The following is a 43,679-nucleotide window of genomic DNA, read 5'->3' as shown; positions in this document are numbered from 1 at the left end:
CCCCAACCCCTCCCCGGGTCCCCCCCACCCCCCCCCACCCGCTCTGGTGGTCCCCGGGGGGGCCCCCCCCCCCCCCCCCAACACCCAACTCCCAGTCGAGGTGGTAGCGGTCGAACAGCTCGGCCCGCAGCCGGGGCAGCGGCATCGGCGCCCCCGGCATCAGCGCCGCGAAGACCGCGCCCATCAGCAGGGCACGCAGCATCGGATAGTCGCCGTCCGGATCCGCGGACCCGTACCGCCGTACGGTCTCGCGCAACAGCCCGGCCAGCCGCTGCTGTTCCGGGCACTGCACGAACCCCTCCGCCTGAAGGATTCCGGCCATATGGGTTCGCATCAGGACGGGCCGGTCCACCGTGAGCCCGAGGATCGCGTCGATCGCCCGCGCCATCAGCTCCCGGCCGTCCCGCGCGCGCGGCTCGCGCTCCAGCGCGGCGGCGAGCGTACGGTGCATCAACCGGTGCACGGCGGACTGGAGAAGCTGCCGCTTCCCCGGAAAGTAATACGAGATGAGTCCGCGCGCCGAACCGGCCCGCTCCGCGATGTCCGCGAGCTTCGTGGCCTCGTAACCCCGCTCGGCGACCAGCTCCACCGTCGCCTGGAGCAGCCGCTCCCGGGAACGGCGGCGCAACTCTTCATTGACCGACGCGCTCCGCGGGGACATGCTCGACTCCTGCGTTGACTGGCTCCGAGCCAGTATAATCAGGACGTCCCGTCGAGGCCCTCTGGGCCCGTCGCACGGGGCTGCGCCGGTCTTGGGCGACGCGGGGGATCGCCCAAGCCCTGCGGCATCTCTTCAGGTTTCGTGTTCGGGACCTGCGAACATGCAGGTCCCGAGGGCAAAGTCGAAGACGGCGCATGTGCTGGGCCCGTCATCTCTGGTCGCTTCTGATCATGCTCAGGCTGAGTCAATGCCGATTTCTGCGATGTCCCGTCAGGTCGCTGCTGACCGGCCGGCTCGTCGGCCGACGTACTCTTCGGCCATGTCACGCATGTCGTCGGCGACAAGAGCCGAGCTGGACGCGGAGATAACCGACTTCGGTGAGGTGCTGGCCGGGCACCCTCATGTCCCGGGTCCTGCGGATGATGAGGCGCTGCTGGGTACTTGGGCCGTGGCGCTCGACGCGTACGAAGAGGCGAAACGCGTCCTCGGCGCAGCACGGACGGAGGCGGAGGCCCGTTCGTCGGTGCGGCGAGTACTGGACACGGGGCGGGAGGCCATCGCGCGGGTCGACCGCCACTCAGGCCGCGAGGCGCCGCGGTCCGCGCCCTGCTTCTTCGACCCGGGGCACGGCCGTTCCACGGTCAGACTTCCTTGGGCGCCGCCCGGAGGTGCGTCCCGGTTGGTGCCGGTGTGCGCGGCCGACGCCGTCCGGCTTCAGGAGGGCCGGCCGAAGCGGGGCGGCAACAGGCCTCCGCAGAAAAAGCGCCCGAAGCAGGGTGATCGGGATGAGCGGCACGCGCAGCGCCCTGCCGTACGCCTCGACAGTCCAGGGCCACAGGAGTTCAGGCACTACTGGACCCCGGAGGTTCCCGCGGTGCTCGTTCTACGCGCTGTTTCGTACGGGAAGCCCATGTCGACCACCCTCCGGAAGCTGCGCCGGGGAAGCACGGGCTTCCCCGACGCCCGCGACCTGGTGCTCACAGCGCGCGGTGACTTCTCCGCACGGCTGCCGCACCCGCCGACGGACCGTCCTGACGGGGGCCCGGCGTACCGGGTCTCAGGCGGCAGGTATCCCCATGAGGGGATACGGCCCCAGGCTCCCTACGACACCACCGACTTCGACGTGGACCGCATCCCGTACTGGGAGACCTGGCTGGAACCCGTCAGTGCCTGCCGGGAGTTCAGCACCTCGATCAGTGGTGACGGCTGGGACGTCATCCGCTACACGGGCGGCAGGGCCACCGCCCGCCTGACCCACGGCGGTCGTAGGGGAGAGATCGTCGTGGATCGACTGGACCGCCGGTTCCACGCGGTGCAACGGCTGTTCCACGCCCCTCGGCCGATTCTCGGCGGTGCTGCTCTGTCTCTGCCGCCGAAACCGGCATGGCTGGCCGTGCGGTGCGACGGCGTCTGGACTCTCGACGTCGGTCGCGACACGGCCGGGCCGGCGACATCGGCGTAATACACGGCGCGCGACTCAGCGTCACTCGGTGCGGGTGCATCACCGTACACCTGGGCATGCCCGATCCCTGTGGCTTCGTCGCACGCATCGACTCCGAGCAGCGGAACGAGGATGCGAATCGGCAGTCCTGAGCACTACAACGAGGGGATGACCGTCTTCCTCTGTTCCAAGTGCGGCACCGCGATCACGCCGGAGCTTGCCGAGCTTGCCGCCATCCGTGACGTCTCGGACGACGAGCGCGACCGGGACAAGGAGACACGCAGGGCACCTTCCACCCGTTCCGCAGGGCCACTACGCGATCGACCCCGAGCCCTGGGGGCCTCCCTACGTTGTGCAGGACGTTCAGGAGGACCCGAAGCCTGCTCAGCCGCGCGGACCTGTGGTCCGCCGTGTTTGTAAGCACTTCATTCGGCTCCAACGCACGGAACGGAAGTGGCTCCAGGCGTAAGAAGTTGATCTGGCTCCACTTCGCATAGCGATGCGAGGATCTTGGACGTTGGACAGGTCCGGCAGGAGGTGCGGAGATGAGTTTTCGGTTGGCGGCGTACGCCGTGTGCATCGAAGACGAGCGGGTGCTGCTCGCCCGTCATGTACCACCGGAGGGCGGGAGCGCCTGGACCCTTCCGGGCGGCAGGGTCGAGCAGGGGGAGGATCCGTTCGACGCGGTGGTCCGGGAGGTCGCCGAGGAGACCGGCTGCGCTGCGGTGGTGGATCGCCTCCTGGGAGTCGACTCACGGGTGATTCCTGCGGCCTGCGCGCGTGCGGGAGTCGAGCACCAGAATGTCGGCATCTTCTACCAGGTCCGTATCACTGGAGGCCAGCTCCGGCCTGAGCCGAACGGCGAGATCGCCGAGTCGTGCTGGACTCCGTTCTCCGACGTGGCCGGCCTGCGCCGTTCATCGCTGGTCGACATCGGCCTCGCCCTGGCTCAGACCCTTCCTGTAACCGGTCATGTCGCCCATGTCCCGGTCGGCGGCCTGATTCAGCACTGAGGCATCTCCAGCATCTACCTGGCCTGCTTGCCCATGGCGACGTCAACGCCCCCACCAGGCCGGCGGAACCACCCCATCGAAGTGGGGCCAAATCACCTTGCTACAGGGGCGTGCATCACACCACCACACGCCCCCTCCGACAGGCCAGTGGAGCCAAAAGAACTCCGTGCGCTGGAGCTAAGACAAATGCTTACACCAGAGGGGCTCAACCGGGCCTGCCCCTGCGGCGCTCCGGTCGCGACCCTCGCGGCCGACTGTTTCGGGCCCTTCGAGCTGCACCTCGACCCCGTCCGGACCTACGCGTTCTCCCAGTGACACCGCAAAGCGCGCGCACGACGTGCACGACACACCCGACAGATCCCGGCCACCCGACTCCTCCACTCCTCCACGACTGCCTTCCGTGGCGAACGACGGCTCGCAGGCGAACCCGCCGCCGAGCTGGGGCAGTTCGGACAGGACCAGCTCGGCGCGCTCGGCCCGGTCCTCAGAGTCATCGTGCTGTGGACCACGAAGTACCTCGACGCCGACGTCGGCCGGCTCCACGCCGAGGGCCACGAGATCCAGGACGAGGATGTCGCCCGCCTGTCCCCGCTCACGCGCCGCGACCTCAATCTGCTCGGCCGCTGCGGCTTCACCGCCTCGACCCCGGCAGCCGGCGCCCCGCGCCCGCTGCGCGATCCGGACGCGCGGGGTGGACGTTGTGGCGGGGTCAGTGGCGGGTGGTGGCGACGGCGAGTCCGAGGCCGATCAGTGCGATGCCGCCCGCGCCGCCGATCATCGACAGGCGCCGGTCGGAGCCGGCGAACCAGGTTCGGGCCGCCGAGGCACCCAGGCCCCAGGCGGTGTCGCAGACCAGGCCGATCCCGGCCGGGATCAGGCCGAGGACCATCATCTGCAACGGGATGTTCCCCGCGTCGTGGTTCACGAACTGTGGCAGGACGGCGGCGAAGAAGACCAGGCCCTTGGGGTTCGTGGCGCCCACCAGCAGGCCGTCCAGGACGGTGCGCAGATCACCGCGCCGTTCGCCCTCCCCGGTCGTCAGATCGGCGCGCAGCCGGCCACGGTGGCGGTACGCCTGGACGCCGAGGTGGACGAGGTACGCGGCGCCGCCCAGCTTCACGGCGGTGAACACGGTGGTCGAGCTCTGGACCAGGGCGCCGACGCCGAGTGCGACGGCGAGGACGAGGGCGTAGCAGCCCAGGAGGTTGCCCAGAACGGTGGCGAGCGCGGTGCGGCGGCCGTGCGCGAGGGCGCGGCCGACGACGAACAGGACGCTCGGGCCGGGGATCACGATCACGACGAGGGACATCGCGGCGAACGCGAGAAGGCTTTCCGTCTCCACGATGAGCTGGGACTTTCTGATCTGTGCCGGGCTACCGGCGAAGGGCGGTGCGGTGGTGTGAGCGGTGCCGAGGGGTGGGCCCGGCGCGCAGGTGGGACGGCTACCGGGAGAGGGCGCCCACCTGGGCGCGGGGGAGACGGGCCAGGTCGGCGGAGTTGATCTGGAGGGTGCGGTCGGCCGATCCGGCACCGCAGTAGACGGGCCGGTCTGGGTCGGCGACCGCGGTATCGATCAGACACAGCACCCCGGGCCGGTGGCTGACCGGAGGCACGCCACCGGGCACCAGGCCCTCCGCGGCGAGCAGGTCGGCGTCCGCCGCGCGCAGCCGGGAACGACTGGTGCCCGAAAGGGCCGCCAGACGGGCGAAGTCCACCCGGTCCTCCGCCCGCACCACCACGAGCAGCAGCGGGAAGTACGACGTGGCGAAGGCGAGTGTTTTCACCGCCTGCGACCAGGGGAAGGGCAGGGCTTGGCGCTCGGCGACACTGTGCGCGGCGGCATGCCGGTGGACGGTGTACGGGCAGCCGGCGGAGTCCAGTACGGCCTGCCAGGGCGCTTCGGGCGTACTCATGGAGTCACCTGCGGCCTTTGCTCGAAACGGAGGGGAGTCGACCTGCGGCCGGAGGGCGCGCGATCCGCTCCTGAGCCTGACCGGGACGACCGGTTCCGATCAACTGATTGTGAAATCCTGCAATCGTGATCACCCTGCGCTTCGCCGAGACGGCCGAGGAGGACATCGCCTTCTCCGTCTCCCCCCTGCTCGAAGCCGTCCACTCCTGGCACGTCCTCACCGACCCCGGCCACCACGCCCTGCACGTCCCCTGGGTCAGGCGGTGCCGCCGCCTGCCCGCAGCCCTGCGTCGGCGTATGCGCGGGCACGACTTCGTCGTGGCCGACTACATCCCCGCCCTCTTCGAAAGCCGCACCGGTGATCACGACGCCGGCTTCGCGGACCAGCTCGCGGCCGTACGGGCCCTGCCGCCCGCTCTGCTGGCCGCCGAACTCGCCCGAACGCTCGTCGACACCACCCGCCACACCGGCGACGACCTCGTCGACGACCGCGCCACCCGCGACGCGGTACTCACCGAGTACCGCAAAAACGACCCGAGCCGGGCGGCACGCCTGGAGGACATCCTCACCGACCCCCTCCCCGTCCTCGACGACGCGCTCACCGTGCTGGAGGACTACTGGGACGCCGCCTTCGCCCAGGAGTGGGAGCGCATCGAGCCTTCCCTGTACGAGTCGATCACCCGCTCAGGCGCCCGGATCGCCCACCACGGCCTGTTCCCGATGCTCCGCACCCTCGCTCCCCAGATCCGCGTGGACCCGGGCCGCCGGACCCTGCGCCTCGACCGTCCGCACGACCATGACATCTCCGTCACACGCGACCACCCCGTGACGCTCACCGCCAGCCACTACGTCTGGCCCCACGTCCGCGTCACCTGCGACGCCCCCTGGCCCCTGCGGATCACCTACCCCGCTCTGCCCCTCGCGCCCGCCTCGACCGCCCGCCCCGCCAGTCAGGAAGACACCCTCACCGCGCTCCGGGCCCTGGCCGCCGCCCCACGCCTGCGGATCGTCACCCACCTCGCCACCCAGAGCCGCACCACGCAGGAACTCGCCTCTCTCCTCGGCCTGTCCCCCTCCGTCACCTCCCGCCACCTCCATCAGCTCACCCAGGCAGGACTCACCACCACCCGGCGCGAGGGCTACTACGTTCTCTACGCCCTCGCCCCTGCCCGCCTCGACCAGATCGCCACCGCCCTCATCACCCTCGCCCCCAGGCCCGAGGACTGAGCGAACGCGTTGCAAGCCCCCGCGGGCATCGCCAGAAACAGGCCCTGCGTCGGCAACCGATCCCAGCGCATCCGTCCAGGTCACACGAGGCCGTCTCCCTCTCCCGTACCGAGTCGACGGTCGCCTGCGCACGCGTACCGGCGTACCCCCGCTAGCGGCTTATCCGTTGGTCCTCGACGCCGAAAGCGCGCGAGCCGTGGTAGCTTGCTTTGCATGGTAGATGGTTATGCAAGTATCCCCGGGGCGGACGGCCGGGTGGCGAGTCAGCTCCGTAAGGGGGTGCTGGAGTACTGCGTCCTGGCACTGCTGCGGGACGGCCCCCGCTACGGGGTGGAGCTGCTGGCGGAGCTTGCCAGGGTCGAAGTCATGGCAACCAGCCAGGGCACGATCTACCCCCTGTTGTCGCGCCTCCGGCGAACCGGGCTCACCGACACCCACCTGCAGGAATCCGAGAACGGACCGCCGCGCAGGTACTACACGCTGACCGACGCCGGCCGCAGCGCGCTGGAGGAGTTCACCGCGAACTGGCCCTCCTTCCGCACCGCCGTCGACCACTTCCTCACCCCTGGAGAGACAACGTGAACGACACGCTCGCCCACCCCCTCGTGCAGTCCTATCTGTCCTCGGTCGGGGACCGGGCCGCGGCGCTTCCCGACGTCCGCCGCCAGGAACTGCTGGCAGATCTGCGCGAGCACATCGAAGTGGCGCTGGCGGACTCCGGCACCTTCGACGAGGGCGAGGTGCGCCGGGTCCTGGACCAATTGGGGACACCCGGGGAGATCGTCGCGGCAGCCCTGGCCGAGGAGGCAGGCAGCGGCCCCGTACCGGAGAGCGGCAGGCACACCGCGATCACCCTCTGTCTGATCGTCGTCGCGCTGCCGGCCGCACTCATCCCGGTGATCGGACCGTTCTTCGCGCCGGCCGCCGTGATCGCCGCACTGGTACGGCTGTGGAGGTCCCCGCAGTGGGCACGCCAGGAGAAGCGGCAGGCGACGCTGCTCATGCTCTCGCCGGTCATCGCGGTCCCCGTGCTCGCCGCCGTCTTCTCCGTGGCAGGCGGCGGTCTGACCGCCATCGCGTTGATGGCCGCCTTGCTGGCGGCAGCGCTCCTCCCGGTGGCTGCGGCGGTCCGGCTGCACCGTTCAGCCGCACGGGTCCGGCAGCAAGTTCGCCAGGCCGCATGACCTTTGTCAGGCTCGTGCTGCACCGCCACCGTCGTACGACGGGACGGGCGCGAACCTGGGCTGCGCCCGGCCCACCGTCATCCAGGACGCGCGCCGACCGGCGCCGACCGGCCGACGCCGTCCACGTCCAGGCGCTGCGCCGGGCCCGTACGGAGCGCGCGTCCGGGGCGGCCGGGACTGCGGCGGTTGGGCAGGGGGGTTGCACTGCTGACCACGGCCTGACCCACCCTGAACCGTCATGGGGTGAGCCGGATCGTTTCGGCGTGGGCCAGCGGAGTGAGACGGGGTGTGCGTGGACGGTTGCCTGGACAGGTCGAGGGCGAGCAATACCGGATGCGGTGAAAGGGACTACATGAAGATGCACCGGGCGTTCGCCCTCGCTGCGGCAGCGGGAGCCCTCGCCGCGACTCTCGGCGGGCCGGGCGCGGCTTTCGCCGCCGACGGCCCCAGCGAGGTATCGATGGACAAGTGTGCCACCGGCGGAGGCTATGTCTACTACCCCAAGTTCGGCGGGGACACGATCTGCCGCACCGGCCAGTACGACGGCATCATGATCGGCAGCGTGGGGGAACCCAACGACCCCAACGCCCCCTCCGGCTCCGACTCTCCCGGATTCACGCAGGAACAGCTTGATCACGGCGCCTGGGCCTGAGTGGTGACGGCGACGGCGGCGGGTTGATCTCGGCGTGGCGCGCATCGCCCGCCCCGGCGCTCATCGGGACGGAGGCTGAGATCGACTCGACCCCGTCCCGGCTCCGGCTGGCGAGCACCGCCGCCGGCTCGGCGTCGTGCGCACGGCGATCCGCGTCGTACCGCGCGGAACTCTCCTCGTACGGCCTTTGAGGGTGGTGGACCGTCAGGACGCGGCCCCAGGTCGGCGAAGACCGGTTCGGTGGTTCAGTCGGTGGCGGGTGTCGTGGGGATGGCCGCGACACCCGCTGCGGTCATCTGTCGTGCGGTGGTCACGAGGTCGGCGATCGCCTCGTCGGGTGTCAGGCCGCAGAGGTCGATCAGGGCGAACAGCGACTCGGCGCTGATCACGAGGGCGAGGCCGCGGACCAGTTGGTCCACGTCCGCACGCTGCGTGGAGCCGCACCTGTCGGCCCACGGCGCGAGGGCGTGCTCGATGAGCCCGAAGCGGCGGGTGGGACGGTCCTTGGCCGTCGAGGGTTTCGCGATGGTCGAGGCGACGACCGCCCGGACGGCGCCCTGCCTGCGCAGTACCGCCCGGCCGAGGATCTCGGCGGCCTGGCCGATCCGTTCGACCGGGTCGTCGCCGTGGGTCGCCGATCGCAGGACCGCGACCAGATCCTCCGTCATCACGGCGGCGCGCAGGAGGGTGAGGAGGTCGGGGAAGTAGCGGTAGGCGGTCGCTTCGGAGACCCGTGCGTGCGCCGCGACTGCCGGCATCGTGATCTCCGCTCCGGTGTCGGCGAGGTCGCGGGCGGCCGCGATGATCGCCGACCTGGTGCGTTCCATCGTGTTGCTGAGCCCGTTCGGGCGACTCCGCTCGACCATGATCATCCTTTCGTGCCGACCGCAAGCATATCGGGTGGAACCCTTGATTTGGAGTCGGCTATTTTTTTGAGAGTCCACTTGCATGCGTGTCGGCGTCGGCCATAGAGTCCTGGCGTTGGCAGCCCCACCAGTCAGGGAGACTTCATGGCCAAGGTGTCGATCACCGGTCCCGGCGAAGGCGAACTCATCGTCAACGGCCCGTCGACGATCCGGATCCTCGAAGACGGCAGCAACACCAACCACCGCCTGGGAATGGGTGAAATCACCATCCCCCCGCACACCGCTGGTCCTCCGCAGCACCGCCACGCACAGCACGACGAGGGGTTCTACATACTTTCGGGCAGCGTGCGATTCACCGTCGGACAGGATGACCACGACGCCGGAGCCGGTACGTGGGTCATGGTCCCGCCGGGCGCACCGCACACCTTCGCCAACGTGAGCGACGAACCGGCGGTCATGCTCAACACCTTCACTCCGGACCTGTACGTGCAGTACTTCCGCGACCTCAAGGCCATGGTCGAGTCCGGGCAGCCGTTGTCGCGCGACGCCGTTGCGGAGGTCTGGACCCGCTACGGCACCGAACCGTCGACCGAGTACGCCTCGTGAACGTTCTCCTGGCGGCCAACACCGTCGGCGCCATCGCCGGCATCGTCTTCGCGCTGGTGGGAGGCGTACGCCCGGCCGCCCTGAGCGAGAGCGGCACACCGACCGGCGGCGAACGCTTCTACGGCTGGATGTACGCGAGCAGAGGAGTACCTCTCGGGGTGGCGGCCCTCGTCGCGCCTCTCGCGTGGCCGGGCCCCGCCGGCGCACTCATCCTGTGCGCGGCGGCCGCGGCCCAGGTGGGCGACGCCGTCATCGGAATCGCCACCCGAAAGGCGACGATGATCGCGGGCTCCTCGCTCCTGGCGGCCATACACGTCGCAACGGCGGTCACCACCGCGTGAGTACGGGGGCCGTGTGTGGAAAGTGGCTCGGTCCACCGGTCTCGCTTCGTCATGATCGAGGCACGGGGCGAGGGGATCTCTCTGACGAGCAGTGGTCGGTGCTGAAGCCGTTGTTGCCGGTGGTGAAGTTGGGACGGTCGCCGCTGAGCCGGCTGAGGCTGATCGACGGGATCCGGTGGCGGGTGCGGACCGGTGTTCCGCGGCGGGATCTGCCGGCGGAGTACGGTCCGTGGCAGACGGTCTACGGTCTCTTTCGACGCTGGCAGCGTGACGTCACCTGGTTCGCCCTGCCGACCGGGCTGAAGGGCGGTGGGCGACTCCAGCTTTCGACCGCGAGGACTACAAGGCCCGGCACGGGGTCGAGTACGGAATCAACCGCCTGAAGCGGAACCGGGCGGTGGCCTGACGCTTCGACAAACGTGCGGTCCGCTTCGAGGTCACCGTCCTCGTTGCCACGATCGACGAATGGCTGTGAACAGATGACGGTCTTCGACCGGCGCGGCCGGAACCGGTGCTCACCGCTGTGATACGTCGTAAGCCTCGCGAATGTACGAAGGGATGCGCCCATGGTCGTTTACCGGATGGCCGTTGGCGCGTGCCCAGAGACGTAGCGGCTCATCTTCCGGACGGGCGTCGCGTCTACGGGGTACAGCGGGCTTGCCGGGGCCTCTCCAGTCGCCCGAGGACACCCCTTCCAGGCGGTCCGCTGTCTCTTGGAAGAAGGCGTACAACGAGGTGTAGGCGCCTTCTTCGGGACCATTCGCCTCGTCCCAGGTTCCGAGGGTTCCGGTGAGCGTGTCCAGGAACGTTCCGTAGAGGCCGTCCCGCTCTGCGGCTATGGGCACCCACTCGCGACGCCAGAACGGATGGTCGGGGTCTGCGGACGGCTCCATCTCCTCCAGACCCGTCCGGCTGAGGTAGACCCGCTGAATGTCTGTGAGTCCGAGAAGAAGATGGCCGCCGGGGATGCCCGTCTCGCACCCCAGCCCCACCAAACTCGCCTGGGCATCGGGTTGTCCGTCGGCATCGATGTCGTTTGCCAGCAGCCACTGCCGCATCTCCGCCGGCAGGTCCCGACCCATGCGTATCTCGGCTTCCCTGATGGCCGCTGGACTTCCCGGCCCGCCGAGCGCGGCGAGAGTCTCAGGGTCGTTGCGTCCCAGCCACGCGGTTACCCGGCCCCACGCCTCTCGTACGTCTCCTGTCTCATACGTCGGTGTTTCACTCACGCGTGTCCACCCCGGCAGGAGGCGAACATACGTGGAACATGCCCATCCGTCTCGTCGGCGCTCAGGGGGCGTTGCCCGGTCTCCCGGCCGGTAAAGGTGTCCTCTTGGCAAGGCAATGACCGCTCACGACTCATGGGAGAACCGTATGTGGAACCACTGACAGTGACTGGCGCGGAGCGAGTTTCTGCATACGGCGCTCAGCCGGCCGAGCGCGCCACCGGCATGACCGCCACCGGGGTCGCGGCCGCGCTGGAGGACGCCCGGCCGCAGCGCGCCTCGCCGCGTCCGTGGCAGATGCCTCACGAGGTCAGGCCGGCGCTGGTCAGCCAGATGTGTTCGCAGGTCGCCGACGCCTCCTGGAGCTTCTGGGGGGACTCCTGCGAGGCGTGGTAGAAGGTCCGCTCGATCATCCAGCACAGGACGCGCGCCATCGCCGGGGCCTGGTCCGGTGCGGGGCCTGCCTGGACGCCGGCGCGCTCCAGGACAGCGGTGATGGCCGCGATGAACAGGTCTGCCGTGCGCTTCCACAGCTCGCCGATCTCCGGCACGGTCAACGACAGGTCGATCGCCGTGCGCATGACCGGGCCGTGCTCGTTCCACAGCTCGACCGTGCGCTGCATGGCTGCTGCGACGGCCCGGCGTGGCTCGTCGGTCCGCGCGGTGGCTTCGGACCGTTCCCACAGGTGCGCGACGGTCCGGGCCACGAGTGCCGTGACCACTTCCTGCTTGGAGCCGAAGTAGAAGTACAGAGCACCGCGGGTGATGCCCGCGCCCTGGGCGATGTCTGCGACGGTCATCGCGTCGTAGCCCTTCCGCACCAGCAGGGCTTCGCAGGTGTCGAGGATGGCCCGCTCCCGGACGTCGCCCTTGCGTTCGGTGGTGCGGCGGCTCCGCGCGGGCTGGTGGGCGGGTGTCAAAGCTGAGCACCCTCGGCGAAGTCGGTCGTACGCGAGAGCGTTTCCCATGTACGGATGTCCTCGTCCACGGCCGCGCGCGCGGTGGTCACCAGCCGCAGCGCGTCCGAGCCCAGGACGAGGTGGGCCGGCGGCCGCTCGACCGACGTGATGTGCACGACCGCTTCCCCGGCCTTGGCCGGATTGCCCAACTGGTTCCCGCTGGCCTTCTGCCGCGCCTCACGGATGGGGGTGAACAGCTCGTCGTAGTCGTCGATGGTCTGCGCGGTGCGCGTCATGGACCGTCCGGCCCAGTCGGTGCGGAAGGAGCCCGGCTCGATCGCCGTCACGTGGATGCCGAACTGCGCGACCTCCTTGCCCAGCGCCTCCAGGATGCCTTCCAGGGCGAACTTGCTGCCGCAGTAGGCGGACATGCCGGGCACGGCCATCAGGCCGCCCATGGAGGTGACGGCCATCAGGTGTCCTCGGCGGCGCGGGCGCATGTGGGGCAGCGCCGCCCGCAGGGTGGCCACCGCCCCGAACACGTTGACCTCGAACTGCCGCCGGACCTCGGCCGGCGGGGTTTCCTCGAAGGTCCCCTCCAGGCCGTAGCCGGCGTTGGCGATGACCACGTCCAGCGGGCCGACACTGCTCTCGACCTCGGCGACCACGCCGGCTACGGCTGCATCGTCCGTCACGTCCAGGATGCGACCGTGAGCGCGCCCGGGGCTGAGTTCTTCGAAGGACCGCAGGTCCTTCCCGGAACGGACGGTGCCGACGACGGTGTGCCCGGCGCCCAGGGCGGCTTCGGCGAAAGCCCGCCCCAGACCGGTGCTGACGCCCGTGATGAGCCAGTTCCGCTTCTCCACGGTTCTTCCTCCAGAGAGGTCTCATGAGAGAGCCGGGTCGCCCTCCCGAAAAAAGTCTACACCGTGTCGATTTTTATCGTTGCTGTGTTGATTCTGATGGCGCTCACGGAATGGAACCCCCGCGCCACCGCGTGCCGCGCACCGCTCTCCTGCTTCTCCCCGGCCTTCGCCGAGGACGCGGGACAGCTGATACGGAGCGTCGAGCACGGCCGGTGGCTGACCGTGGGACGTGGGCGTCGGCGCACGCCGGATCCGTCCCGCCGCCCTGTCCCCGCCCTACGACACTGCCAAGCATGCAGGTCACGGGCGCGGAACCGGGCACGGTGGATGTGCTGGGTCCGACGCCGCCCGACGGGTGGGCCGCGGTGCGGTGCCGCTACTCGACCGCTGCTTCGCGGTGTGGCGGGAGCGCGTCCGCTGCGGCGGGCGAAGGGGACGGGGCGTGACATCCGGCGGCGTCGTCGCCCTGGTCGACCAGGTCCTCGTACACCCCCACCTTGAACCGGATCAGGTCCAGGGACTCGGTGAGCCTGGCCATCTGCGTGGTGACGCGTGCCTCGTGTTCACGCATGAGCGCGAGCCGTTCGTCCTCGTTCCCCGCCCCCTTGCCCACCAGTCCGGCGTAGCGGCTGAGCGCGGGCAGGGGCATGCCGGAGGCGCGGAGGATGATGCAGACGGTCAGCCAGTCGACGTCGTCCTGGCTGTAGACGCGGCGCCCGCCGGGCCCGCGTCGTACGGGGTTGACAAAGAGACCCTCGCGCTCGTAGAAGCGCAACGCGTGAACGCTCAGGCCGGTGCGTGCCGCGACCTCTCCGATGCTCAGACGTGCGGGGATCTCAGCCATACCGGTCAGGGTAACGGGGTTGATCTAGAGCCGGGTCCAGATCCTAGGGTCCGTCGTGCGAACGGCGCTTCCGCCGCTCCGCGTGCTGAGCTGGACCCGAGTTGAGGAGCATCACCATGCGTTATCGCACTCTCGGCAGAACCGGTATCGAGGTCAGCGTCCACTGCCTCGGGACCATGATGTTCCAGGACGGCTGCAACTCCGATCACGACGACTGCGCCCGTATCATCCACGCGGCGCTCGACCGGGGGATCAACTTCGTCGACACCGCGGACATGTACGGTCAGGGCGAGTCCGAGGAGATCGTGGGTAAGGCGCTGCGCGGGCGCCGTGACGAGGTCGTACTCGCCACCAAGGTGCACTTCCCCATGGGTGAGGGCCGCAACCGCGGCGGCAACTCACGGCGTTGGATCCTCACCGCGGTCGAGGACAGTCTCAGGCGCCTGAACACGGACTGGATCGACCTCTACCAGGTCCACCTCCCCGACCACCGCACCGACATCGAGGAGACGCTCTCGGTCCTCACCGACCTCGTGCGCCAGGGGAAGATCCGCGCCTTCGGCTGCTCGAACTACCAGGCGGACGAGATCGTCGAGGCGCACCACGTCTCCGAGCGGCGCAACCTCGGACGCTTCCGTACCGATCAGCCGCCCTACTCGATCCTGGCCCGGGGGATCGAAGCCTCGCTGCTGCCCGTGTGCGAGCGCTACGGCATGGGGGTTCTGGTCTGGAGTCCTCTCGCCTTCGGGTTCCTCACCGGAAAGCACCGCAAGGGCCAGCCCGTCGACCTGGCAACGGGCCGTGCCGCTCTCCGGCCGGCGTTCTTCGATCCCACGATCGCGGAGAACGCCGCCAAGCTCGACGCTGTCGAACAGCTCGTGGAACTCGCGACGGCCATCGGCTGCACCCTCCCGCAGCTCGCCGTGGCCTTCACCGTGGCCCATCCGGCGGTCACCTCGGCGATCATCGGACCGCGGACGATGCGGCAGCTGGAGGATCTGCTGGAAGGCGCGGCGCTCACCCTGGACGACGCGACCCTCGACCGGATCGACGAGATCGTGCCGCCCGGGACGAACCTGTACAACCCCGCAACCGCGTTCCCTCCACGGTCGCTGACCGCAACGGCCCTGCGGCGCCGCCCCCTCGCCGAACGCTCCGCGGCCTGAGCGACACGGTCGCGGCGGCGACGTGAGGAAAGTCCTGAGGCTCGGAGCGGCGCAGCCTGGAAGGCGGCGGTCCCGAAGTCGTGTACACCGATGTCGAGGCCATACCCGTGGGTCCTGACACGGGCACCCCGCTTTCGCCGAGGAACGGATGGGTTCGGGATGACAGATGGGACCGGCGGCAGCTCCTTCGGCGGCAGCGCCGCGCCGGGCAGGGACGAGACCCCGGAGCAGCGCGCCGACCGGCGGTGGGGCGAACTGCTCCAGGAACTGAGGGTCGTTCAGACCGGTGTGCAGATCCTCTTCGGGTTCCTGCTGACGGTCGCGTTCCAGCAGCGCTTCGGGCAACTGACCCAGAGCGACCGTACGTTGTACATCGTGACGGTGACCCTCGGGGCGGCCACGACGGGCGCGCTGGTGGGCCCTGTCTCCCTGCACCGGCTGCTGACCGGCCGCCGACTGAAGCCGGAGACGGTCGTGCTGGCGTCCCGCTTCATGGTGACGGGCCTCATCCTGCTCGTCTGCACCATGGCGGCGGCTCTGCTCCTCGTCCTGCGGGTGGCCGGTGGTGACGCGGTCGCGATCCCGATCGTGGCGGGCATGGTCGTCTGGTTCGGCCTCGCCTGGTTCGTCCTCCCCGCCATGGCGCGGCGCCGGGCCATGGCCGCGGAAGCCTCCGAGTGAGCGGTCGACACCGGGTCCGTCGATCTGTCCGGAGGCGGCCTCGGCGACCACCTCGCGGCGCTGCTGTCGCCGGCGGGGTCCGACGAACTGCGTAGGCGATGGCGAGCCGGTCGACTACGCAATACCTGCCGACGCGAGTCGGCCCACCCCGGGAGCATCGTGTTCCCGGGGTGGGCCTGCGATTGCCGGGGCCCCTGAGAGGGCGCGACCTGGTGTCTCCGCCCTGCACCGCACCTCAACTTACGTGCGTAAGTTTATCGCCGTAGCCTCTTGCGGTGCTCGACGTAACACCCGTAGCCTTACGGTCGTAAGCACACAGCAGGAACCCCACAGGAGTCCGTCATGAGCAGTACCGCCACCATCACCGCGACCGAGATCGTCCTGCCGGGCAAGGTCGAGCCCAAGGGCCTGGAGACACGGACCCGCGACCTGCCGGCCCCGGACAAGGACCAGGTCGTCCTGCGGATGGAGGCGACCGGGGTCTGCTTCGCCGAGCAGCAGATGCGCCGGGGCAAGTACTACGACCAGCCGCCGTTCCCCTTCGTGCCCGGCTACGACCTGGTCGGCACGGTCGTCGCGACGGGCGAGCGGATCGACGCCGCCCTCGTCGGACGCCGGTTCGCCGCGATCACCAAGACCGGCGCCTGGGCCAGCCACCTGGTGGTCGACGCCGCCGACCTGATGCCCGTACCCGACGAGATCGACCCGGCCGACGCCGCGACGGTGACCGTCAACGGAGTCACCGCCTGGCAGATGCTGTACCGCGTGGCCGAGGTCCGCACCGGGCAGACCATCGTGGTGCTGGGCGCCAACGGCGGCGTCGGCTCCACCCTCGTCCAACTGGCGCGCCGCGCCGGCATCACCGTGATCGGCAGCGCCTCACCCCGCCACCACGCCGCCGTACGCGAACTGGGTGCCACCCCCGTCGACTACCGGGACCCGCACATGTACGCCCGCATCCGGGAGCTGGCCCCCGACGGCGTGGACGCGGTCTTCGACCACGTCGGCGGCCCCGGCGTCGAGGAATCCTGGCAGCTCCTGCGGCGCGGCGGCACCCTGGTCTCCTACGGCACCGCCGCCAGCAAGGACGAAGAGGGCAACTCACAGCTCCCCGTCCTCAAGCTCATCGCCCGCCTCAACGCCTGGAACGCCCTGCCCAACGGCAGGAGCGCCCACTTCTACAACCTCTGGGCCGGCCGGCGCCGCTGCCGGAAGACCTGGCAGCAGCGCATGACCGAAGACCTCACCCAGGTCCTGAGCCTGGTCGCCGACGGCTCCGTCGTCCCGCAGATCGCCGCCCGGTTCCCCCTGACCGGGACCGTCGCGGCCATGGAACTCGCCGAGTCCCGCACCGTCGCGGGCAAGGTCGTCATCGTCCCCGAGGTGTGACGCCCGGCGCGCCGCCGACAGCGCGGCCGGGAGCACCTGGGCCGCCGCCCCCGGCCCATGGGATCCGAGCCCATGGGATCCGAGCCCATGGGACCCGAGCCCACGGGATCCCGGCCCTTCACGACGGAAGGTGAGCACAGTGAAGGAAACCGGACCAGCGGCGGAGACGATCCTCGCGAAGCAGATCCGTGTCCGCACACGCAACCGTCGCGGTGAGGGCGGAAAGCTGCGTGACGAGATCATCGACGCGGCGGCGGAACTGCTCGACGAGACCGGAGACCAGCACGCGATCACCCTGCGATCGGTGGCCCGCCGGGTCGGTATCGCCACCCCGTCGATCTACCCGCACTTCCCCGACCCGTCGGCCATCATGCTGGCCGTCGTACGACAGGAGTTCGCCGCACTGGAGAGCGCGCTGGGCGCGGCGGCGGAGCGGGTGGGCGACGATCCGCGGGGGCGGCTGCTCGCCGTCTGCGAGACCTACCTCGACTTCGCCGAGCGCCATCCCCGGCGCTACCGCACCATGTTCGGCGGTGTGTGGACACCGACCCCGGCGGACAGCTCGCTGACCGAGAGCGACCTCGTCGGTCTCGGCGCGCCGTCCCTGCTGATACTCGTCGAAGCCCTGGAGGAGTGCGTCGCCGCGGGGGTCGTCGCCGGAGACGACGTGTACTGCGACGCGACCCTGTTGTGGGTGGGGCTGCACGGCCTCGCCCATCAGCGCGTCGTCTCCCCGGCCTACCCCTGGCCCGGGAACATCCACGAGCGTGTCATCCTCCCGCTCGCGCGCCTGAACACGGCGAGGCCGGGCCACACGGTCGTCGCGACACAACGGACCGCCCGGTAGCCACCGCACAGCCCACCGCCCGGCCGTCGCGTGTCGCCGTCGTTCATCCGGGTGCCGTGCTCCGATGGCCGGGCCGGCGGTGTGCGGGCAGCGTGGTCCGTATGACGCTGAGGCCGGCCGTGGCTCCGGACCCGGGAACCGCGGAGCCCCGGCCCGGCGGAGGCTGGGAGCGGCGCGGTGACATCCGGTGGCCCGCCGCTGTCGCCGTGGCCTATACGGTCGTCCAACTGGCCCTCCTGGTAAGGGGATCGGGGCTCGGCTGGGACGAGACGGTGTACGTCAGCCAGGTCGGCCGGGACACCGAGACCGCGTTCTTCAGCGCGCCGCGCGCCCGGGGCATCACCTGGCTCGTCGCCCCGGTGGCCGCGCTCACCTCGTCGGTCGAGGCGCTGCGCGTCTATCTGGCGCTGCTGTCGGGCGCCGGACTCCTCCTCGCGCTCCGCGCCTGGCGAGGACTGTTTCCCGCGCGGGTGCTCGCCCTCGCCGGCGCGCTGTTCGCCGGGTTGTGGATCACCGTGTTCTACGGTCCGCAGGCCATGCCCAATCTGTGGGTCGCCCTCGGGTCCCTGTTCGCGGTCGGCTGCTTTCTGCGGGCCGCGCGGGACCGGTCCGACCGCGCCGCTCTCGTCGGTCTCGGCGCCGGAACGGCGTTCGTCGCGCTCATGCGGCCCTCCGACGCCTTCTGGCTCGCGCTGCCGCTCGCCGCGGCCGTGCTCTCCGTCAGGGCGTGGCGGCGCCCGGCGCTGCTGCTGGTGCTCGCCGCGGGCGCGGCCCTGGGCTGCGCGCCGTGGGTCGTCGAGGCGTATACCGGGTTCGGCGGTCTCTTCGCGCGCCTGCGCCGGGCGAGCGAGATCCAGGGACACCTGGGCTGGTATCTCGCCGTCGACGACCAGGTCCGCGCGCTCGACGGGCGGCTGCTGTGCCGTCCCTGCGGTGTGCCGTGGCGGCAGCCGGTCACCGCGGTGTGGTGGTTCCTCCTCCCGCTGCTCACCGTCGGCGGGATCCTGGCGGCCGTCCGCCTCCGGCGACCGGCCGTCGTCCTGTTGCCCGCGTCGGCGGGCATCTCGCTGGCGGTGCCCTATCTGCTGCTGATCGGCTACGCCGCCCCGCGTTTCCTGCTCCCCGCCTACGCGCTGCTCGCGCTCCCGGTGGCGCAGTGTCTGACATGGATCTGCCGGGCCGCACGGCCCCGTCCGGTGGCCGCCGCCGCGCTCTCGCTGGTGGGGGTCGCGCATCTGGGGGTCCAGTACGCGGTCCTGGACGGCGTGGCGGCGCGCAGCCGGGGAAACCGGGTGGCGTTCGGCCGGGTCGCGGCCGAACTGCACCGCCACGGTGTACGCCCTCCCTGTGTGGTCAGCGGGGCCGAAGCCGTCCGGATCGCCCACCGGGCCGGCTGCGCGTCGCGTCAGACCGCCGGCCACGACGCCGCGATCACCCCGGCGGGGATCGCCGCCCTCGCCCGCGACCGCCCGGTGGCCGTCGTGGTGGCGGGCGGGACCGGGCCGCCCGCGTACGCGAGGAACTGGCGGGTCCTGCGCCTGCCGGAGCTGCCCGGTTCGGGTGACGCGCGCGCCTATGTGTCACCGTCCGCGTCCACCCGGCCGGTGCCGAGGGCCGTCGGCGGGGAGCAGCCGGACCGCGTACCGCGCGGATGACGCCGATGACGCCGGTCCCTGCCGATGGAGCCCCGCCGTACGGCGGTACGAGGCTTCCGCCCCCAGCGGTGGCCGCCGGTCCCGGGGCGGCGGCACCATGGAAGGACGAGGGAAAGTGTCTGGAGGAATTCCTCATGATGGAAGTCAAGACGATCGAGAAGCCCGATGAACGGCGGGACTTTCCGCGGGGCCACCTCGAAGCCCTCCACCTGACCGGGCTGGACTTCGCCGTGGCCACCTTCGAGCCCGGATGGCGCTGGACCGAGTCGGTGGGCCCCCTCGCCGGCACGGAGAGCTGCGAGGTCCACCACAACGGCTTCGTGGTCCAGGGCAGGATGGGCATCCGGATGGACGACGGTTCCGAGAGCGAGGTCGGCCCCGGGGACGTCTTCGTCTGCCCGCCCGGTCACGATGCCTGGGTCGTCGGCGACGAACAGGTCATCCTGTACGACTTCGCCGGCGTGATGGCGCAGGAGTACGGCCGCCCGGCGCAGAGCTGAGGCGGAGGCCGAGCCCTTTTCCCGCAGATCGGGAAGAGGGCTTTCCCCTGCGGGCTTTCCCCTGCGGGCGTTCCCGCCCCGGGACGGTCTGCCCGGTAGCCGCGATCGGCCCGTCGGCACTGTCGGCGGCCACCGGCCTGGTGTCGCTCGGTCGTCGCGAGTACGGCCGGAGCGATCCGTACCTCGCGGATCACCCCCGGCGCGTTCACACGCACGGTTCTTCCAGGTCGCGCGTTCCCCGTCGCGGGGATCTTCTTGTGGTCATGAGCGAGAATGGCTCCGCCGGCCTCCCGGACCGGGACTCCGGCGAGTTGGACGCACTGCGACAGCGGCTGGGCGTCCTGGAGAAGGCCGGTCCGGCGCATCACCCGTTCCGTTCGTTCGGCTCGGTCCTGTTGATCCTTTTCGCCGCGCTGCTGTCGCTGCTCTCCGTCGTGGCGGTGTGGGCGAACAGCATCGTGCGGGACACCGACCGCTACGTCGCCACCGTCGGGCCGCTGGCCCGCGACCCCGATGTGCAGAAGGCGGTCACCAACCGGGTCACCGCCGCCGTACTGGCGCAGATCGATGTGGACGCCCTGGTCAAGGAGCTGGCGAGCGCGGCCTCCCAGAAAGGCGTCCCGCCGCGGGCGGCGAATCTGCTGAAGAGCCTGGACCGGCCGATCTCCCAGGGCCTCAAGCAACTGATCAGCGGCACCGTGCAGCGGGTGGTCACCAGCAGCGCCTTCGAGAAGGTCTGGGTCGACGGCAACCGCAGGGCACACGCCGCTCTCGACAAGGCGCTGACGGGGCAGGCCAACAGCGCGGTCTCGCTGAAGAACAACCAGGTCACCATCGACGTGGGCCCCATCGTCGCCCAGGTCAAGGACCGCCTGGTGAGCGCCGGTCTCGCGCCCGCCGCGAAGATCCCCACCGTCCACACGGACTTCGTCGTGTTCGCGTCGAAGGATGTCGGAAAGATCAAGACCTATCTGCGCATTTTGCAGATCCTCGGCGGCTGGCTGCCCGTCATCGCCCTGCTCGTCGCCGCCGCCGGGGTGTACGTGGCGTTCAACCGTCGGCACGCGCTGATCGGGGTCGCGCTCGCGGTGTTCGTCGCCATGCTGGTCCTCGGTATCGCCCTCACCGTCCTACGCGACGTGTACCTGTCCCATCTGCCCCCCGGGTCGTCCCAGGCGGCTGCCGGAACCGTGTACGACGCGCTGATCAAGTTCCTGCGCGCCGGGGTACGGGCGCTCGCCGCGGTCGCTCTCCTCACCGCCGTCGGCGCGTTCCTCGCCGGCCCGTCCCGGGTCGCCGTCCTCACTCGTACGGGCTGCCGCAGGAGCATCTCCGCCCTGCGCGGGGTGGCGGAGTCCGCGGGACTCCGCCTGGGGGCGGTCGGGCGGTTCGTGCACCGCTACAAGCGCTGGATCGGGGCCGCCGTCCTGGTGGTCGCGGCGGTCGTCCTGTTCACCTGGACCTACCCGACCACGATGGTGGTGGTGTGGACGGCGGTGCTCACACTGGTCGCGCTCGCGGTCGTCGAGTTCCTGGACGCCGGTGACACCGAACCGGCCGACGGGCCGGGCGGGTCCACGAGGCTGCCATGACCCCCGGGGCGGGCACGCACGGCGGTGCGGCGTCGGCGCGGGTCGTCCTGCTGACGCTCGCGGCGGGCCAGTTCCTGATGGCGCTCGACAGCTCCGTCATGAACGTGTCGATCGCGACGGTGGCCGACGACGTGGGCACCACCGTGACCGGGATCCAGGGCGCGATCACCGCGTACACCCTGGTCATGGCGATGCTCATGATCCCCGGTGGGAAGGTCGGCGCGCTGATCGGCCGCAAGCGGGCGTTCATGATCGGCTGTGTCGTCTACGGATGCGGTTCGCTGACGACCGCGCTCGCTCCGAACCTGCCGGTGCTGCTGGTCGGCTGGGCGTTCCTGGAGGGGGTCGGGGCATCGCTGATCCTGCCCGCGATCGTGGCGCTCGTCGCGGGGAACTTCACCGTGGAACGCCGTCCGGCGGCGTACGGAATCGTCGCCGCGGCCGGGGCCGTGGCGATCGCGGTGGGGCCGCTCATCGGGGGTGTGGCGACGACGTACTTCTCCTGGCGCTGGGTGTTCGCCGGTGAGGTGGTGCTCGTGCTCGGGATCCTGGTGTTCGCCCGGCGGGTCGCCGACGCGGCGCCCGGCAGGCGGCCGCGCGTCGATCTCGCCGGTGCCGCGCTCTCCGCACTGGGGCTGGGGATCTTCGTGTTCGGCGTCCTGCGCTCGGACCAGTGGGGCTGGTTCCGGCCGAAGCCCGGTGCTCCCTCATGGCTGGGAGTCTCGCCGGTGGTGTGGCTGATGCTGGCGGGCCTCTTCCTGATCTGGCTCTTCCTCCGCTGGGAGGCCAGGCTCGTCGTCCGGGGCAGGGAGCCGCTGGTGGACCCGGCGCTGCTGGGGAACCGGCAACTCACCGGCGGCCTGACGATGTTCTTCTTCCAGTACCTCGTGCAGATGGGTGTGTTCTTCGTCGTACCGCTCTACCTGTCCGTGGCGCTCGGCCTCTCCGCGCTCGACACCGGCGCGCGCATCCTGCCCCTCTCGCTGACGCTGCTGGCCGCCGCGATCCTGATCCCGCGGCTGCTCCCGCACGTCTCACCGCGGCGGGTGGTGCGGTGGGGCGTCCTCGCCATGTTCGCGGGGGCCGTGGCCCTGATGTCCGCGCTCGACGCGGGCGCGGGCGCGGAGATCGTCACGATCCCGCTGCTGCTGATCGGTCTTGGCATGGGCGCGCTGGCCTCTCAGCTCGGCTCGGTCACCGTCTCCGCGGTGCCGGACGAGCAGAGCGCCGAGGTCGGCGGCGTCCAGAACTCCGTCACCAATCTCGGGGCCTCGGTCGGTACGGCGCTCGCCGGGTCGATCCTGATCGCCACGCTGACCACGTCGTTCCTGACCAGCGTCGACCAGAACCCGGCCGTCCCCGCCGAGGTCAGGACCGCGGCGAACGCCCAGCTCCAGAGCGGCGTGCCGTTCCTGTCCGACGCCCAGCTCAAGACCGCCCTCAAGGACTCCGGCGCGAGCGCGGAGGTGACCGCCGCCGCGCTCGACGCGAACGCCGCGGCGAGACTCGACGGTCTGCGCGCCGCACTCGCCGTCCTCGCGCTCACGGCCCTCGTCGCGCTGTTCTTCACCCACCGGATCCCGACGGTCCAGCCCGGTTCGGCCAAGGCGTAGCGCCGCCGCTCGGTACGGACGGGGCGGTGACGTGCTGCGGGAGTTCAGGCCGGTGGCCCGGACGAGACCGGTGACGCCTCGTCCGTTTGGGCCGGGGCCTGGGCGTCCTGTCGGGGCGAGGAATCCTGGGAGAAGAGGTGCCGGATCCCGGTGATGTCGAGGACGCGTTCCAGGAAGGGCGGTGGGTTGTCCAGATGGAGCGATGTGTTCCGGGCGCCGGTGCTCCGGTGGAGCATCAGAAGTGTGGATATGCCCATGGAGTCGCACAGCCGCAGTCGCGCGCAGTCGAGATGCAGTTCACGCAGGCGCGGGTGCTCGGCCAGGCACGCGGTGGCCTGCCGGGTGAGTTCGTCGCTGGTGTCGTAGTCGAGAACCCCGGCCAGTCGTAGGTGCGCGATGCCCTGCCCTGCTTCAACGGTGAGGGAGAAGGACGGGCTGGGCTGGTCGGTCATGCGGGGGCTCCAGGGTGTCGGCAGGGGGTGGTGAGAGCACCGGCCAGGGCGAGTTGTGCCTGGCCGAGTATGCGGGTGGCGCGAGGGAAGTCCTTGAGCTCGGTGGCCAGGATCTCCAGCGCGGGACCCAGCGACCTGGCGGGGACACGGCGGGCGGTGAGGATGCCCGCGGTCCAGGTCAGGAAGGTGGTGAACAGGTCGTCGTCGTCGACGTACAGGGCGACGGTCAGGAACTCGACGACATGGGCGATGTCCTCGGCAGTGCGTTCGCGCTGCCGGTCGGAGTAGGCGGCCATGGCGGGGAATCCTTTCTCCAGCTCCGCCAGCACCTGTTTGACGAGCTGCCCCTGGGCGCGGGCGACGAGGGTGTACTCCTGGTCGCCGAGATGCGGCAGATCGTCGAACTGCTGCCTGCCGTCGGTGAGGCTGGGACCGGGGATACCGTCCGCGAGCTGTCCGGCGGCGCCGCGCGCGTCGGGAGCCCAGGCGCTGGCCCCCAGCAGATACGCGTACCGGCCGTCGGCTCCGAAGGCCGCTCCGCCGGCCAGGACGGGTACCCCGACGGCCTTGCAGGCGCTGATCGCCGCGTGGGCGGCGGGCAGCCGGGTCGGAATGGACGAGGAGAGCGCCACGGCGTCCACCGTGCTGCTGTGGAGATGGGCGATCAGATGCGGGGTGGGCACCTGGGCGCCGAGGAAGTCGACGTGCCAGCCCCGCAGCGTGAGGACCTCGGCGAGGAGGCGGGCGGGCAGGACGTGCCACTCCCGTTCCACGCAGGCCACCGTGATCCGGCCCAGACGCGGCCTGGCGCGCACGGCGGGGCGGTGGGCGAGGGCGGCGATGAGGCGCTCGGCGATGGCGCTCGCCGCGTGCTCCTGGGCGACGGTCAGCCGGTTCGCCGCCCATTCGGTGCCGACTCTCGCCTGTACGGGCGCGATGAGGTCGAGCAGGACCGCCTCGGCGTCCATGCCGTCGTCCAGTGCGGAGAACACGATGCCCGCCGCGCTGTGCTCGTCGCGGTTCGTCACGGTCGCCCACAGCCGGTCCCGCATCGTCCGGATGGTGGTGGGCCCCGCGGTCATCGTTCTCATGCGGTGTACCTGCCCCGGGTGTGGCCGTTCACCGCACTCAGGTGGATGGAGGGGGGTGCGGTGATCGCCACGACGGCCATGTCGTCGTGGCCGCCGCTGCGCAGCCACTGGGACGCGAGCATCTGGATGTGCTCGACGATCGCCTCGCCGGGCATGTCCGCGCACCCCGCCAGTGCCCGCTTCAGACGCTCCTCGCCGAACATCTCGTCGCCCAGAGGCCCGCCTCTGGCCTCCGTGATCCCGTCGGTGTAGAGCAGGCAGGTCTCGCCGGGAAGCAGGACCGTCTCGACCGTGTGCGCCTCGATGTGCGGGAGGGCGCCGACCAGCGTGCCCCGGGTGTGGATCTCCTCGACGCTGCCGTCGGCCCGTACCACCAGGGGCGCGGGGTGACCGGCGGACGTGAGACGCAGCCGGACCTGGTGCCTGACGCGTTGGACCGAGGCCATGACCATGGTCGCGAAGCGCGCGTGGTGGGAGTTGAGGAGCGCTCCGTTGAGGAGCCGCAGCATCCGCTCGTGATCCGCGGCCAGGGGCATGAGCGCCTGCATGGTGTTGCGGATCTTGCCGGTCAGGACCGCCGCGTCCAGGCCCTTGCCGCAGACGTCGCCCAGGATGACGAGGGAGGCGTCGGCCTCGGTGGCGCCGGGGTGGACATCGTAGAAGTCTCCGCCCACACGGTCCCTGTCACCCGCGGCCTGGTAGCCACCGGCGAACTCGACACCGTTCATGCGGTGGAGCCGGGGAGGCAGAAGGTCGCGCATGAGGGTCTGGGTGATGTCGCTCTGCTCGGCGTAGAGCCGCGCCGCGGAGAGGGCGGCTCCGGCGCGGGCGGCGAACAACCGGGCGAAGATCTCCTCGCTCTCCGTGAACCCGCTCTGCACCGTGGAGCGCAGCAGGATCAGGGCACCGGCGGGAACACCGTGACCGGGCAGCGGGGTGACCACGACCGAGCCGATCGTTCCGGCGAAGCCCTCGGGGAGTACCCAGCCGGGCAGCAGGGCGGGGTCGATCCAACGGGAGGGCACCGGCGGGAATCCCTGCAACGCCTCGCTCAGGCCCGGCAGAAGGGAGGGGTCCTCGGTGATCACGGCACGGGTGACGTCCTGGCCCGCGACACCGTGCGCGACGGGCAGTTTCTGCCCCGAGACGGGGGCGACGACCACCGCGATGTCCGCCAGGTACTCGGCGGCGAGCTGCGCGGTGGCGCTCATGCACCGATCGGTGTTCAGCGAGGAGAGCAGGACGTTGGACGCCTCCGCGAGGAACGTGGTGCGCTCCCGCTCCGCGGCGAGCGCCTCCTCGGCGAGCCGCCGGTCGGTGTCGTCGACCAGCCACCACACCACGTTCCCGTCCTGCCCCTGGGTGGGGTGCGCCTCGAAGCTCTGCGCCGCGATCCGCCCGAAAACCGGTGGGAGACCGGGCACGCCCTGAGAGCTCCCCGCCGTCAACCGCGCACGCGCCCCGGCCTCCTGGTGGGCCTGTGCCAGCCAGTCCGGCACCGCGTCGTTCATGTTCGTCCCGGGCCGCACACCGCCCAGGAGACCGGCCGCGGCGGGGTTCACCATGGTGATGGTCCCGGACGGTTCGGCCACGATCACGGGATACGGGGCCAGACCCCAGATGCCTGACACGGGACGCTGCTCGGTTTTCGTAACGGAGTTTCCCTCGGTAGAGGCCATGAAGGGGGGCCCGCCGACGGCGAACCGCACCACCTTCCCACTGGACGGGAAATACTTACCTGACGGCAACCATCCCGCATCTCCGCTCTCCATGGCAACCGCGCCCCCGCCCGCCGGCGCCGGAAAAGCCCTGCCGCGCAAGGACTTCACGCCGAGGTGTCAGATCCTTCACAGAAGAGCCACAGGGCCGGGGCCCGTTCCGCCGGTGAGGATCGGGCCCCGACGCGCGTGCGTCAGGCCGCCGAGGGGCGGCCGTGCCAGTCCAGGCACACGACCAGGGAGTCGTCCGAGGCGGGTCCGGAACCCCGGTGCCCCAACAGCTCTTCCAGCATCGCCCGGGGGACCTGGGAGGCGGGCAGCAGACGTGTGTCGATGATCACCCTGGCCAGGGCGTGGAGGCTGTACTTCTCCCCGGCGGGGGACAGGGCGTCGTAGACGCCGTCACTGATGAACAGCAACCGGTCTCCGGGCAGGACGGCGAAGCGCTGAGGGATGTACACGGAGTCCTCGAACATCCCCAACGGCATCTGCGGGTCCATCTCGATCGGCTCGACGACGTCCGCGCGGAGTCGCCAGATCCGGGGCGACCCGGCGTCGATGATCTCCACGTCGCCGGTCGGGAGATGGAAGCGGAGCAGCAGCGTGGAGAGGTACTGGTGTCCCTGGTGCTGGCCGTAGATCGCCTGGTCGGCGAGGAACGCCTGACCGGCGAGGTCCAGGCCCGCGCGCCGGGCGTTGCGCAGGGCGTTGACCGCGAGATTGGTGAGCAGCGCGGCGTCGATTCCCTCGCCCATGCCGTTGCTCACGGTGAGAACCAGGTCGTCGGCCGAGGCCGACCAGTCGAAGCTGTCGCCGAAGATGGCGTAGGCGGGTTCCAGTTGCGCGCCGATGCTGTACTCGGGCCGGGAGCAGGAGCGTCCCGGGAGCAACTGCCACTGCATTTCCGCCGCCAGCGTCAGGCGCTCGGTCCTGCGGGCCTGGAGAAACAGATCGGTGTCCCGCTCCGCGACGACGATCTCGTGCGCGAGCGCGTCCGCGTACCCCCGGAACTCTTCCTTCATACCCGGGCCGAGGCTGTTCGCGCCGGAGCCGTCCGTTCCGGGGCCGTCGGGGCCGATGCCGTCCGTGCCGGAGTGGTCCGTGCCGATGTAGTCCGTGCCGATGCCGTCCGTGCCGCCGGGCAGTGTGATGCTCAGCACCCCCAGCCGGTCGCCGCGCACACTGACGGGCACGAACACCGTTACCGTGGCCCCTGGGCCCTCGACACAGTGCGGCTCCTGGGTGCTGAACGCGCGGCCGGCGGCCGTGCCGAGAAGAGAGAGCGGGGGAGCCGTGTGGGGCAGGACGTGCACCAACCGCAGCTCGGTCATGGCGTAGTCGGCCATCAACAGCTCCACCGACACCGCGTGGTGCCGGCGCTCGATCAGAGCGCGGAGCGCGTCGAAAATCTCATGGGGCGCGGCCTCGCGCAGTACGCGCTCGACCGCGCGGGGTCTTTCCATCGGTACCGAACCTGCTTTCCTTGACATATCTTCATCACGCGACTGCCCACGAATCGCCGACCGGAACGAGCACACCGTGCTCCGTCGGGAGTGTCACATGCGCGAGGACCCCGTCCACCTCCATCCGCAGGCGTCCGAACCCCTGCCCGAGGTCACGCATGTCCTTGAGCTGATGGAGATGGCCTGGGACCACGGCCGGGACGTCCTGAGCACCGCTCCGGTCTCCACTGCCCAGATCCGTGTGATGTACATCGTAGAACGCGAGCCCGGTATCAATCTCAGCACGCTCCGCCGGCACCTCGCGGTGGCCGCGCCGTCGGCCACCCGCCTCTGCGACCGGTTGCAGGCCGCCGGCTTCCTCCGCAGAACTCCGCGCCCCGAGGACAGGCGTGAGACGCGGCTCGAACTCACCGACGCGGGGGTCGCGCACCTGCGCGAGATCCGCCGCCGCCGCGAACAGGCCCTCCGGCTGGCCATGAGCCGTATGACGCCCACCACACGTGACGCTCTCGCCACGGGGCTGGCCGCCCTCTGCGAAGCCGTCGCCGAAACGCGCCCGCACGCGGGCGAGCTGCCCCGCCCCAAGAGGGGGCACCGTTGACGAGCGGCGAACCAACCGACAAGTAACCCGCCAGTAGCCTGCGGATCGAAGGTTGGACAGCAGAGGACCCACGGCAGCTTGATCGCCGGGGTCCTCTGCGTCGTCTCGGCCCTGTTCCCGTAGAGCAACGGCCTGGTGGCGTGTACCCGCTTGTGGAGCAGGTTCGCCACCGAGGGGCCCCTTCCCTACGGAGGATCGGACCTTATCTGTCGTCAAACCCTGTCAGCAATCACCATCGGATCCGATGGGATTCGCGCCGCCGCGAACCCCCGGATTTCCCGGGTTCATCGGACGGGTCAGCCACCTGTCGTCAAACGTCGTGTACCGACACTCCCGAGCAGATCGCAGCTTCGATGTGGGCGAGTTGGGCGGCGAGGATCTCTTCGAACGCGGCGCGGCGGTCCGCCCCGAGGGGGCGGACGTCGCGGGCGAAGTGGGCCAGGGCCGGGAAGCGTTCGGGGTCGGCGCCGAGTACCGCGACGCGGAACAGCTCCATGCCCTGTTCGTACTCTTCGGGGGTGACGGTGCTGACCCCGGCCTCGGAGGCGATCAACGCGGCGATGAGGACCGCGATCCGGTGGTAACGCGCCGGGATCTCCTCGTCGGGCAGTCCCGACGCTCGCAGCGCCTGTAGCAGCTCTTCCATGACCAGCCGGGAACCGGTGCCGCTCGACGCGTAGCGTCCCCAGACCGCGGCGAGCTGGGGCTGCTGTCCGAATGCCTCTCTCACGCGCAGGGCCAGGGCCGTGATGCGCTGCTTCCAGTCGCCCTCGGGGCGGTGGCCGTCCATGGCCGCGAGAAGAATCCGGTCGGCGACCGCGCGCAGCAGTTCGGTCTTGCTGCGGAAGTGCCGGTAGAGGCTGGAGGAATCGGTCCCGAGGGCCGCGGCCAGCTTGCGCACGCTGAACGAATCCGCGTCGCTGCTGCGCAGCAGCTCCGCCGCCGCATCCAGGATCTCTTCGGTCGACCAGCGCCTTCGGCCTGCCATGTCGCTCCTCTCGCCGGATCTCAGCCTAACCTATGCACTTGGCGTTGCACGCACCGCGTGCATAATGAGGACAGGGACATGCCGGGCGGCCCGGCAGGAGACGGCCCGGCATGCCACTCGTGCCCCGTTATCCGGGTCAGGCGACCGATGCGGAGCTCGCCCCGGGGAATACGAAAGGACGCATGACGTGAAGAACCCACTGGATTCCGCGGCGCTGAACGCCGCCATCGAAAACGTCCACCGCGCCGGGATGCCGGGCCTGTTCGCCGAGGTGCGTGACGGCGACCAGGTCTGGCGCGGTGCCGCCGGGGTCGCCGATGTCGCCACCGGCCGCCCCGTCACCGCCGACATGCGGCACCGGGTCGGCAGCATCACCAAGACCTTCACCGCCGCCGCGGTCCTGCAACAGGTCGAGAGCGGTCAGATCGGTCTCGACACACCGATCGGCCGGTACCTTCCGTGGCTGGTTCCCGGAGAACGCGGTGACGCGATCACGGTCCGGATGCTGATCAACCACACCAGCGGCCTCGCCGAGTACCTCCCGTACGCCTACCCCTCCCTCAAGGCGTTCCCCGCCCTCGCGGACACCGGACCCCAGAGCCTGGACGACCACCGGTTCACGCGGTTCAACCCCACTGAACTGATCGAGATGGGGGTCACCGCACCTGCCGTCGGCACCCCGGGCGGTACGCCGGGGGTGTACTCCAACACCAACTACCTGCTCCTCGGCGAACTCCTGGAACAGGTGACCGGCACTACGGCCGAGCGGTACATCACCCGGAACGTCATCGAGCGCGCCGGGCTCCGGGACACCGAATTCCCCGCCGGACCGCACGTCGACGGGCCGCACTCGCAGCTCTACGAGGCGTGGTTCGGCATGATCGACCCGCCGCGCGACTACAGCGTCTACGACATGTCATGGGTGGGGCCGTCGGCCTCGCTGATATCGACCGTCGCGGACCTCAACCGTTTCTACGGCATGCTGCCGGCCGGGGAGATCGTCAGTCCGTCGTCGCTGGCGCAGATGCAACGCACCGTCCCGGTCGTCTCCCAAGAGGGAAGGACGATCGACTACGGCCTCGGCCTGCACCCGATGGAGGGGCCCGGTCAGGGCATCTTCTGGGGCCATGGCGGCACGGTCTGGGGTGGTGGAGCGCTGGCCATGACCCGTGCCGACGGCAGGCGGCAGATGGCGGTCGCGGTGAACCTGCAGAGGTGGAACACGCTCGACTCCTCCGGCAAGCCGCAGCCCCATCCCATCGACGACGCGCTTGCGGCTCTCTACCGCGCGGCGATGTACGGCTGACCGGGCCGGGGAGAGTGACGGCCCCCGTCCTGCGGCGCTTCACCCGCACCGCCTCCCACCCCGTCCACCAGGCCATGCTCGAAGTCGGACGTGCCCAGAAGGCCGTCTTCGTTCGATCCGCGGACTACTGGCGGGTTGCTTGTCGGTTGGTCCGCCGCTCGTTGATGGCACCCCAAGAGGGTCTGACCGAGCAGGTACGCGCGGTCGTCACCGCCCGGTGGCACGGCGCGGTACCCGGGCGGGGCCCCGGCCCCTTCACCGGCGCCCTGTTCGGGCGCCCCCTGAACCTCTGTGCGCCGCACGGCGGGCGTGGCGTGAACACGGCGGCGTACGACGCCCGCGCGTACGCTGTCCGCACCGGCGTTCCCCGTCGGCTCGCCCGCCAGGCCGCCGCCGTACCGCCGCCCCACCCGTACGTACCTCGACAACATGGGCGACGCTTCCCGCGCGGGGGGTCTCGGCCAGGAGAGAGCCGATGACCAGTTCGATGATCCGCAGGGCCGTGATCCCCGCCGCCGGCCTGGGCTCGCGCCTGTTGCCGCTGACGAAGGCGACACCGAAGGAGATGCTGCCGGTCGGCGACAAGCCGGTGATCGAGCACACCGTACGCGAGCTGGTGGCATCCGGGATCACGGACATCACCATCGTGGTCTCGGGCGGGAAGTCCCTGATCCAGGATCACTTCCGGCCCAATCCCGCCCTGGTGGAGCAGCTTCGCGCCGACGGCAAGACCGCCTACGCGGACGCGGTCGAGGAGGTCGCCGAACTGGCCAGGCAGGGCCACATCACCTATCTGGACCAGCACGGCCCGTACGGCAACGGCACGCCGGTGCTCAACGCCGCCAGGAACCTCGGTGACGAGCCGATGCTGGTCCTGTGGCCCGACGACGTCTTCGTCGCCGAGGTCCCCCGGGCCCAGCAGCTCATCCGCGCGTACGAGGCGACGCGCTGCCCGGTGCTGGCCGTGATGCCCATGGCGCCGGAGGACTCCCAGCGCTACGGCGTCCCCGTCGTCAAGGAGGACCTGGACGACGGTCTGCTGCGGATCACCGGCCTGGTGGAGAAGCCGAAGCCGGTGGACGCGCCGTCGGCGTTCGCGGCCATCGGCGGCTATGTCGTCACCCCCGGCATCATCGACGAGCTGCGCGAGCAGACCAGGCGCTGGTACGAGCACCGCACCGGCGAGGTCTATCTGACCGACGCGGTCAACGCCTACGCCGCCACCCGCGCCGTCTACGGCCAGGTCATCCAGGGCCGCTGGTACGACACCGGCAACCCCGCGGACTATCTGGTCGCCCAGTTCGCCTCGGCCCTCGCCCACCCGGAGTACGGGCCGCTGCTGCGCCGGCTCGCCCGCGACCTGGACGACGGTTCGGCGCCCGGATCCGCCTGATCCTCCCGCCCGTCCGGGCGGTCCGGAGCGGCGGCGGGCCCGGTCTCACCTGGACGTGACGCGTCCGAGCGGGCCGGTGCCCGCCGTCAGCGCGTCGCACGCGTCCTGCCAGGCGGTGTCCCCGGGCTGGAACCGGGTGCGGAGATAGGCCCAGGTGAGCCGCTGGACCGCGGCCACCCGCCCGGGGTGCTCGTCGGTGGTCTCCGCGACGTCGTACCCGGAGATCCCGCCGAGCCCGTGCTCCGCGTCGAAGAGGGTGAGCAGCGACTTGGGGCCGGGGGAGAGGGTGTACGGATCGGTGTGCCACTCCGGTCCCATGACGGTCAGGTGGGCGGAGGCGTCCTGGTCGCCGGCGACCACGAGCGTGGGTGTCGCCATCCGGGAGAAGTCCGTGCTCAGGAAGAAGGGGTAGTTCTCGGCCGTCGCCCCGGTGAGCGCGTCACCGCCCCTGCCGGGCGCGGCGAGCAGGAGCCCCGCCGTGATTCGGGCGTCGGACAGGTCCACCTCCGTACCGTCGTCCGGGTCGGTGAGCCGCGCCCCCAGCAGCAGGCTCGCGGTGTGGCCGCCCATCGAGTGCCCGGCCACGGCGACCTTGGTGCGGTCCACGCGTCCGAGGAGCCGCGGAACGGCGGACTCGATCGCGTCGAGCCGGTCGAGAACGAGCTTCATGTCCTCGGCCCGTGACCGCCAGTACAGGGGTGCCCCGGGGGTGTCGGCGGGCAGGGTCAGCGTCCTGGAGCTGAGGTGGGTGGGCTGGACGACGACGAAGCCGCGCGCGGCCCAGTAGTGGGCGAGCGGGGCGTAGCCGTTCAGCGAGGAGAGATGGTTCGAGTACCCCTGGCCGTGCGAGAGGAGGATGACCGGCAGCTCGCTCCCGGTCACCGGCGCGGAGACCCGGACCTCCAGATCCACGGCGCGGCCGGGCGCGGGCAGTACCACCGGACCGACCGAGAGAACGGGAACGGGCGCCCCGGAGGCGTCGGTCGGATGCGTCGATTCACTCATGGTGCGTGGATCCCTTCACTGGACTCCGCCGCCGGTCTCGGCGACACCGGAAGCGGAACGTTGTTCCATTTACGATACGGAACCTCGTTCCGCTTTGTCAATGATCAAAAGTCGAGGCCAGGGGTGGGGGTGCCAGGGGGCGGAGAGGGGGAGTGACGCACGCGGGGGCGCGTCCCGTACGTACGGAACGCGCCCCCGCGCGGTGGGTGGAGCGGTTTACGGGAGCGGGTCGGCGCCCGCGAGGCTGATGACCGGGCGCAGGCCCGCGGGGCGCTCCTCCACCGGGAGGTGGTCCACGAAGTGGACCGAGCAGCCGAGTGCCGCCGCGCCGCCGTCCGCGTGCCGGTCGTCGCCGACCATCAGCACATCGTGCGGATCTTGGCCCAACTCCTCGCAGGCGGCCCGGAAAAGGCGGGTGTCGGGCTTCTGGATGCCGTGTTCGTAACTGAGCACGTACGCGTCCACGAGGGCGTCCAGACCGTGGGCGCGGAAGACGGGGCGCAGGTCCCAGCCGATGTTGCTCACCACCGCGACGCCGATGCCGCTGCCCCGCAGCGCGCCCAGCACCTCGGCCGCGTCCGCGTAGGGGCGCCAGGCGTCCGGTGTCATATGGCGGTCGTAGAGCGCGTCGTACAGGCCGGGGCTGGGCAGTTCCACCTGGCGGGCGACCCCGGTGTACGCGGCGCGGTGGCGTTCGGCGCTCTCGTCGCGGGTCGCCCACAGCTCGGCCAGATCCGGCGGTACCTCCTGCGGGGAGGGCAGACCGGGCAGCGCGCCCACCACGGCCAGCCGCATCGCGTACCGCCGTACCTCGATGGGGGATACGGCGACACCCGCCTCGTCGAGCACGGCGCGCAGCCATGAACTCGCGGATTCGATACGGAAAAGAGTCCCGGAGAAGTCGAAGAGCACAGCCTTGTAGGTCATGTACCCGATCCTTCCCGCGTCACGGCTTTCTGGACAAGGTCACGCGCCTGAACAGCGCGATCGAGAAGGCGACCAGGGCGCCACCGAGCAGCCAGCCACCCAGAACATCCGAACTCCAGTGCACGCCCAGCCACAATCGGGTGATTCCCACGCCGGCGACCGACACCACCGCGACCGCCACGGCCGCCCGCCGGAGCCCCGCGCCCACCCCTTGACGCCAGGTCAGCCACAGCAGCAGTCCGCAGGTCACCGTCGCCGTCATGGCATGTCCCGAGGGGTACGCGGCGAAGTGCGCGGAGTCGACCGGGTCGGGCCACTGCGGACGCTCCCGTCCCACGGCCCACTTCAGCCCCTGGGAGACGGCCGCGCCCAGCGCGCTCGACCCCGCCACCCACGCGGCGAGCAGCCGCTCGCCGCGCAGCCACACCATGACCACGGCCACCGCCGTCAGCAGCCGCATCGTCCAGGGGTCCCAGGCCCAGTCGGAGAGCAGCCGGTTGGCCTGGGTGAGTTCAGGGCCGGCCACCGCCCGGCGGTGCAGTCCGTCCGCGACGGCCTGGTCGAACGCGATCAGCGGCCCCCACCGTACGACGACGAGCGCCGTCAGGATCCCCGCCGCGACGGTCAGCAGCGCGGCCGTACGGCCCGGTCCTGGCCGCCGCGTTCTCCAGGAACGCGGCGCGTGCGGGGCGGTGGGGGCGGGAGGCGCGGGCGTCGGCGGGGGGTGCATGAGGTGATACTCGCCGACGCGGGGCGCGGCGGGCTACCCGGCGGGCGCCCCGGGCGCGTTATCCGAGCGCGCGCAGCGCCGGTACGAACGCGATCAGCAGCGGGACCACCGGCACCAGCGCGGCCGCCGCGGTCAGCCGCAGCCGGCGCCCCGCGGTCAGCCGGGGAACGGGCGTCAGCAACCGGTGCACCCGCTGCGGGAGCTGCGCGTCCGGGGTGGTGCCGGGGCCGAACACCCCACGGTCCTCGTTGAGTTCGACCAGGGCGAGGGCGATCGTCAGCCGGCCGAAGCGCCGCGAGGCCACATCGTCCGCGGCCAACTCGACCAGCCGGTGCATCTCGTCGCGGAACGCGGCGAAGACCGGGATCTGCGGGAAGCCGTTCGCGAGCGCCCCCGAGCAGTGCAGCAGCCAGTCGTGCCGGGCCCGCGCGTGACCCTCTTCATGGGCGAGCACGGCGTCCAGTTGACGGCCCTTCAGGCGACGCAACGCGGCCGTGGTGATGACCAGTTGGGGCGCCGTGCCCGGCAGCCACCAGGCACCGGGGCGCTCGCCCTCCAGCACCACGAGCGGTTCGCCGCCCGGCTCCTCGCCGGGCAGCACCGGGGCGCGTACGAGCAGTTCCCTGCGGCGCTGCCGGCGCCTGCGGCGGGCCCGGTGGATCTCACGGGTGAGCATCGCCACCGTCCACAGACCGCCGCCCGCCAGCAGGACCGCCAGGACGGCGGACCACGACCGGTTCGGCCCGAAGGCGTACGCCTCCACCACACCGCTCGGCGCGGGCGCGAACACATGCCCCCGTACGGCCACCCAGGCGGCGGCCGCGCTGAAGACCATGGAGAGGGCGAAACTCAGCAGGACGGCCGCGACGACGCACTGCCAGACCCACAGCGCCACCACAGGTTCACGCTCGGGCCATTCGGCACGGGACAGAATCCGCGGCGCGATGATCGCGGCCAGTGCACCGAGCAGCAGCAGCGCCAAGGAGACCATCATGGCGCCCAGCGTATGAGGGTCGCGCCCCCCAGGGGTATGACCTTGACCGGCAAGTGACCCACGACACGTTTCACGGCGGGCCCGGGTGATCACGGAACCGGAGTGAACCGGCCGAAATCAGAGCGTGAGCAGCATCGCCAGCATCGCGATCCCCATCGACAGCCGGCAGGCGGGCACCAGCTCCGTCCGGTCCGCCCAGCCGACGGCCCCCGAAACCCCGTGCGCCGGAACGGCGACGGCACCGGGCGCGCCACCCGGCGCCGGGCCGGGCGCGGGCCCCGGCAGAGCGGGCAGCGGCAGCAGCCGGGCGCCCGCCCACAGCACGTAACCGGCGTAATAGAGCAGCAGCGCGGCGGTGACCTGCGGGATCCCCGCCGCCGTGTGCGCGGCGTGCGGCCCGCCCGCCACGGTGGCCATGGAGCCCGCCATGTAGACCATCGCGAGCATGCCCAGCAGGTGGTGCGCCCGGTGGGCCGAGCCCCGGTCCGAGGCCGGCGCGCGCACCGCCGCCATGCCGAAGACCACCGCGTACCCCAGCCAGACCCAGCGCGGGGGCGTCACCACCGTGGCGGGCACGGCCATCGCCGCCATCCCGAACCCCATCAGCGCCTCACCGCCCACCGTGCCGTGCCGGGCCGCGCCGCCTGCCCGTAACCGGAGCAGGCAGTACGCCCCGGCCGTCGCGCAGAGCGCGACGAGCAGCCAGCCGGCCGTCACGGATCCGTGCACCGCGCACCTCCCCCGTTCCGTGGTGTCGGCGAAGTGATGCCCGGCGCGGCGGGTGCGCAGACACGCGCAGAGGGACACGGGGGGCGCGCAGGACGCGGCGGGGCCCCGGGCCGCACCCGGGGGACACGGACCGCGCCGCGTCCCCTCGCGTGCACCGGCGGCGGACGCCCTACGGTCACCGCTCCACGGGATCGGGGCGGTCGCAGGTGCTCGCCACCCGCAGCGCCCTGTCCTCCCGCGCCGAGTCGAGCAGCGTCAGCATGATGTCCAGGACATGCCGCGCCATCTCGGCGGAGGCCCGGTGCGGGCGTCCCTCGTCGAGCGCCCACGCCAGATCCGCGAGCCCGGTGCCGCGCCCGGCCGCCGCGTACCCCGCCGAGACCGGCAGGGTCTCCCACGGTCCGGCGGGCCCGTGCAGCTCCACGGGTCCCTCGAAGCCGTTGGGGTCCGGTACGGAGAGGGAGCCGCCGGTGCCGTACACCTCGATGCGCGGCAGGCGCGCGGCGTGGACGTCGAAGCTCATCACCAGCGTGGTGAGCGCGCCGTTCGTGTGCCGGAGCACCCCGCTCACATGGGTGTCCACCTCGACGCCGAACCGCTCGCCGGCGCGCGGCCCGCCGCCGATCTCCCGCTCGGCGCGGGGCCGGGAGGCGGCGCCGGTCACCCGCTCGACCGGGCCGAGGAGATGGACGAGCGCGGAGAGGTAGTACGGGCCCATGTCGAGCAGCGGCCCGCCGCCGTGCCGGTAGTAGAACTCGGGTGCGGGGTGCCAGCGTTCGTGTCCCGCCGTGGTCATGAAGGCGGTCGCGGCGACCGGGGTGCCGATCAGCCCGTCGTCGACCGCCTTGCGCGCCGTCTGGACCCCTGTGCCCAGGACGGTGTCGGGCGCGCAGCCGAGCCGGGGACCGCCCGCGTGCGCGGCGGCGGCCAGCAGCGCGTCGGCCTCCGCCCGGGTGGTGGCGAACGGTTTCTCCCCGTAGACGTGCTTGCCCGCGGCGAGCGCCGTCAGGGCGACGTCGGCGTGGGCCGCGGGGATCGTCAGATTGAGGACGGCGTCGACATCGTCCCTGCCCGCCAGCTCGGCGGCGGAGCGGGCCACGGCCGCCCCCGGCACCCGGGCGGCGACGGCGGCGGCGCGGCCGGGGTCGAGGTCGGTGACGGCGGTGAGCGTCACGTTCGCCAGCCGCTCCAGGGTGTCCAGATAGGCGCCGCTGATCGTGCCCGCGCCCACCATGCCGACTCTCAGCGGCTCGCCCACAGCAGCCCCCTCTCGGTGAGTGTCCGTACCTCGGGTACGTCGAAGTCGTCCGGCTTGTGGCCGACGGCCGAGACGAAGACCCGTCCCGCGCCCCAGTTCCTGGTCCACACGGCGGGCATGGTGACCGGCCGCGCGCGGTCCTCGTCCGCGGCGAACCCGACCGTGGCGAGTACGTCGACGAGCGGATCGGTGGCCAGCCAGTACTTCTCCGTGTGCACCTGGAAGGCGCCGAGGCCCGCCATGACCGGGTGGTCCGCGTGCTCCTCGACCGGGGTGACCTCGTGGTCGGAGAAGCCGGCCGGGTGCATCAGGAACTGACCGCCGGTCAGGAGCTGGTAGCCGAGGTCCCCGCGGAAGGAGTCGACGATCCCGCCGTGCCAGCCGGCCAGCCCGGTCCCGGCGCGTACGGCGGCGGCGAGCCCCGCGCTCTGCTCCCCGGTGATCTCGCCCATCGTCCAGCACTGGACGACCAGATCGGTGGCGGCGAGCAGTTCGGCGTCGGCGTAGACGTCCAGGGTGGCGGAGGTCCGTACGTCGAAGCCGTGCGCGCGCAGGAAGGGCAGGAACAGCTCCGTGATCTCCACGGGGCGGTGTCCCTCCCAGCCGCCCCGGACGACCAGAGCCCGTCGGGCGTCGGATGTCTCGCGTGTCACAGTCGTTGCACACTCCCATCGGTGTCGCGGGTCCGCCGGGGACACCGGACGGGCCGGTACGTCCGTACCCGATCCGTACCGCCGCCCCCGCGCACCCCGTTGAGCCCATCCGTACCCGCGTTAGGCTGCTGCTGCCCCCCACCGGCCCATCGGCTCACCGGCCGTCTGCGAGGAGACCGCGCACCATGGACACCGTCCCGAGCCCCACCGAAGCGCTCACCTACCGCGACGCCACGGCGGCCGACGCCGAGGCCCTGGTCGCGCTGGTCGAGTCGGCCTACCGGGGCGACAGCAGCCGGACCGGCTGGACCACCGAGGCGGACCTCCTGGAGGGGCAGCGGACCGACCGGGACGGGGTGCTCGCGGTGATCGAGGCGCCCGGCAGCCGGCTGCTGGCCGTCGAACGGGACGGCGCGCTGATCGCCTGCTGCCAGCTCGAACACCGAGGGGACGCGGCCTACTTCGGCATGTTCGCGGTGGCGCCCGGCGCGCAGGGCGGCGGGCTCGGCCGCGTGATCATCGCGGCGGCGGAGCGCACGGCCCGCGAGGGCTGGGGCGTTCAGGAGATGCACATGACGGTGATCCGGCAGCGCGAGGACCTGATCGCCTGGTACGAGCGGCGCGGCTACCGCCGTACGGGAAAGCTGTTCCCCTTCCCGTACGGCGACGAGCGCTTCGGCGTCCCGCTCCGGGCCGACCTGGAGTTCGAGCTGCTGGTCAAGCCGTTGCCGTAGATCCGGCCCGCCCCGCGGCGCCGCACCCGGGCGCTCCGGATCCGGCCCCCCCCGCGGCGGCGTACCCGGGCGTTCCGCTCAGGCGGTGAAGCGGCCGGTGCGCCGGATCTCCGGGAGGTCGGTGGTCACGGCGTTCAGCTCGAAGGCGCGCGCGAGCCGTAGCTGCTCCTGCGTGTTCACCACCCAGCCGATCACCCCGAGACCCCGTCCGTGCGCGCGCTCCACGACCTCCAGGGTGAGCCTGCGCAGATTCAGGGCGAGCGAGGCGGCGCCCACCGCCGTCGCCCGGTCCACCACGTCCTCGCCCCAGCGGCTGGCGATCAGCACCGTGCGGACGCCCGGCACCAGCGCGGCGATCTCGGCGACCGCCTCGTCGTGGAACGACGACACCTCCACGCGCCCCACGAGATCGCGCTCCCGCATCACCCGGGCCAGCGCGCGGGCCGCCGCCACGTCCTTGATCTCGGCCTGGAGCGGCGACCGTACGGCGTCCAGGACCTCCTCGAAGACCGGGACGCGCTCGCCGTCGCCCGCGTCCAGCTCCCGCAGCTCGGCGAGCGTCCGCTCGGCGATCGCGCCCGTTCCGTCGGTCGTACGGTCCACCTCGGTGTCGTGCATGACGACGAGGGCGCCGTCCTTGCTCAGATGCAGATCCAGCTCGATGGCGTCCATACCGGCACGCTCCGCGTGCGTGAACGAGCGCAGGGTGTTCTCCGGCTCGACACCCATCACTCCGCGATGACCGATGATCTGGAAAGTCAAGACAGTCTCACTTTCGTCGACAGCGGCTCCTCGCGCGCAGCCTAGAGGCGATGGGCGGCTCTGGCTCCCCCCGCCGTCCCCATGCCGGGTGAAGTTTCCCGGGCTACGCTGAATCGAGGCGTCAGACCCTCGAACCGCAGGAAAATCGGCGGTGGCCAGGGGGTATCGGCAGGACGATTTGTTTGATCTTCGCTTGTGGTGGAGATCAGGACACCTATACAGTTCCTTGACTGTCTTGACGCCAAGATATTCTGCGGAGGAAGTGACATGACGGAGATTCTTGTGCAGGACACCCCTGAGCCCGGCATAAGTGACGCCGACCGCGTGATCGCGCACCCGGCGTGGCCTCGACTCAAGAGTGCCGTCGAGGAGATCCGCCCCTGGCAGTCCGCGGACGGATCGATCGACTTCGGCGCCGACGGCGCCCCGGAACGCGCCCACGCCGACGCGGCCCTCGACCGGGTGGTCGCCGCGGTCGAGCAGCTCTCCCCGCTGCTCCCGCACGACGCCGCCTACCACGCGGCGCTCCGCTCCGACCTGCGTAGATGGGCGGACGGCGGCTTCGCGGTCCCGGACTTCCTGGACTCGCTGCTCGCTTTCAGGCCCGCCGCCGACCGTACGGACGGCCGCCAGCACCTCGCCGTCTTCCCCATGTACACGCAGAACGGCAACCCGGACCGCAACCTCGAAGCCGTCGTGGTCCGCATGGTCTGGCCCGAGTGGCTGGCCGAGCTGGAGCGCACGCGCTACGACAACCCGCTCTTCTGCGGCATCACCTTCGAGGACTTCACCGCCGGGTACGACACCAACTCCGCGGTGTTCTTCCCCGAGACCATCGCCGTGCGCGAGGCGCCCGAGCGGTTCACCTGGGGCGGGATCTTCTGCGACCGCGAGGCCGCCCGCTTCCGCCGGGTCATCGACGCGGCCGTCGCCACCCTCGGGGTCGACCTGCCCGACGACATCCGCGCGCTCGTCGCCGACCAGGACCGCTGCCAGCAGGCGTTCGTCCTGTGGGACATGGTCCACGACCGCACCCACAGCCACGGCGACCTGCCCTTCGACCCCTTCATGATCAAGCAGCGCCAGCCGTTCTGGATGTACGGACTGGAGGAGCTGCGCTGCGACCTCACCGCCTTCCGCGAGGCCGTACGGCTGGAGGCCGACGGCTTCCCGCAGGGCCGCGACGTCCAGTACGCCGTGCTCTTCGACCGGATGTTCCGCTTCCCCGTCACCGGCGCGCGCGAGCGCAACTACGACGGCCTCGGCGGTCAGCTCCTCTTCGCCTACCTCCACCAGCACGACGTGGTGCGCTGGACGGACAACACCCTGCGCATCGACTGGGAGCGCGCGCCCCAGGTCACCAACCAGCTCTGCGCGGAGATCGAGGAGCTGTACCGGGCGGGGATCGACCGGCCGAAACTGGTCCACTGGTTCGCGGCGTACGAACTGGTCTCGACGTATCTCGCCCCGCACCCCGGATCCCGCTGGGCCAAGGGCCCCGACGCCCTGGACCTCTCCCAGCCGCCCAGGAAGCTCGTGGACGACGTGCTTCCCGACGAGTTTCCGCTGAGCATGTTCTACGAGGCGCTCGCCAAGAAGCTCAAGCATGTGATCGCCTCCACCCGGGGCATCACCAGGGAGACCCCCGACCCCGCCGGAACCGCCGTGACCGCGGCGACGGCGGCCACCGACCGGACGGCGGCGTGAGCGCCCCGAGGCAGGAGACGGCGCCAATGACGGCGGACCAGCGGACGAACGCCGAGCCGGCGCCCGGCGCGCGCACGGAGCGGGGCGGCGCCCTGGCCGGGGCCGTCGTCGCCGTGGCGGGCGCGGGCGGCCCCGCCGGGCGGGCCGCCGTGCTGCGGCTCGCCGGGGCCGGCGCCACCGTCGTCGCCGCGGACGCGGACCCCGAACGGCTCGCCGAGGCGGTCGACGCCGCCAGGAACGCGCACGACGGGGCCACGATCACCGGCGCAACCGTCGACCTCCTCGACCTCGCCGCCACCCGGGCCTGGGCGGACAGGACCGAGAAGGAGTTCGGACGGGTCGACGGGCTGGTCCACCTCGTCGGCGGCTGGCGCGGCAGCGCCACCTTCGCCGACTCCGACCCGGCCGACTGGGAGCTGCTGGAGAAACTGCTCATCCGTACCGTCCAGCACACCTCCCTGGCCTTCCACGACGGGCTCCTGCGCAGCGACCGGGGCCGGTATCTGCTGATCAGCGCCGCGGGTGCCACGAAACCCACCGCGGGAAACGCCGCGTACGCCGCCGCCAAGGCCGCCGCCGAGGCATGGACGCTCGCCCTCGGCGACGCCTTCCGCAAGGCGGGGGGCGAGGAGGGGCCCCGCGCCGCGGCTGCCATCCTGGTGATCAAGGCACTGGTCCACGACGCGATGCGCGCCGAGCGGCCGAACGCGAAGTTCGCGGGCTTCACCGACGTCACGGAACTGGCCGAGGCCATCGCCGGGGTCTGGGACAGGCCCGCCCGGGAAGTGAATGGAAACCGCCTGTGGCTGACCCCAGGACCGTGAGGTCCCGTACGACGGACACGCGCCGTCACCACGACCCCGAGGTGCGCGGCTTCGCCAGCGACAACTACGCGGGCGCCCACCCCGAGATCCTGGCGGCCCTCGCCGTGGCCAACGGCGGCCACCAGGTCGCCTACGGGGAGGACGAGTACACCGCGCACCTCCAGCGGATCATGCACAGCCACTTCGGCCCGACGGCGGAGGCGTTCCCCGTCTTCAACGGCACCGGAGCCAACGTCGTCGCGCTCCAGGCGCTCACCGACCGCTGGGGCGCCGTGATCTGCGCCGAGTCCGCGCACATCAACGTGGACGAGGGCGGCGCGCCCGAGCGCGTGGCCGGGCTCAAGCTGCTCACCGTACCGACGCCCGACGGCAAGCTCACGCCCGAGCTGATCGACCGGGAGGCGTACGGCTGGGACGACGAGCACCGGGCCATGCCCCAGGCCGTGTCGATCACCCAGAACACCGAACTGGGCACGGTCTACACGCCCGACGAGATCCGCGCCCTGTGCGCGCACGCCCACGCGCTCGGCATGAAGGTGCATCTCGACGGCGCCCGGATAGCCAACGCCGCCGCCTCGCTGGACGTCCCGATGCGGACCTTCACCAACACCGCGGGCGTGGACGTCCTCTCCTACGGGGGCACGAAGAACGGCATGCTCTTCGGCGAGGCCGTCGTCGTGATCAACCCGGACGCGGTACGCGCCATGAAGCATCTGCGGAAGCTGTCGATGCAGCTCCCGTCCAAGATGCGCTTCGTGTCGGCGCAGTTGGAGGCGCTGCTCGCCGGCGATCTGTGGCTGCGCAACGCCCGGCACTCCAACGCCATGGCCCGGCGGCTCGCGGCGGGCGTCCGCACGGTCGACGGGGTGGAGATCCTGTACCCCGTCCAGGCCAACGCCGTCTTCGCCCGGCTGCCGCACGACGTGAGCGTCCGTCTCCAGAAGCGGTTCCGCTTCTACTTCTGGGACGAGAAGGCCGGGGACGTCCGCTGGATGTGCTCCTTCGACACGACCGAGGACGACGTCGACGCGTTCGTCCAGGCGCTGAAGGAGGAGATGGCCGCGTAGGCGCCGCCCGGAGGGCCGCGCGCCGGGCGCACGGCCCCCGGCGCGCCTGCGGCGTCGATGCCCGCTTCTCCCCGGACCGGCCGCTCCCCGTCCGGG

The 43,679-nt window shown here is 71.2% G+C and carries 46 protein-coding genes and 2 pseudogenes; 26 read left to right on the top strand and 22 right to left on the bottom strand.

What is annotated here, in order from left to right:
• Nucleotides 1–661 (bottom strand): TetR/AcrR family transcriptional regulator (locus ACFXPK_RS03180; RefSeq protein WP_385071035.1); only part of this gene is annotated, 661 nt, incomplete at its 3' end.
• A gap of 910 nt (nt 662–1,571) precedes the next feature.
• Between ACFXPK_RS03180 and ACFXPK_RS03175 the strand changes: the two genes are divergently transcribed.
• The 4 genes and pseudogenes from ACFXPK_RS03175 to ACFXPK_RS03160 all read left to right on the top strand — a co-directional run.
• Nucleotides 1,572–2,123, top strand: coding sequence for a hypothetical protein (locus ACFXPK_RS03175; RefSeq protein WP_385071033.1), 552 nt, complete (start codon nt 1,572–1,574; stop codon nt 2,121–2,123).
• Between the two features lie 524 nt (nt 2,124–2,647).
• Entirely contained in the window at nt 2,648–3,115 is a 468-nt protein-coding gene (locus ACFXPK_RS03170; protein WP_385071031.1) for an NUDIX hydrolase, read from the top strand.
• Nucleotides 3,116–3,301: 186 nt separating this feature from the next.
• On the top strand, nt 3,302–3,430 hold the full coding sequence (locus ACFXPK_RS03165; protein ID WP_385071028.1) for a hypothetical protein: 129 nt from the start codon (nt 3,302–3,304) through the stop codon (nt 3,428–3,430).
• Between the two features lie 138 nt (nt 3,431–3,568).
• Nucleotides 3,569–3,802: pseudogene (locus ACFXPK_RS03160) on the top strand (Tn3 family transposase); the annotation flags it as partial.
• A 22-nt stretch (nt 3,803–3,824) separates the two neighbouring features.
• On the opposite strand, the gene ACFXPK_RS03155 reads toward ACFXPK_RS03160, so the two are convergent.
• Together ACFXPK_RS03155 and ACFXPK_RS03150 are read right to left on the bottom strand one after the other, a co-directional pair.
• Nucleotides 3,825–4,460 (bottom strand): LysE family translocator, encoded by a 636-nt coding sequence (locus tag ACFXPK_RS03155; protein WP_384996320.1) that lies wholly within the window; start codon nt 4,458–4,460, stop codon nt 3,825–3,827.
• A gap of 97 nt (nt 4,461–4,557) precedes the next feature.
• Entirely contained in the window at nt 4,558–5,028 is a 471-nt protein-coding gene (locus ACFXPK_RS03150; RefSeq protein ID WP_385071025.1) for an aminoacyl-tRNA deacylase, read from the bottom strand.
• 125 nt (nt 5,029–5,153) lie between these two features.
• Here ACFXPK_RS03150 and ACFXPK_RS03145 point away from each other — a divergent pair, with 125 nt between their 5' ends.
• The 3 genes from ACFXPK_RS03145 to ACFXPK_RS03135 all read left to right on the top strand — a co-directional run bounded on the left by ACFXPK_RS03145 (nt 5,154) and on the right by ACFXPK_RS03135 (nt 7,438).
• Complete coding sequence (locus ACFXPK_RS03145) at nt 5,154–6,254, top strand: DUF5937 family protein (RefSeq protein WP_385071022.1); 1,101 nt, start codon at nt 5,154–5,156, stop codon at nt 6,252–6,254.
• Nucleotides 6,255–6,467: 213 nt separating this feature from the next.
• Nucleotides 6,468–6,836 (top strand): PadR family transcriptional regulator, encoded by a 369-nt coding sequence (locus ACFXPK_RS03140; RefSeq protein WP_384996293.1) that lies wholly within the window; start codon nt 6,468–6,470, stop codon nt 6,834–6,836.
• Nucleotides 6,833–7,438 (top strand): HAAS signaling domain-containing protein, encoded by a 606-nt coding sequence (locus tag ACFXPK_RS03135; protein ID WP_385071017.1) that lies wholly within the window; start codon nt 6,833–6,835, stop codon nt 7,436–7,438. The genes ACFXPK_RS03140 and ACFXPK_RS03135 overlap by 4 nt, the downstream gene beginning before the upstream one ends.
• 77 nt (nt 7,439–7,515) lie before the next feature.
• On the opposite strand, the gene ACFXPK_RS03130 is transcribed toward ACFXPK_RS03135, so the two are convergent.
• Nucleotides 7,516–7,653: a hypothetical protein gene (locus tag ACFXPK_RS03130; protein ID WP_385071014.1), complete on the bottom strand. Its 138-nt coding sequence runs from the start codon at nt 7,651–7,653 to the stop codon at nt 7,516–7,518.
• Between the two features lie 137 nt (nt 7,654–7,790).
• Between ACFXPK_RS03130 and ACFXPK_RS03125 the strand changes: the two genes are divergently transcribed.
• Complete coding sequence (locus ACFXPK_RS03125; protein WP_385071011.1) at nt 7,791–8,090, top strand: hypothetical protein; 300 nt, start codon at nt 7,791–7,793, stop codon at nt 8,088–8,090.
• A 245-nt stretch (nt 8,091–8,335) separates the two neighbouring features.
• On the opposite strand, the gene ACFXPK_RS03120 is transcribed toward ACFXPK_RS03125, so the two are convergent.
• Nucleotides 8,336–8,956, bottom strand: a complete 621-nt coding sequence (locus tag ACFXPK_RS03120; protein WP_385071008.1) for a TetR/AcrR family transcriptional regulator — start codon at nt 8,954–8,956, stop codon at nt 8,336–8,338.
• A gap of 144 nt (nt 8,957–9,100) precedes the next feature.
• Between ACFXPK_RS03120 and ACFXPK_RS03115 the strand changes: the two genes are divergently transcribed.
• The 3 genes and pseudogenes from ACFXPK_RS03115 (at nt 9,101) to ACFXPK_RS03105 (ending at nt 10,378) form a co-directional block, all read left to right on the top strand.
• Nucleotides 9,101–9,562 carry a cupin domain-containing protein gene (locus tag ACFXPK_RS03115; RefSeq protein ID WP_384996302.1) on the top strand — a complete coding sequence of 154 codons (462 nt, stop codon included), beginning with the start codon at nt 9,101–9,103 and terminating at the stop codon, nt 9,560–9,562.
• Nucleotides 9,559–9,903, top strand: a complete 345-nt coding sequence (locus ACFXPK_RS03110) for a hypothetical protein (protein WP_385071005.1) — start codon at nt 9,559–9,561, stop codon at nt 9,901–9,903. Before ACFXPK_RS03115 ends, ACFXPK_RS03110 begins: the two co-directional genes overlap by 4 nt.
• Before the next feature lie 11 nt (nt 9,904–9,914).
• Nucleotides 9,915–10,378: pseudogene (locus ACFXPK_RS03105) on the top strand (transposase).
• A gap of 40 nt (nt 10,379–10,418) precedes the next feature.
• On the opposite strand, the gene ACFXPK_RS03100 reads toward ACFXPK_RS03105, so the two are convergent.
• The 4 genes from ACFXPK_RS03100 to ACFXPK_RS03085 form a co-directional block, all read right to left on the bottom strand.
• Nucleotides 10,419–11,132 carry an SMI1/KNR4 family protein gene (locus ACFXPK_RS03100; RefSeq protein ID WP_385071002.1) on the bottom strand — a complete coding sequence of 238 codons (714 nt, stop codon included), beginning with the start codon at nt 11,130–11,132 and terminating at the stop codon, nt 10,419–10,421.
• A 299-nt stretch (nt 11,133–11,431) separates the two neighbouring features.
• Entirely contained in the window at nt 11,432–12,049 is a 618-nt protein-coding gene (locus ACFXPK_RS03095; RefSeq protein WP_385071000.1) for a TetR/AcrR family transcriptional regulator, read from the bottom strand.
• Complete coding sequence (locus ACFXPK_RS03090; protein WP_385070997.1) at nt 12,046–12,894, bottom strand: oxidoreductase; 849 nt, start codon at nt 12,892–12,894, stop codon at nt 12,046–12,048. Before ACFXPK_RS03090 ends, ACFXPK_RS03095 begins: the two co-directional genes overlap by 4 nt.
• Before the next feature lie 376 nt (nt 12,895–13,270).
• The gene (locus ACFXPK_RS03085; protein WP_385070994.1) at nt 13,271–13,738 is read right to left on the bottom strand and encodes a MerR family transcriptional regulator; all 468 of its coding nucleotides are present in this window, start codon (nt 13,736–13,738) and stop codon (nt 13,271–13,273) included.
• Nucleotides 13,739–13,854: 116 nt separating this feature from the next.
• On the opposite strand from ACFXPK_RS03085, the gene ACFXPK_RS03080 reads away from it, so the two are divergent.
• The 8 genes from ACFXPK_RS03080 (at nt 13,855) to ACFXPK_RS03045 (ending at nt 23,181) form a co-directional block, all read left to right on the top strand.
• Complete coding sequence (locus ACFXPK_RS03080) at nt 13,855–14,904, top strand: aldo/keto reductase (RefSeq protein WP_385070991.1); 1,050 nt, start codon at nt 13,855–13,857, stop codon at nt 14,902–14,904.
• Between the two features lie 159 nt (nt 14,905–15,063).
• Nucleotides 15,064–15,585 (top strand): DUF6328 family protein, encoded by a 522-nt coding sequence (locus ACFXPK_RS03075; protein WP_385070988.1) that lies wholly within the window; start codon nt 15,064–15,066, stop codon nt 15,583–15,585.
• 342 nt (nt 15,586–15,927) lie between these two features.
• Nucleotides 15,928–16,974, top strand: coding sequence for a medium chain dehydrogenase/reductase family protein (locus tag ACFXPK_RS03070; RefSeq protein ID WP_385070986.1), 1,047 nt, complete (start codon nt 15,928–15,930; stop codon nt 16,972–16,974).
• A 139-nt stretch (nt 16,975–17,113) separates the two neighbouring features.
• Nucleotides 17,114–17,821: a TetR/AcrR family transcriptional regulator gene (locus ACFXPK_RS03065; protein WP_385070983.1), complete on the top strand. Its 708-nt coding sequence runs from the start codon at nt 17,114–17,116 to the stop codon at nt 17,819–17,821.
• A gap of 101 nt (nt 17,822–17,922) precedes the next feature.
• Nucleotides 17,923–19,476, top strand: a complete 1,554-nt coding sequence (locus tag ACFXPK_RS03060) for a hypothetical protein (RefSeq protein ID WP_385070980.1) — start codon at nt 17,923–17,925, stop codon at nt 19,474–19,476.
• A 134-nt stretch (nt 19,477–19,610) separates the two neighbouring features.
• Nucleotides 19,611–19,976, top strand: coding sequence for a cupin domain-containing protein (locus ACFXPK_RS03055; protein WP_385070977.1), 366 nt, complete (start codon nt 19,611–19,613; stop codon nt 19,974–19,976).
• Between the two features lie 263 nt (nt 19,977–20,239).
• Nucleotides 20,240–21,568 carry a hypothetical protein gene (locus ACFXPK_RS03050; RefSeq protein ID WP_385070974.1) on the top strand — a complete coding sequence of 443 codons (1,329 nt, stop codon included), beginning with the start codon at nt 20,240–20,242 and terminating at the stop codon, nt 21,566–21,568.
• Complete coding sequence (locus ACFXPK_RS03045; RefSeq protein ID WP_385070971.1) at nt 21,565–23,181, top strand: MFS transporter; 1,617 nt, start codon at nt 21,565–21,567, stop codon at nt 23,179–23,181. The genes ACFXPK_RS03050 and ACFXPK_RS03045 overlap by 4 nt, the downstream gene beginning before the upstream one ends.
• A 44-nt stretch (nt 23,182–23,225) precedes the next feature.
• Here ACFXPK_RS03045 and ACFXPK_RS03040 read toward each other — a convergent pair whose 3' ends face one another.
• The 4 genes from ACFXPK_RS03040 to ACFXPK_RS03025 form a co-directional block, all read right to left on the bottom strand.
• Nucleotides 23,226–23,633: an STAS domain-containing protein gene (locus tag ACFXPK_RS03040; protein WP_385070968.1), complete on the bottom strand. Its 408-nt coding sequence runs from the start codon at nt 23,631–23,633 to the stop codon at nt 23,226–23,228.
• On the bottom strand, nt 23,630–24,724 hold the full coding sequence (locus ACFXPK_RS03035) for a B12-binding domain-containing protein (RefSeq protein WP_385070966.1): 1,095 nt from the start codon (nt 24,722–24,724) through the stop codon (nt 23,630–23,632). Before ACFXPK_RS03035 ends, ACFXPK_RS03040 begins: the two co-directional genes overlap by 4 nt.
• Nucleotides 24,721–26,403: a PP2C family protein-serine/threonine phosphatase gene (locus tag ACFXPK_RS03030; RefSeq protein ID WP_385070963.1), complete on the bottom strand. Its 1,683-nt coding sequence runs from the start codon at nt 26,401–26,403 to the stop codon at nt 24,721–24,723. The genes ACFXPK_RS03035 and ACFXPK_RS03030 overlap by 4 nt, the downstream gene beginning before the upstream one ends.
• 233 nt (nt 26,404–26,636) lie before the next feature.
• The gene (locus ACFXPK_RS03025) at nt 26,637–27,905 is read right to left on the bottom strand and encodes a PP2C family protein-serine/threonine phosphatase (protein ID WP_385070960.1); all 1,269 of its coding nucleotides are present in this window, start codon (nt 27,903–27,905) and stop codon (nt 26,637–26,639) included.
• 97 nt (nt 27,906–28,002) lie between these two features.
• On the opposite strand from ACFXPK_RS03025, the gene ACFXPK_RS03020 reads away from it, so the two are divergent.
• Nucleotides 28,003–28,506 carry a MarR family winged helix-turn-helix transcriptional regulator gene (locus ACFXPK_RS03020; RefSeq protein WP_385001965.1) on the top strand — a complete coding sequence of 168 codons (504 nt, stop codon included), beginning with the start codon at nt 28,003–28,005 and terminating at the stop codon, nt 28,504–28,506.
• A 310-nt stretch (nt 28,507–28,816) separates the two neighbouring features.
• Here ACFXPK_RS03020 and ACFXPK_RS03015 read toward each other — a convergent pair whose 3' ends face one another.
• Nucleotides 28,817–29,494, bottom strand: a complete 678-nt coding sequence (locus ACFXPK_RS03015) for a TetR/AcrR family transcriptional regulator (RefSeq protein WP_385070956.1) — start codon at nt 29,492–29,494, stop codon at nt 28,817–28,819.
• A gap of 187 nt (nt 29,495–29,681) precedes the next feature.
• Here ACFXPK_RS03015 and ACFXPK_RS03010 point away from each other — a divergent pair, with 187 nt between their 5' ends.
• Nucleotides 29,682–30,800 carry a serine hydrolase domain-containing protein gene (locus tag ACFXPK_RS03010; RefSeq protein WP_385070953.1) on the top strand — a complete coding sequence of 373 codons (1,119 nt, stop codon included), beginning with the start codon at nt 29,682–29,684 and terminating at the stop codon, nt 30,798–30,800.
• Between the two features lie 475 nt (nt 30,801–31,275).
• The gene (locus ACFXPK_RS03005) at nt 31,276–32,193 is read left to right on the top strand and encodes a UTP--glucose-1-phosphate uridylyltransferase (RefSeq protein WP_385070950.1); all 918 of its coding nucleotides are present in this window, start codon (nt 31,276–31,278) and stop codon (nt 32,191–32,193) included.
• 45 nt (nt 32,194–32,238) lie between these two features.
• Here the strand turns inward: ACFXPK_RS03005 and ACFXPK_RS03000 are convergent, their stop codons facing one another.
• The 7 genes from ACFXPK_RS03000 to ACFXPK_RS02970 form a co-directional block, all read right to left on the bottom strand.
• A complete protein-coding gene (locus ACFXPK_RS03000; RefSeq protein WP_385070947.1) occupies nt 32,239–33,198 on the bottom strand; it encodes an alpha/beta hydrolase family protein in 960 nt (319 codons plus the stop codon).
• A 216-nt stretch (nt 33,199–33,414) separates the two neighbouring features.
• Complete coding sequence (locus ACFXPK_RS02995) at nt 33,415–34,125, bottom strand: HAD family hydrolase (protein WP_385070944.1); 711 nt, start codon at nt 34,123–34,125, stop codon at nt 33,415–33,417.
• 19 nt (nt 34,126–34,144) lie between these two features.
• On the bottom strand, nt 34,145–34,855 hold the full coding sequence (locus tag ACFXPK_RS02990; protein ID WP_385070941.1) for a phosphatase PAP2 family protein: 711 nt from the start codon (nt 34,853–34,855) through the stop codon (nt 34,145–34,147).
• A gap of 58 nt (nt 34,856–34,913) precedes the next feature.
• Nucleotides 34,914–35,849: a M56 family metallopeptidase gene (locus tag ACFXPK_RS02985; protein ID WP_385006101.1), complete on the bottom strand. Its 936-nt coding sequence runs from the start codon at nt 35,847–35,849 to the stop codon at nt 34,914–34,916.
• Between the two features lie 117 nt (nt 35,850–35,966).
• Nucleotides 35,967–36,578, bottom strand: coding sequence for a DUF5134 domain-containing protein (locus tag ACFXPK_RS02980; protein ID WP_385070938.1), 612 nt, complete (start codon nt 36,576–36,578; stop codon nt 35,967–35,969).
• 175 nt (nt 36,579–36,753) lie between these two features.
• Nucleotides 36,754–37,836: a Gfo/Idh/MocA family protein gene (locus tag ACFXPK_RS02975; RefSeq protein ID WP_385070935.1), complete on the bottom strand. Its 1,083-nt coding sequence runs from the start codon at nt 37,834–37,836 to the stop codon at nt 36,754–36,756.
• A complete protein-coding gene (locus ACFXPK_RS02970; RefSeq protein WP_385070932.1) occupies nt 37,821–38,489 on the bottom strand; it encodes a ThuA domain-containing protein in 669 nt (222 codons plus the stop codon). Before ACFXPK_RS02970 ends, ACFXPK_RS02975 begins: the two co-directional genes overlap by 16 nt.
• 185 nt (nt 38,490–38,674) lie before the next feature.
• On the opposite strand from ACFXPK_RS02970, the gene ACFXPK_RS02965 reads away from it, so the two are divergent.
• Nucleotides 38,675–39,223 (top strand): GNAT family N-acetyltransferase, encoded by a 549-nt coding sequence (locus tag ACFXPK_RS02965; RefSeq protein WP_385006093.1) that lies wholly within the window; start codon nt 38,675–38,677, stop codon nt 39,221–39,223.
• Nucleotides 39,224–39,301: 78 nt separating this feature from the next.
• Here ACFXPK_RS02965 and ACFXPK_RS02960 read toward each other — a convergent pair whose 3' ends face one another.
• Complete coding sequence (locus ACFXPK_RS02960) at nt 39,302–39,952, bottom strand: glycerophosphodiester phosphodiesterase (RefSeq protein WP_385006107.1); 651 nt, start codon at nt 39,950–39,952, stop codon at nt 39,302–39,304.
• A gap of 300 nt (nt 39,953–40,252) precedes the next feature.
• On the opposite strand from ACFXPK_RS02960, the gene ACFXPK_RS02955 reads away from it, so the two are divergent.
• The 3 genes from ACFXPK_RS02955 to ACFXPK_RS02945 are packed head-to-tail and all read left to right on the top strand — an operon-like array spanning nt 40,253 to nt 43,583.
• Nucleotides 40,253–41,692: a DUF6421 family protein gene (locus tag ACFXPK_RS02955; RefSeq protein WP_385070929.1), complete on the top strand. Its 1,440-nt coding sequence runs from the start codon at nt 40,253–40,255 to the stop codon at nt 41,690–41,692.
• Nucleotides 41,693–41,718: 26 nt separating this feature from the next.
• Nucleotides 41,719–42,516, top strand: a complete 798-nt coding sequence (locus ACFXPK_RS02950) for an SDR family NAD(P)-dependent oxidoreductase (protein ID WP_385070926.1) — start codon at nt 41,719–41,721, stop codon at nt 42,514–42,516.
• Nucleotides 42,495–43,583: a threonine aldolase family protein gene (locus ACFXPK_RS02945; protein WP_385008052.1), complete on the top strand. Its 1,089-nt coding sequence runs from the start codon at nt 42,495–42,497 to the stop codon at nt 43,581–43,583. The genes ACFXPK_RS02950 and ACFXPK_RS02945 overlap by 22 nt, the downstream gene beginning before the upstream one ends.
• Nucleotides 43,584–43,679 lie beyond the last annotated feature (96 nt).

It is taken from the genome of Streptomyces sp. NPDC059142 (genome assembly GCF_042755665.1).
Taxonomy (GTDB): Bacteria; Actinomycetota; Actinomycetes; order Streptomycetales; family Streptomycetaceae; genus Streptomyces.
The sequence above is the reverse complement of the archived record's forward strand: the minus strand, read 5'-3'. Positions and strand labels throughout refer to the sequence as shown.

Excerpts from the sequence above, each read along its gene's own strand:
- ACFXPK_RS03175 (WP_385071033.1), top strand. The coding sequence starts at position 1,572 with ATGTCGACCACCCTCCGGAAGCTGCGCCGGGGAAGCACGGGCTTCCCC.
- ACFXPK_RS03170 (WP_385071031.1), top strand. The coding sequence starts at position 2,648 with ATGAGTTTTCGGTTGGCGGCGTACGCCGTGTGCATCGAAGACGAGCGG.
- ACFXPK_RS03165 (WP_385071028.1), top strand. The coding sequence starts at position 3,302 with ATGCTTACACCAGAGGGGCTCAACCGGGCCTGCCCCTGCGGCGCTCCG.
- ACFXPK_RS03150 (WP_385071025.1), bottom strand. The coding sequence starts at position 5,028 with ATGAGTACGCCCGAAGCGCCCTGGCAGGCCGTACTGGACTCCGCCGGC.
- ACFXPK_RS03140 (WP_384996293.1), top strand. The coding sequence starts at position 6,468 with ATGGTAGATGGTTATGCAAGTATCCCCGGGGCGGACGGCCGGGTGGCG.
- ACFXPK_RS03125 (WP_385071011.1), top strand. The coding sequence starts at position 7,791 with ATGAAGATGCACCGGGCGTTCGCCCTCGCTGCGGCAGCGGGAGCCCTC.
- ACFXPK_RS03120 (WP_385071008.1), bottom strand. The coding sequence starts at position 8,956 with ATGGTCGAGCGGAGTCGCCCGAACGGGCTCAGCAACACGATGGAACGC.
- ACFXPK_RS03115 (WP_384996302.1), top strand. The coding sequence starts at position 9,101 with ATGGCCAAGGTGTCGATCACCGGTCCCGGCGAAGGCGAACTCATCGTC.
- ACFXPK_RS03085 (WP_385070994.1), bottom strand. The coding sequence starts at position 13,738 with ATGGCTGAGATCCCCGCACGTCTGAGCATCGGAGAGGTCGCGGCACGC.
- ACFXPK_RS03080 (WP_385070991.1), top strand. The coding sequence starts at position 13,855 with ATGCGTTATCGCACTCTCGGCAGAACCGGTATCGAGGTCAGCGTCCAC.
- ACFXPK_RS03075 (WP_385070988.1), top strand. The coding sequence starts at position 15,064 with ATGACAGATGGGACCGGCGGCAGCTCCTTCGGCGGCAGCGCCGCGCCG.
- ACFXPK_RS03070 (WP_385070986.1), top strand. The coding sequence starts at position 15,928 with ATGAGCAGTACCGCCACCATCACCGCGACCGAGATCGTCCTGCCGGGC.
- ACFXPK_RS03060 (WP_385070980.1), top strand. The coding sequence starts at position 17,923 with ATGACGCTGAGGCCGGCCGTGGCTCCGGACCCGGGAACCGCGGAGCCC.
- ACFXPK_RS03055 (WP_385070977.1), top strand. The coding sequence starts at position 19,611 with ATGATGGAAGTCAAGACGATCGAGAAGCCCGATGAACGGCGGGACTTT.
- ACFXPK_RS03050 (WP_385070974.1), top strand. The coding sequence starts at position 20,240 with ATGAGCGAGAATGGCTCCGCCGGCCTCCCGGACCGGGACTCCGGCGAG.
- ACFXPK_RS03045 (WP_385070971.1), top strand. The coding sequence starts at position 21,565 with ATGACCCCCGGGGCGGGCACGCACGGCGGTGCGGCGTCGGCGCGGGTC.
- ACFXPK_RS03040 (WP_385070968.1), bottom strand. The coding sequence starts at position 23,633 with ATGACCGACCAGCCCAGCCCGTCCTTCTCCCTCACCGTTGAAGCAGGG.
- ACFXPK_RS03035 (WP_385070966.1), bottom strand. The coding sequence starts at position 24,724 with ATGAGAACGATGACCGCGGGGCCCACCACCATCCGGACGATGCGGGAC.
- ACFXPK_RS03030 (WP_385070963.1), bottom strand. The coding sequence starts at position 26,403 with ATGGCCTCTACCGAGGGAAACTCCGTTACGAAAACCGAGCAGCGTCCC.
- ACFXPK_RS03025 (WP_385070960.1), bottom strand. The coding sequence starts at position 27,905 with ATGGAAAGACCCCGCGCGGTCGAGCGCGTACTGCGCGAGGCCGCGCCC.
- ACFXPK_RS03020 (WP_385001965.1), top strand. The coding sequence starts at position 28,003 with ATGCGCGAGGACCCCGTCCACCTCCATCCGCAGGCGTCCGAACCCCTG.
- ACFXPK_RS03015 (WP_385070956.1), bottom strand. The coding sequence starts at position 29,494 with ATGGCAGGCCGAAGGCGCTGGTCGACCGAAGAGATCCTGGATGCGGCG.
- ACFXPK_RS03005 (WP_385070950.1), top strand. The coding sequence starts at position 31,276 with ATGACCAGTTCGATGATCCGCAGGGCCGTGATCCCCGCCGCCGGCCTG.
- ACFXPK_RS03000 (WP_385070947.1), bottom strand. The coding sequence starts at position 33,198 with ATGAGTGAATCGACGCATCCGACCGACGCCTCCGGGGCGCCCGTTCCC.
- ACFXPK_RS02995 (WP_385070944.1), bottom strand. The coding sequence starts at position 34,125 with ATGACCTACAAGGCTGTGCTCTTCGACTTCTCCGGGACTCTTTTCCGT.
- ACFXPK_RS02990 (WP_385070941.1), bottom strand. The coding sequence starts at position 34,855 with ATGCACCCCCCGCCGACGCCCGCGCCTCCCGCCCCCACCGCCCCGCAC.
- ACFXPK_RS02985 (WP_385006101.1), bottom strand. The coding sequence starts at position 35,849 with ATGATGGTCTCCTTGGCGCTGCTGCTGCTCGGTGCACTGGCCGCGATC.
- ACFXPK_RS02965 (WP_385006093.1), top strand. The coding sequence starts at position 38,675 with ATGGACACCGTCCCGAGCCCCACCGAAGCGCTCACCTACCGCGACGCC.
- ACFXPK_RS02960 (WP_385006107.1), bottom strand. The coding sequence starts at position 39,952 with ATGGGTGTCGAGCCGGAGAACACCCTGCGCTCGTTCACGCACGCGGAG.
- ACFXPK_RS02955 (WP_385070929.1), top strand. The coding sequence starts at position 40,253 with ATGACGGAGATTCTTGTGCAGGACACCCCTGAGCCCGGCATAAGTGAC.
- ACFXPK_RS02950 (WP_385070926.1), top strand. The coding sequence starts at position 41,719 with ATGACGGCGGACCAGCGGACGAACGCCGAGCCGGCGCCCGGCGCGCGC.